This window comes from Glycomyces halotolerans (genome assembly GCF_054779575.1).
In genome coordinates this window covers 1-56,460 of sequence record NZ_BAAGXZ010000013.1, presented here as the reverse complement: position 1 = coordinate 56,460, position 56,460 = coordinate 1, and the positions used below count along the sequence as shown (strand labels likewise).

Annotated in this window: 52 protein-coding genes and 1 tRNA gene (1 of these 53 only partly in view); 34 read left to right on the top strand and 19 right to left on the bottom strand. The window is 69.2% G+C overall.

Annotation, left to right across the window (positions count from 1 at the left end):
* Window positions 1-139 carry the 3' portion of a glutaminyl-peptide cyclotransferase gene (locus tag ACYVL2_RS12450; protein WP_460543710.1) on the top strand. 674 nt of this gene lie to the left of the window's left edge, so only the last 139 of its 813 coding nucleotides appear in the window; the start codon falls outside the window, past its left edge; it ends in the stop codon at window positions 137-139.
* A 45-nt stretch (window positions 140-184) separates the two neighbouring features.
* Window positions 185-1,345 carry a hypothetical protein gene (locus ACYVL2_RS12445; RefSeq protein ID WP_460543708.1) on the top strand — a complete coding sequence of 387 codons (1,161 nt, stop codon included), beginning with the start codon at window positions 185-187 and terminating at the stop codon, window positions 1,343-1,345.
* Here ACYVL2_RS12445 and ACYVL2_RS12440 read toward each other — a convergent pair.
* A complete protein-coding gene (locus ACYVL2_RS12440) occupies window positions 1,342-2,268 on the bottom strand; it encodes a carbohydrate kinase family protein (RefSeq protein WP_460543706.1) in 927 nt (308 codons plus the stop codon). The two genes, ACYVL2_RS12445 and ACYVL2_RS12440, sit on opposite strands and share 4 nt — an antisense overlap.
* Window positions 2,269-2,387: 119 nt before the next feature.
* On the opposite strand from ACYVL2_RS12440, the gene wrbA reads away from it, so the two are divergent.
* A complete protein-coding gene (wrbA, locus tag ACYVL2_RS12435) occupies window positions 2,388-3,002 on the top strand; it encodes an NADPH-dependent FMN reductase family protein (RefSeq protein ID WP_460543704.1) in 615 nt (204 codons plus the stop codon).
* Between the two features lie 52 nt (window positions 3,003-3,054).
* On the opposite strand, the gene ACYVL2_RS12430 is transcribed toward wrbA, so the two are convergent.
* A complete protein-coding gene (locus tag ACYVL2_RS12430; RefSeq protein ID WP_460543702.1) occupies window positions 3,055-4,155 on the bottom strand; it encodes a hypothetical protein in 1,101 nt (366 codons plus the stop codon).
* Window positions 4,156-4,482: 327 nt separating this feature from the next.
* On the opposite strand from ACYVL2_RS12430, the gene ACYVL2_RS12425 reads away from it, so the two are divergent.
* Entirely contained in the window at window positions 4,483-5,724 is a 1,242-nt protein-coding gene (locus ACYVL2_RS12425) for an ABC transporter substrate-binding protein (protein ID WP_460543700.1), read from the top strand.
* Window positions 5,725-5,870: 146 nt separating this feature from the next.
* Here ACYVL2_RS12425 and ACYVL2_RS12420 read toward each other — a convergent pair whose 3' ends face one another.
* From ACYVL2_RS12420 to ACYVL2_RS12405, 4 genes are read right to left on the bottom strand one after another with little or no spacing between them, the layout of a single operon-like run.
* Window positions 5,871-6,719: an ABC transporter ATP-binding protein gene (locus ACYVL2_RS12420; RefSeq protein ID WP_460543698.1), complete on the bottom strand. Its 849-nt coding sequence runs from the start codon at window positions 6,717-6,719 to the stop codon at window positions 5,871-5,873.
* 11 nt (window positions 6,720-6,730) lie between these two features.
* Window positions 6,731-7,552 carry an ABC transporter ATP-binding protein gene (locus ACYVL2_RS12415; RefSeq protein ID WP_460543696.1) on the bottom strand — a complete coding sequence of 274 codons (822 nt, stop codon included), beginning with the start codon at window positions 7,550-7,552 and terminating at the stop codon, window positions 6,731-6,733.
* A 37-nt stretch (window positions 7,553-7,589) separates the two neighbouring features.
* Window positions 7,590-8,633 (bottom strand): branched-chain amino acid ABC transporter permease, encoded by a 1,044-nt coding sequence (locus ACYVL2_RS12410; RefSeq protein WP_460543694.1) that lies wholly within the window; start codon window positions 8,631-8,633, stop codon window positions 7,590-7,592.
* Between the two features lie 14 nt (window positions 8,634-8,647).
* Window positions 8,648-10,030: an ABC transporter permease subunit gene (locus ACYVL2_RS12405; protein WP_460543692.1), complete on the bottom strand. Its 1,383-nt coding sequence runs from the start codon at window positions 10,028-10,030 to the stop codon at window positions 8,648-8,650.
* A 341-nt stretch (window positions 10,031-10,371) separates the two neighbouring features.
* On the opposite strand from ACYVL2_RS12405, the gene ACYVL2_RS12400 reads away from it, so the two are divergent.
* Both ACYVL2_RS12400 and ACYVL2_RS12395 read left to right on the top strand, forming a co-directional pair.
* Window positions 10,372-10,445: transfer RNA gene (locus ACYVL2_RS12400), tRNA-Ile, on the top strand.
* A 381-nt stretch (window positions 10,446-10,826) separates the two neighbouring features.
* Window positions 10,827-12,020: an MFS transporter gene (locus ACYVL2_RS12395; RefSeq protein WP_460543690.1), complete on the top strand. Its 1,194-nt coding sequence runs from the start codon at window positions 10,827-10,829 to the stop codon at window positions 12,018-12,020.
* Here ACYVL2_RS12395 and ACYVL2_RS12390 read toward each other — a convergent pair whose 3' ends face one another.
* Entirely contained in the window at window positions 12,021-13,004 is a 984-nt protein-coding gene (locus tag ACYVL2_RS12390; RefSeq protein ID WP_460543688.1) for an MDR/zinc-dependent alcohol dehydrogenase-like family protein, read from the bottom strand.
* Window positions 13,005-13,087: 83 nt separating this feature from the next.
* On the bottom strand, window positions 13,088-13,765 hold the full coding sequence (locus tag ACYVL2_RS12385; protein WP_460543686.1) for a winged helix-turn-helix transcriptional regulator: 678 nt from the start codon (window positions 13,763-13,765) through the stop codon (window positions 13,088-13,090).
* Between the two features lie 191 nt (window positions 13,766-13,956).
* Here ACYVL2_RS12385 and ACYVL2_RS12380 point away from each other — a divergent pair, with 191 nt between their 5' ends.
* From ACYVL2_RS12380 to ACYVL2_RS12370, 3 genes are all read left to right on the top strand, one after another.
* Window positions 13,957-14,559, top strand: coding sequence for a carbonic anhydrase (locus tag ACYVL2_RS12380; protein ID WP_460543684.1), 603 nt, complete (start codon window positions 13,957-13,959; stop codon window positions 14,557-14,559).
* A 13-nt stretch (window positions 14,560-14,572) separates the two neighbouring features.
* Window positions 14,573-14,863, top strand: coding sequence for a 4a-hydroxytetrahydrobiopterin dehydratase (locus ACYVL2_RS12375; protein ID WP_460543682.1), 291 nt, complete (start codon window positions 14,573-14,575; stop codon window positions 14,861-14,863).
* A 67-nt stretch (window positions 14,864-14,930) separates the two neighbouring features.
* Window positions 14,931-15,278, top strand: a complete 348-nt coding sequence (locus ACYVL2_RS12370; protein WP_460543680.1) for a DUF1707 domain-containing protein — start codon at window positions 14,931-14,933, stop codon at window positions 15,276-15,278.
* 49 nt (window positions 15,279-15,327) lie between these two features.
* Here ACYVL2_RS12370 and ACYVL2_RS12365 read toward each other — a convergent pair whose 3' ends face one another.
* Entirely contained in the window at window positions 15,328-16,587 is a 1,260-nt protein-coding gene (locus ACYVL2_RS12365; protein ID WP_460543679.1) for a pyridoxal phosphate-dependent aminotransferase, read from the bottom strand.
* Window positions 16,588-16,686: 99 nt separating this feature from the next.
* Here ACYVL2_RS12365 and ACYVL2_RS12360 point away from each other — a divergent pair, with 99 nt between their 5' ends.
* Window positions 16,687-17,607, top strand: coding sequence for a LysR family transcriptional regulator (locus ACYVL2_RS12360; protein WP_460543677.1), 921 nt, complete (start codon window positions 16,687-16,689; stop codon window positions 17,605-17,607).
* Window positions 17,608-17,628: 21 nt separating this feature from the next.
* Here the strand turns inward: ACYVL2_RS12360 and ACYVL2_RS12355 are convergent, their stop codons facing one another.
* Window positions 17,629-18,897 (bottom strand): YibE/F family protein, encoded by a 1,269-nt coding sequence (locus ACYVL2_RS12355; protein WP_460543675.1) that lies wholly within the window; start codon window positions 18,895-18,897, stop codon window positions 17,629-17,631.
* 128 nt (window positions 18,898-19,025) lie between these two features.
* Window positions 19,026-19,808 (bottom strand): maleylpyruvate isomerase family mycothiol-dependent enzyme, encoded by a 783-nt coding sequence (locus ACYVL2_RS12350; protein ID WP_460543673.1) that lies wholly within the window; start codon window positions 19,806-19,808, stop codon window positions 19,026-19,028.
* A gap of 126 nt (window positions 19,809-19,934) precedes the next feature.
* Here ACYVL2_RS12350 and ACYVL2_RS12345 point away from each other — a divergent pair, with 126 nt between their 5' ends.
* The gene (locus ACYVL2_RS12345; protein ID WP_460543672.1) at window positions 19,935-20,519 is read left to right on the top strand and encodes a thiamine phosphate synthase; all 585 of its coding nucleotides are present in this window, start codon (window positions 19,935-19,937) and stop codon (window positions 20,517-20,519) included.
* Here ACYVL2_RS12345 and ACYVL2_RS12340 read toward each other — a convergent pair.
* Window positions 20,516-21,862: a glycoside hydrolase family 1 protein gene (locus ACYVL2_RS12340; protein ID WP_460543670.1), complete on the bottom strand. Its 1,347-nt coding sequence runs from the start codon at window positions 21,860-21,862 to the stop codon at window positions 20,516-20,518. The genes ACYVL2_RS12345 and ACYVL2_RS12340 overlap by 4 nt on opposite strands.
* Window positions 21,863-22,150: 288 nt before the next feature.
* Here ACYVL2_RS12340 and ACYVL2_RS12335 point away from each other — a divergent pair, with 288 nt between their 5' ends.
* The 9 genes from ACYVL2_RS12335 (at window position 22,151) to dapB (ending at window position 32,226) form a co-directional block, all read left to right on the top strand.
* Window positions 22,151-23,485 (top strand): ABC transporter substrate-binding protein, encoded by a 1,335-nt coding sequence (locus ACYVL2_RS12335; RefSeq protein WP_460543668.1) that lies wholly within the window; start codon window positions 22,151-22,153, stop codon window positions 23,483-23,485.
* A gap of 79 nt (window positions 23,486-23,564) precedes the next feature.
* Window positions 23,565-24,545 carry a carbohydrate ABC transporter permease gene (locus ACYVL2_RS12330; RefSeq protein ID WP_460543814.1) on the top strand — a complete coding sequence of 327 codons (981 nt, stop codon included), beginning with the start codon at window positions 23,565-23,567 and terminating at the stop codon, window positions 24,543-24,545.
* On the top strand, window positions 24,542-25,504 hold the full coding sequence (locus tag ACYVL2_RS12325; protein WP_460543666.1) for a carbohydrate ABC transporter permease: 963 nt from the start codon (window positions 24,542-24,544) through the stop codon (window positions 25,502-25,504). The genes ACYVL2_RS12330 and ACYVL2_RS12325 overlap by 4 nt, the downstream gene beginning before the upstream one ends.
* 222 nt (window positions 25,505-25,726) lie before the next feature.
* Window positions 25,727-25,966 carry a hypothetical protein gene (locus ACYVL2_RS12320; protein WP_460543664.1) on the top strand — a complete coding sequence of 80 codons (240 nt, stop codon included), beginning with the start codon at window positions 25,727-25,729 and terminating at the stop codon, window positions 25,964-25,966.
* Between the two features lie 161 nt (window positions 25,967-26,127).
* Complete coding sequence (locus ACYVL2_RS12315) at window positions 26,128-27,054, top strand: bifunctional riboflavin kinase/FMN adenylyltransferase (RefSeq protein WP_460543662.1); 927 nt, start codon at window positions 26,128-26,130, stop codon at window positions 27,052-27,054.
* A 105-nt stretch (window positions 27,055-27,159) separates the two neighbouring features.
* Complete coding sequence (gene rpsO / locus ACYVL2_RS12310) at window positions 27,160-27,429, top strand: 30S ribosomal protein S15 (RefSeq protein ID WP_460543660.1); 270 nt, start codon at window positions 27,160-27,162, stop codon at window positions 27,427-27,429.
* Between the two features lie 334 nt (window positions 27,430-27,763).
* Complete coding sequence (locus ACYVL2_RS12305) at window positions 27,764-30,187, top strand: polyribonucleotide nucleotidyltransferase (protein WP_460543658.1); 2,424 nt, start codon at window positions 27,764-27,766, stop codon at window positions 30,185-30,187.
* Window positions 30,188-31,489: a M16 family metallopeptidase gene (locus ACYVL2_RS12300; protein ID WP_460543656.1), complete on the top strand. Its 1,302-nt coding sequence runs from the start codon at window positions 30,188-30,190 to the stop codon at window positions 31,487-31,489.
* Window positions 31,486-32,226, top strand: a complete 741-nt coding sequence (gene dapB / locus ACYVL2_RS12295) for a 4-hydroxy-tetrahydrodipicolinate reductase (protein WP_460543654.1) — start codon at window positions 31,486-31,488, stop codon at window positions 32,224-32,226. Before ACYVL2_RS12300 ends, dapB begins: the two co-directional genes overlap by 4 nt.
* Before the next feature lie 16 nt (window positions 32,227-32,242).
* On the opposite strand, the gene ACYVL2_RS12290 is transcribed toward dapB, so the two are convergent.
* Window positions 32,243-33,028 (bottom strand): ICP22 family protein, encoded by a 786-nt coding sequence (locus tag ACYVL2_RS12290; RefSeq protein WP_460543652.1) that lies wholly within the window; start codon window positions 33,026-33,028, stop codon window positions 32,243-32,245.
* A 90-nt stretch (window positions 33,029-33,118) separates the two neighbouring features.
* Window positions 33,119-33,832 carry an LppM family (lipo)protein gene (locus ACYVL2_RS12285; protein WP_460543650.1) on the bottom strand — a complete coding sequence of 238 codons (714 nt, stop codon included), beginning with the start codon at window positions 33,830-33,832 and terminating at the stop codon, window positions 33,119-33,121.
* A 117-nt stretch (window positions 33,833-33,949) separates the two neighbouring features.
* On the opposite strand from ACYVL2_RS12285, the gene ACYVL2_RS12280 reads away from it, so the two are divergent.
* Window positions 33,950-34,444 (top strand): DUF2752 domain-containing protein, encoded by a 495-nt coding sequence (locus ACYVL2_RS12280; RefSeq protein ID WP_460543648.1) that lies wholly within the window; start codon window positions 33,950-33,952, stop codon window positions 34,442-34,444.
* 46 nt (window positions 34,445-34,490) lie between these two features.
* Here ACYVL2_RS12280 and ACYVL2_RS12275 read toward each other — a convergent pair whose 3' ends face one another.
* Together ACYVL2_RS12275 and ACYVL2_RS12270 are read right to left on the bottom strand one after the other, a co-directional pair.
* Window positions 34,491-35,309, bottom strand: a complete 819-nt coding sequence (locus ACYVL2_RS12275) for a DUF4097 family beta strand repeat-containing protein (protein WP_460543646.1) — start codon at window positions 35,307-35,309, stop codon at window positions 34,491-34,493.
* A gap of 10 nt (window positions 35,310-35,319) precedes the next feature.
* Complete coding sequence (locus ACYVL2_RS12270; protein WP_460543644.1) at window positions 35,320-35,811, bottom strand: hypothetical protein; 492 nt, start codon at window positions 35,809-35,811, stop codon at window positions 35,320-35,322.
* Between the two features lie 224 nt (window positions 35,812-36,035).
* On the opposite strand from ACYVL2_RS12270, the gene thyX reads away from it, so the two are divergent.
* From thyX to ACYVL2_RS12255, 3 genes are all read left to right on the top strand, one after another.
* The gene (gene thyX, locus ACYVL2_RS12265; protein ID WP_460543643.1) at window positions 36,036-36,788 is read left to right on the top strand and encodes an FAD-dependent thymidylate synthase; all 753 of its coding nucleotides are present in this window, start codon (window positions 36,036-36,038) and stop codon (window positions 36,786-36,788) included.
* 160 nt (window positions 36,789-36,948) lie between these two features.
* Window positions 36,949-37,842 (top strand): 4-hydroxy-tetrahydrodipicolinate synthase family protein, encoded by an 894-nt coding sequence (gene dapA, locus ACYVL2_RS12260; protein WP_460543640.1) that lies wholly within the window; start codon window positions 36,949-36,951, stop codon window positions 37,840-37,842.
* On the top strand, window positions 37,842-39,533 hold the full coding sequence (locus tag ACYVL2_RS12255) for a ribonuclease J (RefSeq protein WP_460543638.1): 1,692 nt from the start codon (window positions 37,842-37,844) through the stop codon (window positions 39,531-39,533). The genes dapA and ACYVL2_RS12255 overlap by 1 nt, the downstream gene beginning before the upstream one ends.
* A gap of 146 nt (window positions 39,534-39,679) precedes the next feature.
* Here ACYVL2_RS12255 and ACYVL2_RS12250 read toward each other — a convergent pair whose 3' ends face one another.
* On the bottom strand, window positions 39,680-40,387 hold the full coding sequence (locus ACYVL2_RS12250; protein WP_460543636.1) for an SDR family oxidoreductase: 708 nt from the start codon (window positions 40,385-40,387) through the stop codon (window positions 39,680-39,682).
* A 72-nt stretch (window positions 40,388-40,459) separates the two neighbouring features.
* Here ACYVL2_RS12250 and ACYVL2_RS12245 point away from each other — a divergent pair, with 72 nt between their 5' ends.
* Entirely contained in the window at window positions 40,460-44,485 is a 4,026-nt protein-coding gene (locus ACYVL2_RS12245; protein ID WP_460543634.1) for a DNA translocase FtsK 4TM domain-containing protein, read from the top strand.
* Window positions 44,486-44,490: 5 nt separating this feature from the next.
* Here the strand turns inward: ACYVL2_RS12245 and ACYVL2_RS12240 are convergent, their stop codons facing one another.
* Window positions 44,491-45,585 (bottom strand): hypothetical protein, encoded by a 1,095-nt coding sequence (locus ACYVL2_RS12240; protein ID WP_460543632.1) that lies wholly within the window; start codon window positions 45,583-45,585, stop codon window positions 44,491-44,493.
* Window positions 45,586-45,680: 95 nt separating this feature from the next.
* Here ACYVL2_RS12240 and rimO point away from each other — a divergent pair, with 95 nt between their 5' ends.
* From rimO to cimA, 6 genes are all read left to right on the top strand, one after another.
* On the top strand, window positions 45,681-47,186 hold the full coding sequence (gene rimO / locus ACYVL2_RS12235) for a 30S ribosomal protein S12 methylthiotransferase RimO (RefSeq protein ID WP_460543629.1): 1,506 nt from the start codon (window positions 45,681-45,683) through the stop codon (window positions 47,184-47,186).
* Window positions 47,183-47,776 (top strand): CDP-alcohol phosphatidyltransferase family protein, encoded by a 594-nt coding sequence (gene pgsA, locus ACYVL2_RS12230; RefSeq protein ID WP_460543627.1) that lies wholly within the window; start codon window positions 47,183-47,185, stop codon window positions 47,774-47,776. The genes rimO and pgsA overlap by 4 nt, the downstream gene beginning before the upstream one ends.
* Window positions 47,777-47,863: 87 nt before the next feature.
* A complete protein-coding gene (locus ACYVL2_RS12225) occupies window positions 47,864-48,292 on the top strand; it encodes a helix-turn-helix domain-containing protein (RefSeq protein ID WP_460543625.1) in 429 nt (142 codons plus the stop codon).
* 118 nt (window positions 48,293-48,410) lie between these two features.
* Window positions 48,411-49,274, top strand: coding sequence for a PspA/IM30 family protein (locus ACYVL2_RS12220; protein ID WP_460543623.1), 864 nt, complete (start codon window positions 48,411-48,413; stop codon window positions 49,272-49,274).
* Between the two features lie 20 nt (window positions 49,275-49,294).
* Window positions 49,295-50,077: a phage shock envelope stress response protein PspM gene (gene pspM, locus ACYVL2_RS12215; protein ID WP_460543621.1), complete on the top strand. Its 783-nt coding sequence runs from the start codon at window positions 49,295-49,297 to the stop codon at window positions 50,075-50,077.
* Between the two features lie 312 nt (window positions 50,078-50,389).
* Window positions 50,390-52,012: a (R)-citramalate synthase gene (gene cimA, locus ACYVL2_RS12210; protein WP_460543619.1), complete on the top strand. Its 1,623-nt coding sequence runs from the start codon at window positions 50,390-50,392 to the stop codon at window positions 52,010-52,012.
* Between the two features lie 58 nt (window positions 52,013-52,070).
* On the opposite strand, the gene ACYVL2_RS12205 is transcribed toward cimA, so the two are convergent.
* Window positions 52,071-53,213 (bottom strand): hypothetical protein, encoded by a 1,143-nt coding sequence (locus ACYVL2_RS12205; protein WP_460543617.1) that lies wholly within the window; start codon window positions 53,211-53,213, stop codon window positions 52,071-52,073.
* Between the two features lie 107 nt (window positions 53,214-53,320).
* Between ACYVL2_RS12205 and ACYVL2_RS12200 the strand changes: the two genes are divergently transcribed.
* From ACYVL2_RS12200 to gltX, 3 genes are all read left to right on the top strand, one after another.
* Window positions 53,321-53,662, top strand: coding sequence for a hypothetical protein (locus tag ACYVL2_RS12200; protein ID WP_460543615.1), 342 nt, complete (start codon window positions 53,321-53,323; stop codon window positions 53,660-53,662).
* A 74-nt stretch (window positions 53,663-53,736) separates the two neighbouring features.
* Entirely contained in the window at window positions 53,737-54,513 is a 777-nt protein-coding gene (locus ACYVL2_RS12195) for a fumarylacetoacetate hydrolase family protein (RefSeq protein ID WP_460543613.1), read from the top strand.
* Window positions 54,506-55,972: a glutamate--tRNA ligase gene (gene gltX / locus ACYVL2_RS12190; protein ID WP_460543611.1), complete on the top strand. Its 1,467-nt coding sequence runs from the start codon at window positions 54,506-54,508 to the stop codon at window positions 55,970-55,972. Before ACYVL2_RS12195 ends, gltX begins: the two co-directional genes overlap by 8 nt.
* Window positions 55,973-56,460: the final 488 nt, after the last annotated feature.

Genomic DNA, 56,460 nt, shown 5'->3' with positions numbered 1-56,460 from the left:
CGACGCCGCCGGACTACTCACAGAGGAGCAGGCCGCCGCCGCCGACGTGCTCAACGGCATCGCCGCCGCCGAAACACCCGGCACCTTCTACATCACCGGAAAACTCTGGCCGCAATTGTTCCTCGTCGAATTCTCCTGACCGGCCCCGATTGCGCGACCAGTGCCGATGCGCCATGATGAGGCCATGGCCATCACCCCCCTGGACCGATTCCTGGAGTACAAGATGCACCTCTTGAAAGACTCCGGACAGCCGCGCCTCTTCACCGACTGGCGCCAAGACCTCATCACGGCCGCGCTCTCGGCGTGGTTCGTCGGCGGACTCGTCCTCGACGTCAACGCCAACGCCCGCGACTGGACCGAAGGCTTCTTCACCTGGTGGCACCTGGTGTTCTACACCGGGTTCGCCGCCACGGCCGCATGGACGGCGTTCCTGGCCGTCCGCGCCCACCGCGCCGACGGACGCACCGGCATCTCGGCCGTCCCGCACGGCTACGGGCCCGCCGCCGTCGGCATCCCCCTGTTCATCGCCGCCGCCCTCGCCGACCTGCTCTGGAACGCGCTCCTCGGCGCCGAGACCGGCCTCGACACCCTCTTCAGCCCCGTCCACCTCGCACTGGCCGTCGGCGCGGTCCTCATCGTCCTCGCCCCCTGGCTCTCGGCCCGGCGACGCGAGACCCTCGGCGTCGACCCCGAACCGATCTCCCCGTACCTGCGGTTCGCCGCGCCCGCGCTCGCACTCGGATACGCCTTCTCGGTCCTGGTGCTCCACCTCGGCTACCTCGTCGCCTTCGCGCACCTGCCGCTCGACGTGGCCAGGGCCCTCAGCGGCCCCGAGTTCGCCGCCCTGCCGGCGGCCGGCATCGTCTTCACCACCGTCCTGGTGCTGACCGTCGTCCTGCTCGCCACCGGCCGGTTCCACCTCCCGATCGGTTTCTTCACCGTCGCGTTCGCCTTCCCGGCGCTCATGGTCGCCGCCTACATCGGCTTCGAGCACCCCGCCTATGCGTGGCTGTTCCTCGCCTCCGGCGCCTGGACCGACTTCCTCACCTGGCTGGTCCGGCCCGACCTGCGCCGCCGCCGCGACCTGATCACCCTGGCCGCCGGCTGGGCCGTTCCGGTGTGGACCGCGTACATGATCACCACCGCCGGCGCCACCGGCATCTGGCCGACCGCCGAGATCGGCATCGGCGCCCCCGCCTTCGCCGCGCTCGTCGGCGCGGCCCTGATGCTCGTCGCCCAGCCCGACCGAGTCGACCTCGCCCCGCCGGCGCCGACCGAACCGTCACCGTTCGACGAGGTCATGGCCCGCGCCAAGGCCATGACCGTCAGAGGCCCGGGCGACTAGCGGAGCGCGGCGACGCTCTCGGCCAGCAGCGCCTCACCGATGAACTCCGAGTGCGTGCCGGCCTTGCGGCAGGCGAAGGCCCCGGCGATGCGGCCGGCGTCGACCGCCCCGTCGAGGTCGTCGCCGCGCCGCCGCGCCCACAAGAACCCCGATACGAACGCGTCGCCCGCGCCGTTGGAGTCCACCGGCCGCCACTCCTCCCATTCGGGAACGGCCTCGCTCAACTCCTCGACCGGGTCGATCGCGTCGAAGGCGTGGACGTCGCCGCCGCGCTCGGCGAACCAGCCGCCGTGCTCGCCGGCCGTGGCCACGACGATCGAGGCCCTGCCGTTGTCGAAGATCCACCGCATCGCCGCCTCCGGGTCGCCGAGCTTCGCGGCCGACAGGAACACCCAGTCGGCGCGCAGCGCGTACTCCCGGTGGTGCTCGGCGGTCCCGTCCCAGGCGTGCAGGTCCGTCGAGACCGGCACGCCGTCCTCCAGGTCGGCGAGCATCGACCGCGTCACGTTCGCGATCGAGAGATGCACATGCCGGGCCTGCGAGAGGTGCGGCCGGTAGAACGCGGCCGGCAACCGCAGCTGCGGGTCGTGCCGGAAGTCGTAGAACGAATAGCGGCGGCCCGCGTCGTCGACCAGGTTCACCGACCGCGAGGTGCCCCGCGGAGAGACCAGGTGCCGGAAGTCCAGGCCCTCGCGCTCATAGCGCCGCAGGATCATCGCGCCCTGGTCGTCGTCGCCGATGAAGTCGATGAACCTCGTCGCCAGCCCCAGGTGCAGGCAGCCGAGCGAGACGCCGTTGCCGGTGTGCGCCACGTAGTCTCGGATCGGCCCCACCGGCTGGTTGTCGCCCTCGCCGATCGCGATCTCGGGGACCCTGACGATCGTGTCGACGCCGACTCCGCCGGCCACCAGAACATCGAGCATGCGCTCACTCCTTCACGACGAACGTTCGGCGTCGGGAATAGGCGGCGAACCCCGACGCCAGGTCCGCAATTGTGCCAAGGTCGGTTCTTATACCGGGCAAGACCTGAAGGAGGAACAGCATGGTCAATCTGGCCGTCATCCACTACTCCCAGACCGGGAACGTCTACCAGATGGCCAAGGCCGCCGCGACGCGGGCCCAGGACCTCGGGGCCGAAGTCAGACTCAGCAAAGTCCCCGAGCTCGCGCCGCCGGAGGCCATCGCCGCCAACCCCGACTGGACCGCCCACGCCGAAGCCACCGCCGACCTGCCCGAAGCGACGATGGACGACCTCGAATGGGCCGACGCGGTCATGTGGGGCACCCCCACCCGCTACGGCGTCCCCTGCTCCCAGATCCGCCAGTTCGTCGACCAGACCGGAGGCCTGTGGGCCGAAGGCAAACTCATCGACAAGGTCATGTCCACCTTCGTCTCCACCCAGACCAGCCACGGCGGCCAGGAGACGACCATCGTGGCCATGAACAACACCTTCTACCACTGGGGCGCGGTCATCATCGGCACCGGCTACACCGACGCCGCCGTGTTCGAGCTCGAACTCGGCAACCCTTACGGCGCCAGCCACGTCGGCAACGCCGGCCCCGTCGGCGACAAGCAGCACCAGGCGATCGCCATCCAGACCCGGCGCGTCCTCTCGGTCGCCGCCCGCCTCAAAGGCGAACCGCCCCCCGGAGACTGAACGGCACCCGGCCCGGCGGCCGCCGCTCCCGCGACCGCCGGGCCGCGCCGTCTCACCGGACCGCGCGCACCGCCCCGCGACGCACCGCATACGCCAGCGTCGCCGCCCCCAACGCCGGCCCCCACACGTAGAACGGGAACACCCACACCAGCTCCGGGCGCCCGGCCTCGAACGCCAGCCGCACGAACGGCACCGCCGTGATCGTGAACAGATACGCCGCCACCGACGCCGGCACGATCGCCGCCCGCGGCGGCACCGGACGGCCCGCCAGTCCCGGCACCCAATACGGCCACCGCTCGCCCCAACGCCGCGTCAGACCGAGGCACAGCACCCCGCCGCCCAGCGCCGCGAAGCCCAGCAGCAGACCCCACAGCCGCATCCCCGGTTCGGCGTCCAGCTCCTCGGCGTCCATCAAGAACGGCCACGGCGTCAACCACGTCAACCGCGTCAAGCCGTACGGCAGCGCGCACGCGAACGCGACATACGAGGCCGTCTTCCCCCAACGCTCGGCCCGCTCCGGCGCCAGCCACGCCGGAGCGCTCGCCCCGTCGCGGCCGGCGAGCAGCATCCGCACCGCCAGCGCGGCCCAGCAGGCCCCGCCGATCGCCGACCACAACTCCGCCAACGGGAACAGACCCAAGTCCGCCACGCCCGAACCGAGTTCGGCGAGCAGATCCGACACCACCGCCGGACGCAACGGGCCGGCCGCCGCCAGTGCGACCACGATCCCGAGCACCGCCGCCCCGGCGATCGCCTTCGCGGTCCTGCCGCGCGCCAGCAGCACCGGCCCGGCCAACAGCGCCGGAGGCAGCACGAGGGCACACAGGTACCCGGCCATCGCGATCACCGAAGTCGTCGGAACGAGCATCCCGAACACGACCGCGTAAGCGGCGGCGACGGGCCACCGCCGGGGCCCCAGTCGCGGCGCTGCGAGCCCGGCCAGGCCCGCGGCGATCAAGAGCGCCGGCCCGACCCCCGACGGCACGAGTTCGTGCAGCGGAATCGTCGGCGAGTTCATCGGATCGGAGAACGGGCCGCGCTCGGCGGCGAGCAGCTGCCAGAGCCCGAGCGGCACGGCGGTCAGCGACCACAGGAAGGCCGCCCGGGCCGCCGGCGACCCGGCGGCGCGTTTCGATGTCACGGTTGCTTTCATGCCACCAGAGTCCGCCCGTCCGGGCGCCGCGGCCTCCCTCCCGGGAGCGGAGCCGCTCCCTCCGGCGGGGGAATCTCGTCGGCGCCCCGAAATGCCGCCATTCGCATCGAAGAGGACGATGCCGCAATGGCGTGAAAACGCGATCTTCTCCCAGTCGAAAAATTGCCGAAAACGTGCATCGAAAAGGTCACGGGGCCATCACAAACCGGACCGGGAGTGGTCACGGCACCTGGCAGGATCACTCCAGGTGCCATAGGTTGTAGTTCACATCACTCGAACCTCCGCTCCTACCTACGGACCCATCTCGAACACAACCTAGGAGAATTCATGTCTCGCTTTCCCCGAGCACTGCTCGCCGCAACCACCGCCGGTGTCACCGCACTGGCGCTTGCGGCCTGCGGATCCGGCGACGACTCAGAAAGCTCGTCCGACGGCGACGAATGCGGTATGAAAGTCGGCACGATCCTGCCCCAGACCGGGTCGCTCGCGTTCCTCGGCCCGCCGGAATTCGCCGGCGTGGATCTGGCCATCAAGGAGATCAACGACGCCGGGGGCGTGCTCGACCAGTGCGTCGAGGTGATCCATGAGGACTCCGGCGACACCACCACCGACATCGCCAGCCAGTCGGCCGACTCCCTCATCGCCCAGAACGTCAACGCCATCATCGGCTCGGCCTCCTCCGGCGTGTCGTTCCAGTTCATCGACAAGCTCTACGAAGAGGGCATCGTCCAGGTCTCGCCGGCGAACACCTCGCCCGACTTCACCACCTACGAGCGCGGCGACTACTACTTCCGCACCGCCCCCTCCGACGTCCTCCAGGGCCGCGTCCTCGCCGACGCGATCATCGCCGACGGCCACGAGCAGGTCGCCATCCTCGCCCTCCAGGACGCCTACGGCACCGGCCTGGCCGACGCGGTCGAGGAGAACATCGTCTCCTTCGGCGGCGAAGTGGTCATGAAGGAGATCTACGACCCGAACGCCACCGAGTTCTCCGCCGAGGTCTCGCAGCTGGCCGCCGCCGACGCCGACGCGGTCGTCCTCATCACCTTCAACGAGTTCACCAACCTCGCGCCCGAACTGGTCGAATCCAACCTCGGCCCGCAGGACCTCGGCTGGTACATGGTCGACGGCAACCTCGCCAACTACGGCGACCAGTTCCCCGAAGGCATGCTCGAGGGCACCAAGGGCACCTTCCCGGGCTCCGACCCGTCCGCCATCCAGGACAAGCTCCTCGAGATCGACCCCGATCTGACCGAGTTCACCTACGGCGGTGAGTCCTACGACGCGACGATGCTCGTCGCCCTGGCGGCCGTCGCCGGCGGGTCCTACGACTCCGAGACCATCAAGGACAACATGGTCGCGGTCAGCCGCGACGGCACCGAGTGCACCGCCTTCGCCGAATGCGTCGAGCTGCTCGACGCCGGTGAGGACATCGACTACCAGGGCCAGTCCGGTCCCATCGAGTTCTCGCCCGAAGGCGACGTCACCGCCGCCACCATCGGCATCTACCAGTACAAGGCCGACAACACCTACGAGAACATCGACTACCTGTTCCAGGAACTCGAGTAGTCCACCCGCAAGACCCCGACATCGGGGCGGCTCCGGCACGGGAGCCGCCCCGAACTCGTACCCGGCGCGGAACGCGCACGGCGAGAACACAGAGGACCGCCCCCGGACCCGTCACGGGCCCGGGGGCGGTCCGATCCTGCAGCCGGCTAACGCGCCTTGCCGAGCGTCCCCAGGTACAGTTCCACGACCTTCGGATCGTCGATCAGGCCCGCACCCGGGCCCGTGTAAGCGCTGCGACCCTGATCGAGCACATAGCCCCGGTCGCAGATCTGCAGGCAGCGGCGCGCGTTCTGCTCGACCATCACCACCGTGACCCCGGTCGAATTGATCTGCTTGGTGTTGAAGAAGACATCGTCCTGGAAGGCCGGCGACAGGCCCGCCGACGGCTCGTCCAGCAGCAGCACCGACGGCTCCATCATGAGCGCCCGGCTCATGGCCACCATCTGACGCTCACCGCCCGACAGCGAACCGGCCCGCTGACCGCGCCTGTCGGCCAGTACCGGGAACAGGTCCGCCACGAACTCGAACCGCTCCTTGAACCGGCCCGGACGCAGGAACACGCCCATCTCCAGGTTCTCCTGCACCGTCAACGTCGGGAACACGTTGTTCGACTGCGGCACGTACCCCACGCCCCGAGGCACCAGCTGATGCGCCTTCAAGTTCGTGATCTTCTCACCGCGCAGCAGCACCGAGCCCGAACTGATCTTCACCAGTCCGAAAATCGCCTTCAGCAGCGTCGACTTGCCGGCCCCGTTGGGGCCGATGATGCCGACCAGTTCGCCCTCGTTCGCGTACAGATCCGTGCCGTTCAGAATCGACACGCCGGGGATGTACCCCGCCACGACCTCATCGGCCCGCAGCAGCGCCTCTCCCGCCGCCGCGACATGCCCCTGGCGGGAACACACCTCGGTCGACGAATCCGACACCTCCGCCGGCGGCACACCCGTCGGCGCGACCCCCTCGCCGGAGGTCTCGTTCAAACCCTCGTCAGCCATCGTCCGTCCCCTCAGTGCTCGGCGCCATCGTGATGCGCACCCAGATACGCGTCGATCACGCGCTGATCGGCCGAGATCTGGTCCGGCGTGCCCTCGGTGATCACCTGGCCGAACGCCATGACCACCACCCAGTCGGCGATCTCATGGACCATGTCCATGTCGTGCTCCACGAACAGCACCGTCATCCCCTCCTCACGAAGGTTCTTGATGTGCTCGAGCAGCGTCTGCTTCAACGCGGGGTTCACCCCCGCCATCGGCTCGTCGAGCATCACCATCCGCGGCTCCAGCATCAACGCCCGCGCCATCTCCAGCAGCTTGCGCTGACCGCCCGAGAGCTCACCGGCGAAGTCGTCCCGCTTGTCGAGCAGGTTGAATCGCTCCAGCAGCTCCAGAGCGCGCTCGCGGTTGGCGGCCTCCTGCCGCTTCCACAGGCCCGGAATGAGACCGGCCCACATCCGCTCGCCGATCTGACCGGTCGCGCCGATGAGCATGTTGTCCAGCACCGTCATCCGCGTCAGCGCCTTCGTCAACTGGAAGGTCCGCACCATGCCCGTCCGGGCCACCTGATACGAACGCAGCCGTCTCGCGCTGCGGCCGTTGAACGACCACGACCCCTTGCTCGGCCGGTCGAAACCGGTCAGCAGATTGAACAGCGTGGTCTTGCCGGCGCCGTTCGGGCCGATCAACGCCGTGATCGTGCCGCGCTGCACCTCCAGATGCTCGACATCGACCGCCACCAGGCCGCCGAAGGCACGCCTGATGCCGGAGGCCGTCAGAATCGGATCCGGCTTCGCCGCACCGGGCTCGGCCGCGACGCCGGACAGGGCCTCCACGGCCGCGTCCCGCGCCTCGCGTCCTCGCAGCTCTCGGCTATCGGACATCGAGCATCAGCTCCCTTCTATTGCCGAGAATGCCCTGCGGACGGAAGATGAGCAACAGGACCATCCCCAGACCGATCAGGAAGAACACCAGCGGACCGACCTGCGTCGAGCTCAACACGCTGCTCGGAATGATCTCGGCCCGGATCCCCTGGCTCAACGTCTGCGACATCAGGTTGTAGAAGCCCCAGAACAGCGCCGCGCCCAGAATCGGACCGAACAGCCGCGCCGCGCCGCCCAGGATCAGCACCACGTAGAAGTAGAACGTGAAGTCCGTACTGAACGTGTCCGGCTGCACGTTCGCGCGGCTCAACGCGAAGACGAACCCCGCGCACGCTCCGATGATGCCGCCGATGACCAGTGCCTGCATCTTGTAGGCGAAGACGTTCTTGCCGAGACTGCGCACGGCCTCCTCGTCCTCGCGGATGCCCTTGAGCACCCGGCCCCACGGGCTGTGGACCAGCAGGCCCACCACCACCAAGAAGACCAGGACCAGGCCCCAGCCGACCGTCATCACCCACAGGTCGCGGCTCGAGTACTGCAGGTCCACCACACCGAAGTCGACGATCAGGCGACCCGACTCCATGGAGATGAACCCGAGCTCCCAATTCGCCTGCGGATCGTAGGGGCTCATCGCGAAGAACGGCTCGCTGAATCCGCGCATGCCGTCCGAACCGCCCGTGTACTCGGCCCACACCGTCGCCCGCGCCAACCGGCGCACGATCTCGGCGGCGGCGATCGTCACGATCGCCAGATAGTCGGCCCGCAGCCGCAGCGTCGGAATGCCCAGCAGCAGCGCCATGACCACCGCGGCGGCCAGACCGATCACCACGCCCCACCAGAAGCTGAACCCGAACGCCACCACCGCCAGTGCCAGGCCGTACGCGCCCATGGCCGCGAACGCGGCCTGACCGAAGTTCAGCAGCCCGGTGTAACCGAACTGCACGTTCAAACCGATCGCCGCGATCGCGTAGATGAGCATCGTCGGACCGATGGCCTGCGTCAGAGCCTGGCTGAGAATAAAGTGCCAATCCATTGCGTCTCCTAACCTCAGCCGATCCGCTCGCGACGACCCAGGATGCCCTGAGGCCGGGTCAGCATGATGACGATGAGCACGACCAACGCACCGACGTACTTCAACTCGGCCGCGACCACCAGCGTCGACATCTGCACGAACACGCCGATGATCATGGCCCCCAGGAACGCCCCGAAAGCCGTCCCCAGACCGCCCAGGACCACCGCCGCGAACACCAGCAGCAGCAGATGCTGACCCATGTCGAACTTGACGCCGTCATTGACCGACAGGAACACCCCGGCCAAAGCCGCCAGCGACCCGCCGATCGTCCACACCAGGCGGATCACCTTGCCGGTGTCGATGCCGGTCGACGCCGCCAGCGACGGATTGTCCGCCACCGCCCGCGTCGCCTTGCCCAGACGCGTGAACACCAGAGCGAAACCCACCGCCGAGCACACCAGCGCGGCGATCAGTCCCGTGTAGACCTCCTTCGGAGTGATGACCAGCCAACCCAGATCCCAGGGCTCCTGGCCGACGTAGTCGGTGTAGCGCTCGCGCTCGCCGCCGATGAAGAACAGCGTCGCGAAGCGGATGAGCAGGGCCATGCCGATCGAGATGATCATCATCGAGACCAGGCCGGTGCCGCGGTTGCGCAGCCGGCTCCACAGGCCCCAGTCCTGGAGCCAACCGAACGCCGCGCCGGCGGCGACGGCGCCGATCACGGCGATCCAGACCGGCAGGCCGAGGGCCACGTTGAACATGAGCGCCATGACGCCGCCGAAGGTGACCAGGTCGCCGTGGGAGAAGTTCGTCAGCCCGGTGGTCCCGAAGACCATCGACAGGCCGACCGCGGCCAGCGCGATCATGAGGCCGAAATGCAGGCCGCTGAACAGCAGGCTGACGGCGCGGGTGGCGCCGCCGGCCCCTTCGATCTCGGGGGATATCTCCTCTTCGGCGTCGTCGCCGCCGATGGTCTCCTCGTCGTCGGCGGACCCGTCCGAGGTGGCGTCCTCACCGGGCTCCTCGGACTCCTCGGGGACGGCGTCGGGGTCGAGCCGGGTGTCGAGCGGGAACAGCACGGTCCGGTTGTTGTTGCGGACCTGCACTTCCAGTTCGGGGCGACCGTTGCGGACCAGCAGCCCGTCGGGGAGGGTCGACTCGTCGAGCGTGACGATGTAGGTGCCGGGTTCCTCAAGGGGTATGGTCCAGGTGCCGTCGTCGCCGCTCGTGGCGGTGCCGACTTCGGTGCCGGAGGCGTCGACCACGGCGATCTCGACCCCGGCTATCAGGTTGTCCTCCTGATCTTTCAGGGTGCCGTTGACACCTATCTCTTCCTGAGCTTGGGCGGTGCTGCTCACCCCCAGTCCCAGAACCAGGCCGGCCAACGCGGCCGACAGCATCAGTACTGCTCGTCTCAATGGGCCCCCTCGGAGGTTTCGGGCATCGGGGCGTGCGAGTGCAACGTTCGAGAAACACGCGATGATGCGAGTGACACGGATAATAGGGAGACCGGGGCCACGGCTCCATGTGTCGTTATGGAACCGTTGTGAATGTGGCTCAGATGTTATCGGCCAAACAGGGAAAAACGGTTGCGCAATCCCATACCACCGTTGCCGGGTTGTCAACAACCGGTGAACAAGCCGCGACACTTCCAGGCCCCGGCCGGTGCGGTCGCAGGACCCGATCGGTGTCCCGCAGTGCACGTTCGCGGACCCTCTGATCACGCAAAAACCCGAAGTGTGAGAGGATATTCGGCGCCGGGGCAGTAGCTCAGCTGGTTAGAGCGGTCGGCTCATAACTGATTGGTCGCGGGTTCAAGTCCTGCCTGCCCCACGGCCGAGGCCCCGCGACGCGGGGCCTCTCTTCATGTCCGTCGATTCCTTCGGGCGCTCGGAGTCCCCGGCTCCCGGCTTCGCCCGATCCCGTATGCGCCTGAACCGGATTCGCGCTCGACCGCCGGCACCGCCGAGCTCGCGAGAGCGCTCGGCCCCCGCACTTGACCGAGGTCACCCCGGCAATTCGCTTCAGGGGCTTTCCAGTATGCCGATGCGTTCTTAGTGTTGACGGGTCGGCGCAATCCCCTGTGCCGTTCTGAGAGGCGAGCCGAACGAAGCGCTCGCGAACTCATCCGAGAGCGACCGGTCGGGCAACGATGCAGCCGGTGACAGCCTCACCGTTCTCACTGATACTTCTTCTGCATCACGGAGCCGCTGTATGCGCCTGCCTCTGTTCGCCCTTGCCATCGGAGCGTTCGGCATCGGAACCGCCGAATTCATCGTGATGGGCATCCTCCCCGACATCGCGTCCTCTGAGGGCGTGTCGCTCGCTCACGCGGGCCTGCTCGCCTCGTCCTACGCCATCGGCGTGGTCATCGGCGCGCCGCTGCTGACGGTCGTGACCACCCGCGTGGGCCGCAAACGGCTCCTGATCGCCCTCATGGGCTGGTTCACCGTCGCCAACCTCGCCACCGCGCTCGCCCCCGATTTCGCCACGCTCCTAGGGACCCGGTTCGTCGCCGGCCTGCCCCACGGGGCCTTCTTCGGCGCCGCCGCGGTCGTCGGCGCGAGCCTGGTGCCGTTCGAACGACGCGCCCGCGCCATCTCCGGGATCATGTCGGGGCTGACCCTCGCGACCGTCGTCGGCGTCCCGGTCGGCGCGCTGCTGGCCGGCCAGGTCGACTGGCGCGTGATCTTCCTCGGCGTCGCCCTGATCGGCCTGCTCACCATGGCCGCGATCTGGCTGACCGTGCCCAGCGCCAACGGCGTCATCGCCGCGACGCGGCCGATGGACGAGATCCGCGCCCTCGGCAACGGCAAGGTCATCATGCCGCTGGTCACCGGCGCGATCGGCTTCGGCGGCATGTTCGCCTGCTACACCTACCTGACGCCGATCCTCACCGACGTCACCGGCCTGGCGCCGCTGGCCGTCGCCGTCACCCTGGCGGTCTTCGGCGTCGGTATGACGTGCGGCAACGTCATCGGCGGCCAGGTAGCCGACCGGCAGCCGATCCCCGGCCTGTTCGCGGCGTTCACGGTGATCGCCGCGGTCATGCTGTTGATGTTCTTCACCATGGAGTCCCCGGCGCTGGCCGTCGGCGGCGTCTTCCTGATGGCGGCGGCGTCCTCGCTGGTGGGTCCGATCATGCAGCGCCTGCTGCTCGACGGCGCGCACGCCGCTCCGTCGCTGGCCTCGTCGCTGCACCACGCGGCGTTCAATCTCGCCAACGCGAACGGCGCGTGGCTCGGCGGCGTCGCCGTCAGCGCGGGCTTCGGCCTCACCTCGCCGATCCTGGCCGGTGTCGGACTCGCGCTGGCCGGTCTCGGACTGACCTTCGTGCTCGCTCGCGCGCACACCCGCGTGCCGGAGCTGGCGAACGTGGCGAAGGCCGAACTGGTCACCGCCAGCTGATCAAGGCACCAGCACCACTTTGCCCACCGTGTCCCGGTCCTCCAGGGCACGGTGGGCTTTTTCGGCTTCGGCGAGGGCGAACCGCTGGACGGCCGGGACGAGCCTGCCGGCGGCCAGTTCGGCGAGCGCGCGGGCTTCGACCTCGCGGAGGCCGCCCATGCGTTCGAGGAGCTTCGGGCCGAGCGCCGAGGAGACGGTCAGGCCTCCCTCGACGATGTCGCCGGCGGACAGTTCGGTGGCCTCGCCCGACGACCATCCGAAGATGACGAGCCGCCCGCCGAAACCGAGCCGTTCAAGCATGGCGCGTCCGACGCCGCCGCCGACCGAGTCGTAGACGAGGGTGGCCTCGCGGCCGTCGAGCGCTTCGTCGAGTCGCCGGGTCCAGTCGTCGGTGCGGTAGTCGATGGCCGCGTCGGCGTCGCCCGCTCGGACTCGCGCGGCCTTGTCGGGACCTCCGGCGAGGCCGACGACGTGTGCGCCGGCGTTCTTCGCCGCTTGTGTCAGGAGAGTGCCGATACCACCGGCGGCGGCGGGGACGATGACGGTGTCCTCAGCGGTGACGGGCCCGGTTTCGAGGACCATGAGCGCGGTGCGCCCGGTCCCGATCATGGCGACGGCCGCAGCGAACTCGGCCCCGTCCGGCAGGGCGTGGACGGAGGCGAGGTCGCGGACGCACCATTCGGCGTAGCCGCCGGAGGCGAAGCCGAGGTGGGCGACGACCCGTTCGCCGATCCAGGCCGGGTCGACGCCGGGTCCGGCGGCGTCGACCACGCCCGCGGCCTCGCGGCCGGGGATCATCGGCAGTTCCGGGAGCGGGTACGGCATCCGGTCGGCCCGACCCGCGCGGATGGTGGTGTCGATCAAGTGCACCCCGGCGGCGTGGACGCGGATGCGGACCTGCCCGGGCCCGGGCTCCGGCTCGGGCGTCTCCTCGATTCGCAGGACTTCGGGTCCGCCGAATTCGTGCTGGCGTACGGCGCGCATGTGGCCTCCTCGGTTCCGTTGCGGCGGCAACGCTACGGGCGCGGCGACGGGCGCGGCATCCGTCAGTCGACTGGCGTCAGCGCCTAAGGGAGTTCGCCGTCGACGCGGGAGGCGGCGGCCGGTTCGGGGAGCCTGAACATGCCGAGGAACCGTTCGGCCATGGCCTGGTCTCCTTGGACGGTGATGCGTCCGGCGTGGAGGGAGACGTCGAGGCTGCGGCCGCCGAGGGTGAGCCGTTTGAGGGTCTCGGCGTCGGTGCGGATGATCGCGTGCGGATGTTCGGGGCGCCCGGGCGCGAGCAGCAGCTGCGAGTCGAGGATCTCGGCGATGAAGGGCCGATCGCCGACCCACAGCTCGAAGGCCGCGTCGAAGCCTTGGGCGGCGACGGGGATGAACAGTCCGCGCAGCGCCAGGATGAGCGCGTCGGTGCCGATCGGGGCGTCCAGTGGCATGCCGGCGGAGCGGGCGCCCCAGCGGATGAGGTGCACGATGATGCTCTCCAGTTCGCGTCCCCACTCGGTGAGTTCGTACACCTGCGAGGCCGCCGGGGGAGGCAGGCGCCGTTTGGTGACCACGCCGTGGGCCTCGAGTTCGCGCAGTCGCTGCGACACGACGTTGGCGCTGGCGCCGCCGAGACCGGTCTTGAGGTCGGTGAAGCGTTTGGGTCCGAGGAGGAGCTCGCGGATGATCAGGAGCGACCAGCGTTCGCCGACGAGGTCGAGGGCGTGTGCCGCGGGACAGCCGTCACCGTAGGTGCGCATTGATTCCTCCAGCTGGGAACGGACGCGGTGGGTTTCGGCAATCGTAGAATATGAAGCCGTGACTCACTGATGCGGATCCAGGACCATCAGATCACGGACCGACAACGTGCGGTCGGTAAAAGATGCGTCTCGGTGTGGCCGTCGTCCTTGCGGGTTCGGAATCCGTTCGGCACTATTCAGGGGTGCCAGATTTGACCGCATCATCGCTGATCGACAACCATCGCGCCGCCTCGACGCTGGTCGACCTCATCGAAGGGAACGGCCGGTTCGTCGCCGGAGAGCCGCGCTACCGCCGCGACATCGTCGCCGCCCGCGACGCCGCACCGAACCAGAAACCGAGCGCGGCCGTGTTCACCTGCATCGATTCCCGTGTCACCGCCGAGTCGGTCTTCGACTGCGACTTCGGGCAGCTGCTGGTGGTGCGGACCGCCGGGCACGTCCCCGACCGCGCTGCGGTCGGCTCGCTCGAATTCGCGGCCGCCGAACTCGGCATCAGCCTGGTCGTGGTCCTCGGCCACGAGCGGTGCGGCGCGATCGGCGCGGCGCTCAAGGCGGTCGAGGCCGACACGCACGACCCGCGCAGCGACTACCTGGTCGAGCAGCTGTGGCAGCCGGCCGCGCAGGCGCTGGCCGAGGAGTCGGACGAGCGCGGGGCCGCTTCTCACGCGATGCGGCTCCAGGTCCGGCGCACCGTCGCCGATCTGAGCCGCCGCTCGTCGCTCGATTCGGTCCTGGTGGTCGGCGCGGTCTACGACTTGGACACCGGAGTGGTCTCCTTGATCGAGGAGAACTGACACAATCGGTGGCATGACCGATCAACCGTTGACCGAAGCCGAGATCGAGCTGGCGCTCTCCGAGCTGCCGGGCTGGTCCCACAACGGCGACCGCTTGGAGCAGACCTGGGCCTTCGACGGACACTTGCCGGCCGTCGCCGCGGCCGTGTCCGTCGGCTGGGTCCAGGAGCGGCGCAACCACCACGCCGACCTCACGATCCGCTACAACAAGCTGAGCGTCTCGACCACCACCCATTCCGCCGGCAACAAGGTGTCCGCAAAGGACGTGGACCTGGCGCGGGCGGTCTCCGACCTCTTGGACTGACGAAAAACGAGGTGTGCGCGATTCCCGCTGTTCTGTCATGATTGACAGACAAGGTGGGGAGGCTGTCATGGACGCCTATGCATCTCGCGCCTCGAAGGCCGACAAGCGGATCGCGCTCGGCCGGCTGGCGGCGGCCCGCCGCCGGGGCATGATGGACGGGCCCGAGTACCGCCTGCGCCGCCAGCTGGCGCGACGAGCCGAGAGCATCGCCGACCTCCAGTCGCTGCTGTGGGACTTGGAGGACGGCGCTTCCGGTCGCGACCACTGGCGCTACGGGCGCTGGCGCGGGCCGGTGAGGGACGGGCGCGAACTGGAGATCCAACGCGTGGTCGGCGTGCTGTTCCTGGCGGTGGCGCTCATCGTCGTCATCGCCGCGGTCTACGGGGCCATCGTGGCGGTCAACGCCTGGCTGTGAGGTTCGGGCGTGGTGGGCGCCGCCCCGCACGGGGCGGCGCCCACCACGCTCAACCCACCGCGACCAGGTTCTCGAGCTGGTGCCGCAGGCCGTCGAGGGCGTCGGCGATCCACGGCATGCTCGTCGGCGAGTCGGCGACCAGCGCCGCCAACCGCTCCGAGTCGGTCGAGCCGTAGAGCCCCGGGACCGCGACCCGCAGCCGCAGGGACCGGTCGTCGCCGAACGCCGACCCCGGCAGCACTCCCACTCCGAACCGGTCCAGCAGGACCTGTGCCAGGTCCGCGCTGCCGCTCACCGACCAGCGCGCCTCCAGGCCCGCTCGCAGCGGCTCGAAGTCGGGCCATACATAGAAGCCGCCCTGCGGTTCGAGGACGTCGCAGCCGACGCTTTCGAAGACGCCGGCCACGGCGCGGGCCACGGATCCGTGGAGCCGGCGGGCCGCCGTGATCCGGTCGACCAGTTCGACCGGGTCCGTCCAGGCGTAGGCCGCCGCGTGCTGCATCGGCATCGGCGTGGACGACCACACTTCGGAGGCGATGCCGCGGACGGCTTCGCGCAGTCGCCCTCCGGTGGAAGCAGCGTCGTGCTCGGGGAAGCGGGCGGCGCCGATGCGCCACCCGCCGAGGGCGTAGTTCTTGCTGAGCGCCGTGGTCGTGACGGTCCGCTCCGGCGCCCAGGAGGCCGGCGACGGGAACGGGCCCTCCTCGAAGACCAGGTCGCGGTAGATCTCGTCGGCCAGGATGAGCAGGTCGTGCTCACGGGCCACCTCGCACATGGCTTTGACCGCCGTCTCGGACGCCAGTCGCCCGGTCGGGTTGTCCGGCAGCGTGGCGACGACGATGCGCGGGTCCCTTCCGACCGATCGGGCCCGCCGGACCGCGGTGTCGAGCGCTTCGGCCTCGGGAACGCCGCCTTCGCCCTCGGGCGCCGGCACCCGGATCGGGGTGCGGCCCATGAGCTCGGCTTGCGCGGCGTAGGAGACCCATGCGGGCGAGGGAATGACGGGGTCGCCTCCGGCGGCGCGGAGGACGGCGAACAGCAGCGGTTTGGAGCCGGGGCCGAGCAGTACCTGGTCGGCCTCGGTGGTGAGGCCGCGTCTGCTCCAGTAGCCGGCGACGGCCTCGCGGGCCGGTCGGATGCCGGCGACCGGCCCGTAGGAGGTCTTGCAGGCGGCTTGGGCGAGACGCTGGCCCAGGAGCGGGTGCACCGGAATCCCGGCCTCACCGAATGCGAGAGCCAGCACCTCCTCCCCGGCGGCGCGGCGGGCGGCGATGGTCTCGCTGGCGGCGAGTGTGGCTGAGACGGTCACTGATGGCTCCTTCGTGGATGGTCTCTCTGGGCCTAAGACTGGCCGGTCGGGACCATCAACGCAAGTATTTCTAGCTTTCGCCGAGAGTAAGATTTCCTTATGCTGGAAGTTCGCCGTCTGCGCCTGCTCTACGAGTTCGCGTCCCACGGATCGATCGCCGCCACGGCCGTGGCGACGGGACAGACCGCCTCTGCCGTCTCACAGCAGTTGGCCGCCTTGGAGAAAGAGACCGGTGTGGCGCTGCTCGAACGCACCGCCCGGGCAGCGAAGCTCACCGACGCCGGCCGCCGCCTCGTCGAGCACACCGGCGCCATCCTCGACGCGATCGAGGCGGCCGAGACCGATCTGGCCGCCGACGCGGCCGTCCCGCGCGGGAGGGTCACCATCACCGCCTTCCCGACCGTCGCGGTCGCCCTCGCCGGCCCGATCGTGCGCAGGCTGCGCCGCCACCCCGAACTGACCATGGTGCTGCGCCAGCAGCACACCGTCGACGAGAGCCTCAGCCGCGTGCGCTCCGGCGAGATCGACATCGCGCTGATCGACGACTGGTCCGGCATCCGCCGCCCGGGCACGGTCGGTCCGCTCACCTACCACCACCTGGTCTCCGACCCGCTGGTCGCGGTGCTGCCGACGAAGCACCCGCTCACCGACGAGCGGGTCCTTTCGGCCCACGTGCTGGCCGGCGAGCCGTGGATCGCCTCACCGGAGGGCGAACCCTCCCGGATGGCCCTGGACCGGCTGTGGCGGGCCGAAGGCATCTCGGCGCCGGTCTCGGAATTCGAGGGCCTGGACACGATCCTCACGCTCGTCGCCAAGGGCCTCGGCGTCACCGTCGCGCCGTGGATGGCCGCCGCCGAGCGGCGGGACGTGGCGGTGCGGCGCATCGCCGAGCCGCTGTCGGGCCGCGACGTCTACGCCGTCCACCGCACCTCGTCGACCGGCCGCCCGGCCGTCATGACGGTGCTGCAGGCGCTCCACCAGGCCGCCAAGAAGCTGCTCACCGCCGCGGAACAGTTCTAGGCCCCGCGAACGGACACGGCCTCACCGCAGATGCGACGGCGGGAACGGCGAGTCGTCGTCCTCGTCCCAGGTGTCGTCCGGCCCCGCGGTGGGGCGCGGGCGCACCCGCTTGGGCTCCTTCGGTTTCGCCGGACGCGGCCCTTCGCGGCGGGCCAGCGCCGCGGCCAGCCATGTCGTGATGGGGACGGCGGCGATGAGCCCGAGCGTGCCAACGATCGTGCGCGCGATCTCGGTGGCGATGATCTGGCTGGTGAGAATCTGTCCGAGTGGTCGGTTGGCGGCGGCGATGAGGACCAGCAGCGGCAGGGAGGCGCCGGCGTAGGCGAGCACGAGGGTGTTGATCACCGAAGTGAGGTGGTCGCGGCCGACGCGCATGCCGGAGGTGAACAGGTGTCCGCGGCCCCATTTGGGGTTGGCTTTGGACAGTTCGTCGACGGTGGCGGCCTGGGAGACGGTCACGTCGTCGATGACGCCGAGCGCGCCGATGAGGATGCCGGCGAGCAGGAGGCCGGACATGTCGATGGGGTACTGCATCGCCAGAGTGGTGGTCTCCTCGTCGAGGACGCCGCTGAGGTGGGCGAGGCGGACGGCGCCCTGGGCGAGTACGCCGGTCAGGATCAGTGAGGCGAGGGTGCCGAGCACCGCGACGGTGGTGGTGCGGTTCCATCCGTGGGAGAGGTACAGGGACACGAGCATGATCGCCGAGGCGCCGACGACGGCGACGAGGATGGGGGAGCTGCCGTCGAGCATGGCGGGCACGATGAACAGCAGGACCACCGCGAAGGTCAGGGCGAGGCTGACGAGGGACCGCAGGCCCTTCCATCGGCCGAAGGCGACGACGGCGAGGACGAAGGCGATCACGAGCGCCCAGAGCGCGCCGGAGCGTTCGTGGTCGATGATGTGGTAGTCCTGGCCGCTGACGGAGTCGGGCGTGTGGATGAGTACGACGTGCTGGCCGGGTCGCGGGTCGACGGCCCCGGGGCCGGTGGGGATGTCGACGATGATCTCCCGGCCTTCGTCGGGGCCCGAGGTGAGTCGGACGACGACGTCGCCGCAGCGGTCGGCCTGGAGCTGTTCGGACAGTTCGGCCTGCGCCGGGTCGCATTCGGTCTCGTGGACGGCGATGACATTGCCGGTCACCTCGGTTCCGAAACCCTGGTCTTCGGCCGCTTCGAGGCCGTAGGGCCACAGCAGGGCCAGGCCTATGGCGGTGGCGATCGCGGCGGGCACGAGGATCCACAGGGCGGCGCGGGGAACGGCGTCGGTCGGTGCGAGTCGCTCTCGGTTCACCTGTGAGAGCTTACGGCCTGTCCGGGGCGCGCCGTGGGCACCGGCGCGGTCGCGTCGCGGCGCTTCGGGGCCCGCCGCGTCTCGACGGGCCCGCCGGCGAGGAACTTCGTTCTGTAGCGCTCTAGTCGCTAAGCGTCGACCGGGTCGACCCATCGTACGGGGGAGTAGTTGCGCCACAGTTGCAGCAGTGCCGGGTCGCCGCTCACCGTGAGGTCGTCGAAGGGAAGCCGGTTCCACAGGGCCAGGTAGAGCAGTTCCACCGGCCCTTCGATGGTGCAGTGAGGTGATTCGACCTCGTTGAACGTCACCAGTGGTCCGGCGTCGGTCGGATGGATGTACCAGTCGCCGTGCCCGGGGGGCAGGTCGATGGCGTGGACGTGGAGCACCGAGGGGTGGAGGGCGCGCACGCGGCTGGAGGGCCGTCCGTGGAAACCCAGCAGCAGCTCGTCGATGCCGTCGGCCGCGAAGTCGCGGTTGACCGGTGAGATCTCGTCGCCTCGGGCCTGTTCGGCGTCGACGCGGTGGATCGTGGTCTCGTGAGCCTGTCGTCGCACCCAGAAGCGCCGGGAGGACTCGGACGGGAACACTTGCCAGCACTGGAGGTCGTCGGGCGCCGCCTCCAGGGTGTCGGCCAATTGGTTCACCCCCACACGGACCCAGTCGACCAGCAGTTCGTCGAGCGGTGTGGGGCCTATGATCTGCTGGAACTCGCGTTGACGAGGGTCGTGTTGGAGTCCACCCGCTACTATGGCTCTCGCCCAGCGGTGAACTGTTCCTATGTGTGTCAACAGGTCTCGTACGGTCCAAGTGGGGCAAGTCGGCACAGCGGCATTGAGCGCGAGTTCTCCTCCCGCGATGGCGATCCGCTCCCCCTCGGTACGCAGCACGTTGATTTGATCGCCGATATTCATCCACAGCAGTCTTTCATCTGTGTCGTGAATAACGCAAGTTTGGACCGTGAACCGATACGGAAGTGTTAAATCGGTCGAGGCAACGAATGAGATGGCAAACCGGCAATTCATATAGGATCGATGACCATGGCCGCTCCGCAACACCGGCTCATCGTCGTCACCGACGTCACCGACTGCCCGCGTCCGCTTGCGGCGCAGGTGGGCAGGGCACTGCGCGGCGGCCCGTTCACGCTGCTGCTGCGCGACAAGCAGCTCGATTGGGGCGAGCGGCGGCGCCTGGCCGCCGAAATGCTGCCGGACCTGGCCGCGCACGGCGGCGAACTGGTGTTCGCAGACCCGCCCGAGCCGGTGCCGGCCGCGCACCTGTCGGCCGGCCGTCCCGCGCCGGAACCGCGCCCGGCCTGCCTGGGCCGCTCGGTGCACGCCGGCGAGCCCATCGAAGCCGACCTCGACTACGTCACGTACTCGCCGGTCTGGACCACCGAGTCCAAGCCCGGCTACGGGCCGGCGGTCGGCCTCGACGGCCTGGCGGCGGCGGTCGCGTCAAGCCCGGTCCCGGTGTACGCGCTCGGCGGAGTGACCGGCCCCGACCGCGCCCGCGCCGCCCGGGAGGCCGGTGCGGCGGGTGTCGCGGTCATGGGCGCGGTCATGCGAGCCGAGGCCCCCGAGCGCGTCGTCGCGAGCCTGCGCGTGGCGCTCGAACCGGTTTAGCGCTCGAGGCCGTTGGCGGCGATCACGTCGGCGTAGAACTTCGCGCTGGCCTTGGGGATGCGCTCCTGCGTCGCGTAGTCGACGTAGACCAGGCCGAAGCGCTTCTCGTAGCCGAAGGCCCACTCGAAGTTGTCCATCAGCGACCATGCGGTGTAGCCGCGCACGTCCGCGCCCGCCTCGATCGCGTCGTGGACCGCGGCGATGTGGGCGCGCAGGTACTCGATCCGCTCGGTGTCGACGATCTCGCCGTCCTCGTTCGGGCCCGTCGGGTAGGCCGCGCCGTTCTCGGTGATCATAGTGGCCACGCCGTAGTCCTTGTGGATGCGCACGAGCAGGTCGGTCAGGCCCGTCGCGTCGATGGGCCAGCCCATGTCGGTGACGTCCAGGTCCTCGGGGGTCCAGTTCTCGATGCCGGCCGAGCCGGGGGCCACGGGGCTCTCCGGACCGTCGGGGGCGTTCTTGACCCAGGTCGGGTTGTAGTAGTTGACGCCCAAGAGGTCGATCGGCTGGGCGATGAACTCCAGGTCGCCGTCCTCGACGAAGCCCCAGTCGGTGTGGTGCGCGGTGCGCTCCAGGACCTCGGCGGGGTAGGCGGCCTTGAACAGCGGGTCGAAGAAGACCCGGTTGGACACGGCGTCGGCGTAGTCCACGGCCTCCTCGTCGCCGCGGCACTGCGCCGGGTTCAGCACGATCGAGACCTGCTCGGCCCCCGCCTCGCGCAGCGCCTTGGTGGCCAGGCCGTGGCCGAGGAGCAGGTGGTGGACGGCCGCCAGGGCGGCGGCGGGCTCGGTGCGGCCGGGGGCGTGGTGGCCGTTGCCGTAGCCGAGGTAGGCCGAGCACCAGGGCTCGTTGAGGGTCCACCAGGTGTCGACGCGGTCGGCGAGGCGGCCGGCGACGATCGCGGCGTACTCGGCGAACCGCTCGGCGGTGTCGCGGACGGGCCAGCCGCCGAGGTTCTCGAGGGTCTGGGGCAGATCCCAGTGGTAGAGGGTCGGCATCGGCTTGATCCCGGCCTCGCGGAGCTTGTCGATGAGCCGGTCGTAGAAGTCGAGGCCGGCGGGGTTGGCCGGGCCCGAGCCGTCGGGCTGGATGCGCGGCCAGGCGATGGAGAACCGATAGGTGTCGACGCCCATCGAGCGCATCAGCTCGATGTCCTCGTCCACGCGGTGGTAGTGGTCGCAGGCCACGCGCCCCGACTGGCCGCGCCAGGTGTTGCCGGGACGGTCGGCGAAGGTGTCCCAGATGGACGGGCCGCGTCCGTCCTCGCCTGCGGCGCCCTCGATCTGATATGAGGCGGTCGCGGTTCCCCAGAGGAAGCCGTCCGGGAAGTCGAGTCGTGTCATGTGAGGGCACCTTTCTCGGCGTGGATCGGGGAGACTATACGGCTGTGACACCGCTCCCATGGAATTGGGAGGCGACACATCTCATTAGTGTCGCCTTGAGTAACGATTCGGTAATTTAGCCTTGACACGTCATGTTAGCCAGCGCACGATTTCACGGTCGTTTCCAGCGGCGAGTGAGGCGGTTCCGCAAGGAGCAGTGCGCCATAGCACGGCGTGGCTCCGACCGGGACGTGGGAGGCAGTCGGACTCGCCGGAGCGACCAGCATCTGCATAGAGAGGGAAACCCCGATGAGCAAGATCCGACGATTGATGTGCCTGACGGCTGCCACAAGCGCCATGGCGCTCGCGGCGGCCGCGTGCGGCGCGCCCGAAGAAGACGATTCGACACGGGGCTCGGTGCCCGAGGAGGCCGAGGACTGCGCCAACTACGAGCAGTTCGGCTCCTTCGAAGGAGAGACCGTCTCCATTCTCGGCTCGATCCGCGACACCGAGGCCGACGAGATGGTCGCGGCCTGGGAGTTCTTCCAGGACTGCACCGGCGTCACCATCGACTACGAGGGCTCGGGGGAGTTCGAGGCCGACATGACCGTCCGCGTGGACGGCGGCAACGCGCCCGACATCGCCCTGTTCCCGCAGCCGGGCCTGATGGAGAACTTCGCCGACGACCTCGTCCCGGCCTCCGAGGACCTCACGTCTCTGGCCCAGGAGGGCTGGACCGAGGACTGGCTCGCCTACGGCACCATCGACGGCACGCTCTACGCCGCGCCCAACTCTTCGAACGCGAAGTCCTTCGTCTGGTACTCGCCGTCGTTCTTCGAGGACAACGGCTACGAGATCCCGACGACCTGGGACGAGATGATCGCCCTGTCCGACCAGATCGCCGCCGACGGCGTCAAGCCGTGGTGCGTCGGCTTCGAGTCCGGCGGCGCCACCGGCTGGCCGGGCACCGACTGGATCGAGGACATCGTCCTGCGCGAGGGCACCGAGCTGTACGACCAGTGGGTCAACCACGAGATCCCGTTCAACGACCCGCAGATCGTCGACGCCATCGAGAAGGCCGGCACCATCCTCACCAACGAGGACTACATCTACAACGGCGTCGACACCATCAGCTCGACCCCGTTCCAGGAGGCCGGTTACCCGATCCTCGACGGCAACTGCGCGCTGCACCGCCAGGCGTCCTTCTACGGCGCCATGTGGCCCGAGGGCACCGAGGTGGCCGAGGACGGCGACGTGTTCGCCTTCCGCTTCCCCGAGACCAGCGACACCGACAACACCATGCTCGTCGGCGGTGAGTTCGTGGCCGCGTTCAGCGACTCCGAGGCCACCGAGGCCACCCGCCAGTTCCTGGCCTCCGAGCTGTACCACAACGCCCGTCTCCAGACCGGCCCGTGGAGCACCGCCCACCAGGGCGTGGACCCGGCCAACGCCACCACGCCGATCAACCAGTTCGCCACCGAGATCCTGACCGACCCCGAGGTCACCGTCCGCTTCGACGGCTCCGACCTCATGCCCGGCGAGGTCGGCGCCTCCTCCTTCTGGACCGGCATCGTCCAGTGGGTCGACGGCGAGAAGACCGCTGAGCAGATGGCCGACGACATCGAGAACTCCTGGCCGCAGTAGTCCGACCGAGACCATGATGGAGCCGAGCGGGGTCGGGCACCGACCCCGCTCGGCGCATTGCTGAAACTCTGGGAGTGCCCTGACAGTGAACATCTCCGAACTCACCGACCGATTCGGACTGCTGCTGGTCGGCCTCGCGGCGTTCGTCGCGATCCTGCTCGCCCTCTACGGCGTCGCCGAGATCGCATCGAGGCGCAACCGCAGCCGCCTGGTCGCCTTCCTCTTCCTCTTCCCCGCCCTCCTGTTCCTCGGCGTGGGGCTGGTCTACCCGGCCCTGCGGACGGTCGGCATGTCGTTCTTCAACTCCGACGGCACCCGGTTCATCTGGCTCGACAACTACGCCTGGGCGCTGTCGGACCCCGACGCCCTGCAGATCCTCATCAACACCGCCCTGTGGATCATCGTGGTGCCGCTGGTGTCGACCGTCGTCGGCCTGGTCTACGCCGTCCTCATCGACGGCCGCCGCGGCGAGCGCACCTACAAGGCCCTGGTCTTCCTGCCGATGGGCATCTCGTTCGTCGGCGCCTCGATCATCTGGAAGTTCATCTACCAGTACAAGGCATCCGGCGACCAGATCGGTCTGCTCAACCAGCTCCTGGTCTGGTTCGGGCTGAGCCCGGTCAACTGGCTCAACACCTTCCCGCTGAACAACTTCCTGCTCATGGTGGTGCTGGTCTGGATCGAGGTCGGCTTCGCCACCGTCGTGCTCTCGGCCGCGCTCAAGGGCGTGCCGAACGAGATCATCGAGGCCGCCCGCATCGACGGCGCCAACGCCAGCGAGATCTTCTGGCACGTCACCGTGCCCTCGATCCGCTCGGCGATCGTCGTCGTGGCCGTGACCGTCTTCATCGCCACGCTGAAACTGTTCGACATCGTGCGGGCCATGACCGGCGGCCACCACGGCACCGACGTCCTGGCCCACAACATGTGGGACCAGGCGTTCCGACTCGGCAACGACGGCCGCGGCGCCACCATGGCCGTGCTGCTGTTCGCGCTGGTCATCCCCGTCGTCATCTACCAGGTGCGCAACGTGCGCCGCCAGGAACTGGAGGCCCGATGAGCGTCACGACCCCACCGGCCCGAGAGACCGCCAAGTCCGAACGCCGCCTCGCCGAGACCCGCGGCCAGCGCCTGCGCCGCATCCTGTCCAGCCGGATGGCCAGCGCCGCCGCGGTCATCATCGCGGTGCTGTGGACCGTGCCCACCTTCGGCCTGTTCATCTCCTCGCTGCGTCCCGAGGACGACATCCGCTCCACCGGTTGGTGGAACGTGTTCACCGACCCGGCGTTCACGCTCGACACGTACAACTACGTGCTCTACAGCACCTCCCAGGGCGGCGGGCTGATCCGCAACCTCATCAACACGGTCGTCATCACCATCCCCGGTGTGCTCGTCCCGGTCGTGTTCGCGGCGATGGCCGCCTACGCCCTGTCGTGGATCGAGTTCAAGGGCCGCAACCTGCTCTACATCTCGATCTTCGCGCTGCAGGTCGTGCCGCTGCAGATGGCGCTGATCCCGCTGCTGTCGTTCTTCAGCCGGGGCCTGTCGATCGGCGAGTTCACGATCATGCCGGCCTGGGAGCTCTCGGGCGTGCAGACGCTCGTCCAGGTCTGGGTCGCGCACTCCATCTTCGGGCTGCCGCTGGCGATCTTCCTGCTGCACAACTTCATGCGCGAGCTGCCTTCGGACGTGATGGAGGCGGCCCGGATCGACGGGGCCAGCCATTCGCAGATCTTCCGCAGGGTGGTCCTGCCGCTGGTGACACCGGCTCTGGCCTCGATCGGGATCTTCCAGTTCCTGTGGGTGTGGAACGACTTCCTGGTCGGGCGGACCTTCGGCGGCGGCGAGGCCACCCGGCCCCTGACGGCCGTGCTCGGCGACATGGCCGGCACGTGGGGCTTCGGCTGGACGAGGCTGCCGGCGGCGGCGTTCATCGCGATCATCGTTCCGTTGATCGTGTTCCTGCTGCTCCAGCGGTACTTCGTGCGCGGCCTGCTGGCCGGTTCGGTCAAGGGCTGAGCGGTCCGGCGATCCCGCGTCGCGACGAGAGGCGGGTCGGCTCCGGCCGGCCCGCCTCGCCGGTTCCGGCGGTATTGACGTCCGTGTAATTCGTTCGCGCGCGAATGCGCGCCTGATACAGAACAGTTCTCGTAAAACGCCATGGGCTCCCCGCGGCTTCTCCGAGAATTCTGGGTGGAGGCCCACCTCCGGCAATCCCGACCCGCCACCCAGGAGTCCGTCATGAGCGCCAGCGCCGCAGAAGAACTTCCGGAGGAATTCCGCCGGACCGTGCCCGAGCAGGTCACCGAGGAGCACGAACACGACGAGCCGGAAGTGCTCGCCGACCAGGTCCCCGCCGATGTCGAGACGGTCGGCAACGCCTGGCTGCTGCTGGGCATCTTCCTGTTGATCGGCATCGGGGTCCTGATGCTGCTGATCTTCGCCTCGGGAGGCAACGCCGACTCGTCGATGATGTTGTAACTGTGCTCCGCACCGGGCCCGTCCGGGGGCCGGCCCGCAGTCGCGGCCCACGAGGACGCCTCGGGAGTCGATGCGAGCGTTCGGCCTCGACCGAGCGGTATCTGCCACTGACCGCGTCATAGGGCTCGAGTCGGCCCCGCGGCAGTGAGAAGATCGTCCCCGTGGAAACCTGGCGTGGAATCGACGCGACCCCCGACCACTGGCCCGCCTCCGTGGCGGCCATCGGCGTCTTCGACGGCGTGCACCGCGGCCATGCCGCGCTCGTCCGCACCGCCGTCAAGGCCGCCGACGAACGCGACGCCCGGTGCGTGGCCATCACCTTCGACCCGCACCCGACCGCGGTGGTCGCTCCGCACGCGGTGCCGGCGCAGCTGACGAGCCTGGATCGCCGCATCGAACTGCTCGGCGCCGCCGGCGCCGACGCGGTGTGCGTACTGCCGTTCACCAAGGAGCTCTCGCAGCTGAGTCCCGAGCGGTTCGTCGAAGACGTCCTGGTCGGCTCGCTGCACGCGGTCGGCGTGGTCGTAGGCGAGAACTTCCGCTTCGGCCACAAGGCCGCCGGCGACGTCGCGCAACTGGCCGAGCTCGGCCGCCGGCACGGCTTCGAGGTCCTGGCCCAAGGCCTGAGCGCCGACGACGAGGTCTACTCCTCGACGCGGGTGCGCGGCCTCCTGACCGACGGCGAGGTCGCCGAGGCCGCCGAGATCCTCGGCCGACCCTTCGGCGTCGAGGGCACCGTCGTCCACGGCGCCGGGCGCGGGGCCGACATGGGCTTCCCGACCGCGAACATCAGGCCGCTGCCGGGCATGGCCGTGCCGGCCGACGGGATCTACACCGGCTGGTTCCACCTGGACTCGCGCCGCCACCCGGCGGCGATCAGCGTCGGCACCAACCCCACGTTCGGCGACAACGAGCGGACCGTCGAGGCCTACCTCCTCGACTTCTCGGGCGACCTCTACGAGGCCGACGTCCGCCTCGACTTCGTCTCGCGACTGCGCGGCCAGATCGCCTTCGACAGCGTCCCCGAACTGGTCGAGCAGATCGAGACCGATGTCGCACGGACCCGCGCCGACTTGGGCCTGGACTGAAGCCGCTGGTAGCCTGGGCCGGTCCGCACCGATCGCGGTGCGGACCGACCGGCCTGCACGACGCCGCGGGCCGAGCCGGTCTCGACCAACCCATAGGGAGTTGCAATGGCGCTCGACGCTGCCAAGAAGGCGGAGATCATTCAGGAGTTCGCCACCCACGAGGGCGACTCGGGCTCGACCGAGGTCCAGGTGGCGCTGCTGACGGCCCGCATCAAGGAGCTCACCGGCCACGTCCAGGAGCACAAGCACGACCACCACTCGCGTCGTGGTCTGCTCCTGCTGGTCGGTAAGCGCCGTCGGCTGCTCAAATACCTCAAGACCGAGGACATCACCCGCTACCGGGCGCTCATCGAGCGCCTCGGCATCCGCGGCTGAGACCCAGGAGGGGGAGCGGCGAACCGCTCCCCCTTTCACCTCTCTCGGTTCTCCACGAGGAGGCTCCGCCCTCGGGCTCGGGGAGGAATCGCCTTTACCCGCCCGCCTGGCAGGGCACGCCTAGTAACGTAGGGTTGGCCGAGAGCATCACGCTCGAAACGAGCGCCTCGACGATCGAGGCGCGGCGCGACAGACCAGAGACCGCCGGTCCTCGGTAGTGGCATCCGGACCGTCCCGCGAACGCATCGGGACACCGATCCGAGTGCTTCAATCGAAGACCGGCCCGCACATGGCATGTCGCGCTCCGAACTACACATGAGGAGTACGACGCTCAATGTCCGAACAGACCGAACGGACACCCGAGGCATACAACCTCGGCGAACACCACGCCAAAGCGGTCATCGACAACGGTGACTTCGGCACACGAGAGATCATCTTCAGCACCGGTCGCCTGGCGAAGCTCGCCCACGGCTCCGCGGTCGTCCAGATGGACGACACCGTGGTCCTGGCGACCACCGCCGCTTCGAAGAACCCGAAAGAGCACTTCGACTTCTTCCCGCTCACGGTCGACATCGAGGAGCGGATGTACGCCGCCGGGCGCATCCCCGGCTCGTTCTTCCGCCGCGAAGGCCGCCCCAGCGAGAACGCCATCCTGACCTGCCGCCTGATCGATCGCGGGCTGCGCCCGTCGTTCGAGAACGGCCTGCGCAACGAAGTCCAGGTGATCGGCACCATCCTCGCCGTCGGCACCTCCGACGAGTACGACGTGGTCGCCATGAACGGCGCCTCCATGTCGACCCAGCTCGCCGGGCTGCCGTTCTCCGGGCCTCTCGGGTCCACCCGCGCCGTCCTCATCGACGGCCAGTGGGTGTGCTTCCCGACGCTCGAGCAGATCGAGCGCGCCACCTTCGACATGGTCGTGACCGGCCGCGTCCTCGAGTCCGGCGACGTCGCGATCATGATGGTCGAGGCCGAGGCCACCGAGAACACCGTCTCGCTCATCGAAGGCGGCGCCCAGAAGCCGACCGAGGAAGTCGTCGCCGGCGGCCTCGAAGCGGTCAAGCCGGTCATCGCCGAGCTCGTCCGCGCCCAGTCGGAGCTGGCCTCCGTGGCCGCCAAGCCCACCGCGGACTTCCCGCGGTTCCCCGACTACGCCGACGACGCCTTCGCCGCCGTCGAGTCCGCGGTCGGCGCCGAGCTCGACCAGGCGCTCACCATCGCCGACAAGACCGACCGCGGCACCGAGCTCGACCGCGTCAAGGCCGTCATGCTCGAGAAGCTCGGCGCGGACTTCGAAGGCCGCGAAGGCGAGCTGTCCGCCTCGCTGCGGTCGCTCACCAAGAAGCTGGTCCGCAAGCGCGTCATCAGCGAAGGCGTCCGCATCGACGGCCGCTCGCCGGTCGACATCCGGCCGCTGGCGGCCGAGGTGTCGGTGCTGCCGCGCGTCCACGGCTCGGCGATCTTCGAACGCGGCGAGACCCAGATCATGGGCGTGACCACGCTGAACATGCTGCGCATGGAGCAGGCCATCGACACGCTGTCGCCGGTGACCAAGAAGCGCTACATGCACAACTACAACTTCCCGCCGTACTCGACCGGTGAGACCGGCCGCGTCGGCAGCCCGAAGCGCCGCGAGATCGGCCACGGCGCGCTCGCCGAGCGCGCCCTGATCCCGGTACTGCCAGGGCGCGAGGAGTTCCCGTACGCGATCCGGCAGGTCTCAGAGGCCCTGGGCTCGAACGGCTCGACCTCGATGGGTTCGGTCTGCGCCTCCACCATGGCGCTGATGGACGCGGGCGTGCCGATCAAGGCCCCCGTCGCGGGCATCGCGATGGGCCTGATCAGCGAGGAGGTCGACGGCGAGACCAAGTACGTCACGCTGACCGACATCCTCGGCGCCGAGGACGCTTACGGCGACATGGACTTCAAGGTCGCCGGCACGCCGGACTTCGTGACCGCGCTCCAGTTGGACACCAAGCTCGACGGGCTGCCTTCGGAGGTCCTCGCGCAGGCGCTCCAGCAGGCCAACGACGCCCGCCACGCGATCCTCGACGTCATGGGCGAGGCCATCTCGGAGCCCGGCGAGCTCGCCGCGACCGCTCCGCGGATCACCACGCTGAAGATCCCGGTCGACAAGATCGGCGCGATCATCGGCCCGAAGGGCCAGACGATCAACCAGATCCAGGACGACACCGGCGCCGACATCACCGTCGAGGACGACGGCACGATCTACGTGTCGGCCGAGAACGGCGAGGCCGCGGCCGCGGCGGTGGAGACGATCAACTCGATCGCCAACCCGACGCTGCCGAACGTCGGCGACCGCTTCCTCGGGACCGTCGTCAAGACCACCGACTTCGGTGCCTTCGTCTCGCTGACTCCGGGCCGCGACGGCCTGCTGCACATCTCGAAGGTCGGCGACGGCAAGCGCGTCGACCGCGTCGAGGACGTGCTCGGCGTCGGCGACAAGATCGAGGTCGAGATCGGCGACATCGACAACCGCGGGAAGATCTACCTCGACAAGGTCTACCCGGAGGGCGAGGAGCCCGAGGGCTACAAGAAGGGCCGTCCCGAGCGCCGCGAAGGCGACCGCGGCGACCGTGGGGGACGCGGCGGCGACCGCGGCGGAGCCCGCGGTGACCGCGGCCCGCGTCGCAACGACGACCGTCCGCGCCGTTCGGACGACAACGGCGGAGGCGAAGGCGGCCAGCGCCGCCGGCGCCGCCGCCGCACCGACGGTGCCGGAGGCAACGACGAGTAGATGAGTCGTTCCCAGACTCGATCGCTCATCCACGACCCGTCGGGGGCCACGGTGCGACGCACCGTGCTCCCCGGCGGGTTGCGTGTGGTCACCGAAGAGATCGCCTCGATGCGGTCGGCGTCGGTGGGCGCGTGGGTGGGCGTGGGCGCCCGCGACGAGCCCGCCGAACTGTCCGGCGCCTCGCACTTCCTCGAGCACCTGCTGTTCAAAGGCACGCCGAAGCGTTCGGCGGTCGAGATCTCCGAGGCGGTCGAGGCCGTCGGCGGGGAGTCGAACGCCTACACCGCCCGCGACCACACCTGCTTCTACGAGCGCGGTCTCGCCGAGGACCTGCCGCTGGCGCTCGACGTCCTGGGCGACTCGGTGTGCAATTCGCTGCTGAAGGCCGACGACGTCGAAGTCGAGCGCGGGGTGATCCTCGAGGAGATCGCCGCTTCGGCCGACGACCCGGCCGAGCAGGTCTTCGAGCATTTCAACCGCGCCCTGTTCGGCGACGGCCCGCTGGGCCGGGACATCGCCGGGACCGCCGAGTCGGTCCGGGCCCTGACCGCCGATCAGATCCGCGACTTCTACCGCCGCCACTACCTTCCGTCGAATCTGGTGGTGTGCGTGGCCGGCGGCATCGACCACGATGAGGCCCTCAAGCTCGTCCGCGAGTCGTTCGAGCCGCTCTTGAACGCCTCACAGGCGCCGCCGCGACGGCCGCGGGAGGCCGAGACCGCGCTGGAGCCGCCCCGGCGGTTCGCGGTCGAACACGAGGACACCGAGCAGGCGCATCTGGTGATCGGCTGCCGCACCATGTCCCGCAAGGACGAGCGGATGTACGCCCTCGGCGTGCTCAACAACATCCTGGGCGGCGGCATGTCCTCGCGGCTGTTCCGCATCATCCGCGAGGAGCGCGGCCTGGCCTACTCGGTCCGCTCCGGCGAGAGCTACTTCGGCGACACGGGCTCGTTCAGCGTCTACGCCGGCTGCAGTCCCGACAACTCGCGGGAGGTCCGGGACCTGATTCTGGCCGAGCTGGCGAACGTCGCCGAGTCGGGAGTGACCGACGAGGAGCTGCGTCGCGGCAAGAAGATGTACCAGGTCGGGGTCCTGATGGCGATGGAGGACTCGGGGGCGCGCATGGACTGGCTCGGCCGCAGCGAGCTGCTGTACGGCGAGCAGGAGACCATCGAGCACGATCTGGCCCGCAACGATGCGGTCACCGCCGAGGCCGTCAGGAGGGTCGCGGCCGATATCATGTCGCAGCCGATGACGACCGCGGCCGTGGGGCCGTTCGACCAAGGGGAGTTCGCATGATCAAAGTGGGCGTGCTGGGTGCGAGGGGCCGCATGGGCCAGGCCGTCTGCGAGGCCGTCGCCGACGCCGACGACATGGAGCTGGCCGCCTCGGTCGACGACGAAGACCCCTTGGAGACGCTCACCGACGCCGGGGTCGACGTGGTCGTCGACTTCACGTTGCCGAGCGTGGTCATGGACAATCTGGCCTGGTGCATCGACCACGGCCTGCACACGGTGGTCGGCACTTCCGGGTTCGACCGGGCCCGGCTCGACCGGGTCCGCGAGATGCTCGGCGACGAGCCGGAGGTCGGGTCGATCATCGCCCCGAACTTCGGGATCGGCGCGGTGCTGATGATGCAGTTCGCGGCCAGGGCCGCCAAGCACTTCGCCTCGGCGGAGATCATCGAGACCCACCACCCGCGCAAGGTCGACGCCCCCAGCGGGACCGCGGTGCACACCGCGCGCCTGATCGCCGCGGCCAGGGCCGAGGCCGACTGCCCCCCGATGCCGGACGCGACGGTCGAGGACGCCACCGGCGCGCGCGGAGGCGAGGTCGACGGCGTGCACGTCCACGCGATCCGCTCGGCCGGTTACGTAGCCGGCCAGGAGGTCCGTTTCGGCGGGCCCGGCGAGCGGTTCACGATCGGCCACGACTCGCTGGACCGGGCCTCGTTCATGCCCGGCGTGCTGCTGGCCGTCCGCGAGGTCGGCCGCCGCCCCGGCCTGACCGTGGGCATCGACGACCTGCTCGACTGACGAAGTTCAGCGGAGTTCACTCCTGCGTCGGCGTCGGGGAGCTCGGGGCCTCCTCGTCCTGCGGGCTCGGCGACGGCGCCGCGTCGTTCTGTTCCTCGCTCGTCCCCGGACTCGTCGCTTCGTCCGTCGGCTCGTCGGTCGGCGCGGTCTCGGCGGGGTCCTCGGTCTCCGGCTCCTCGCCGTCCGGGACGGTCGTCTCTTCACCGCCGGTCGGCTCGGTCGACTCGGTCGGCTCCGGCGCCGTGTCCCCGGGGCCGGTTTCCTCGGGTACCTGGACGCCGCCTTCTTCGGTCTCGTAGATGATGACGGGCTGTTCGAAGTAGCGGGTGGGGTCGCCGGTGGTGATGCCGCCCAGGAGCGTGAGCACGCCGACGGTCAAGGTGAACACCAGGACGCTCGAGATGAGGATCGCCAGGAGCGTCCGCCTGGGGGAGTGGGCCTTCGCGGTCGGCTCGGGTTCTGTCGCCACGGGCGCTTCGGCGGCGAAGTCGACCGTGTCGGCGTCGAGCCTGACCGTCGGGGTCTGCGGCGCGCTCTTGCCCGAAGCGGCCGACAGCGCCGCCAGTTGCGCTTTGACCCGTTCGCTGGTCTTCCGCAGGGTTCTGAGGATGAGAACCGCTCCGACAGAGGTGAACACGCTCAGGATCGCGGTTCCCAGGAGGGTGCCCCAGATGTCGAGCAGCTTCACCAGCAGCGCGCCGAGGGTCGTGGCGCCGGAGGCGGCCAGGATCTCACCGACGCTCAGATCGAGCCTGGGATCTTTCTCTTTGGCGGCCTTGTTGTCTGAACGCTGCTGGGACACCGGCACCCCTTCGGCGTTACCGTCCTGTGATGATGCACCGGTGCCCAACGATACGGCGCGTGCGGCGGGCGTCCAGGCTTTGTGCCCGAGTTAACGCGACTGTCGCTCTTCCCTTCGGCCGGTAGCGTGTTTGCGCAGTCTCGTCCACTGCCACAACCACAGCAGCGCCAGCACGGCCACCAGCGACGCCAGCGTGACCAGCACCCAGCGGCCGAGGTCGTACTCGGCCGCTTCGGCGCGCAGTTCGTATTCCTGGCCCGGCGACATCCGCCAGGTGACGGTGCGACCGTCCAGTTCGCCGTTGTGGTCGGTGACGCGCGCGGGGAAGTTCACCCGGATGATCAGCTCGACTTCGCTGACGGCGTCCGCCTCGATGAATCCGGCGGCTCGCAGGTCCCAACGGCCGTCGAGCACGTAGCGCCGATCTTCGTGAACGATGCTCAGAAAGCCCCAGCCGGTGTCGCCGAACTCCCCGAACTCGCGCAGGGGTCGGCCGGTGAAGCTCGCGGTCTGACCCAGGTAGCCGTCCTCGTGGTAGGCGCTGCGCCGCCCGTCGGGCACGCCCTCCATGAGCGCCTCCACGAAGGCGTCCAGTTCGGCCTGGCCGATGGACCGGTCTCCGGCGGCGACCTCGGCGAGGAACTCCTCGCTCCAGGCCGCGGTGAAGGATCCGCCGACCGTGTCGTCGGAGCGGACGTTCAGCTCGAGGTCCATGCGCAGGCAGCCGCTGGAGGCCAACAGGAGGACGACCGCGGCGCCGGCGGCCAGCGCGCCGCGCGCCCAGCGCTTCAATCGTCCCGCCATATCCAGAGCCTAGGCTCAGAGCCGGCTCCGGCCGGCGGTTTCGGCCGGATCGGGCGGTCCGTCGCCGGCGGAGCTCCGGTGGGCGGCGACGGGTTACCCTGTGGGTCGGGAGGAATCGTGTGCGCAGTCGATGAGGCCACGCTCGAGCGGCCGGGTCCGGCACGGCGCGAGAGCGCGGTGTCGCGGATGACCGCGAGCCTGGTGGCCAAGCCTTGGATCGCCCCGGTGGCGCTGCTCGCGTGCTTCGCGGCGGCGGCCGGCGGGGTGGTGGCGGCCGACCCGACCGACAACACCGGCCCGACCACCTGCCTGTTCAAGATGACCACCGGGTTCGACTGTCCCGGCTGCGGCGGGACCCGCGCGTTCTACTACGCGGTGACGCTGAATCTGCCCGAGGCCGCCCGGCACCACGCCATGGCGGTGTTCGCCGCCCCGTTCCTGGTGTGGATGTACCTCGCCTGGGCGCTGCCGCGCGTGGCGCCGAAGGTGAGGTGGAGGCTCCCCCGGTTCCACCTCACCCCGGCCGTGTTGACGTCGTTCTTGATCGCTTGGGGCGGCTTCTTCATCGCCCGCAACCTGCCGTGGGAACCGTTCACGTATTTCTTCGTCTAGAACCGCCCTGGAGCCCTCAGACGCCGCCCCGACCCCGACCGGGATCCTAGGCGTAGGCGTTCGCGCGGTGCAGGTAGATGTCGCCCGAGACCGAGCGGGCCCGCACTTCCAGGCTGGTGCCCTCGTTCGACGGCGCCGGCGAGGTGTCGCCCGCGGCCAGCTCCGAAGTCACCGTGCCGGCCTTGGCGTCGAGGTCCATCCACACGTCGGTGCCGGAGACGACCCCGAGGCTGATGCGGCCGGAGACGGTGTTGGCCCGGCACGTGCCCGACCTGAGCGCCCCGATCTCGATGCCGCCCGAGAGCGTGTTGACGCTCGCCGAGCCCTCGAGCTTGTCGACGCGGACGGCTCCGGCGACGGTCTTGGCCGAGAAGTCCCCGCCGATGCGGTCGGCGCGGACCTGGCCCGAGGCGGTGTTGGCACGGTAGTCGTCGGCGACCTCGATGGCGCTGACCGAACCGGAGACCGTGTTGGCCCGCAGGTTCGCGGCGTGCTCGACGGTCGCCGATCCGGCGACGGTGTTGATCGAGACCGAGCCCAGCTTGCCGTGGAGGCTGATCGGAGCGGAGGTCGACTTGACCGCCACGTCCGAGCCGACCGGCAGTTTGATGCCGATGTGGACGCCGATCTGCTTCTTGAACAGCCAGTTCTGCGGCTTCTCGGGCGCCACGACCCGCAGGTGGCCGTTCTCGAACTCGACGCGCGCCAAGTCGGCGGCGTCGCCGTCGCCCTCGGTGCGCTGAGCGGGCTTGATCTCGACCAGCACCAGGTCGGACTCGTGGCCGGTGACGGTCACCGAGCCTTCGGCGAGCGTGACCGACGTGGTGATCGGACCGTCGTGGGTGAATTCGGTGTATTCGTTCACTGGAAGAACCTCAAGCTCTCGCGTAGCCGGTGATGCGTTGGCTGTACTTCGCGCCGCTCTGGGTCCCGGAGACCCGGGAGGCGTGCACGGAGTTGTTGATGGCGCGCACCAGCCAGGCGTTCACCGAGGCGCCGTCGGCGGAGGCGGCCCGCTCCACGTCCTCCTTGAGCGACTCGGGGAGGCGCAGCGTGATGCGGGCGACGTCGTCGTCGGCCGGCGGGGCCGGCGGCGGCGCGGTCTCGGCGGATTCGACGTCGGAGATGCGCAGGTCCACCTCCTTGCCGCGCACGCGCAGGTCCACCGAGGCCGACGATCCGGCCTGGTCGAGCCCGGCGGTGATCTCGGCGGCGGCCTCGGAGAGCGCCTCCATGAGCGCGAGCCGGGCTCCGGCGTCGAGCGCCTCTGACAGTAGTTCTGCAGTCCGCGCGGCGTCTTCACCGGCCGGTGCGGCGGCGGCGGTGAGGCTCCTGCGGAGCGATTCGATGTACGGCGTCAAGTCCATGACACCATAGTGACATCACTATTGATGTCTGTCAACCCGGAGTGACATCGCCGCTCCCGCAGAGGCGTTCCACACGGCGAAAAGCCCTGGTCAAACCCCGAGGACATCAGGTAGAGATGACAGGACCGGACCGGTGGGCGCGGTCAAGGCCACACCGTCCGCCCGAGTACGCTCTTAGAGCTATAACAACCAGTGAGCACACCGAACACGAGGGGGACCGGGGCATGCCCGAAATCGTACCGATGGACGTCCGACTCATCGCTTGGACGCACTTCGAGCCCCCCGCCGACGTCCCCTGGAACACCGACGCCGACGGCGGACAGGCCCTCGCCGAATTCGCCGGACGCGCCTGCTACCAGTCCTGGAAGAAACCCAACCCCAGAACCGCCACCAACGCCGGCTACCTCGACCACATCCTCCAGGTCGGCCACCTCTCCGTCCTCGAACACGGCAGCGTCAGCTTCTACCTCGCCGGCATCTCCAGGTCCCTCACCCACGAGCTCATCCGGCACCGCCACTTCTCCTACTCCCAGCTGTCGCAGCGCTACGTCCCCGAGCGCGACGCCCAAATGGTCGAACCCGAGGCCATCGCCTCAGACCCCGAACTCCACGAGCGCTTCCTCGCCGCGGCCGACGCCGCCCAAAGCGCCTACAACGACCTCCTCGAAGGCCTCCAGAAGAAGTTCGCCGACGTCGCCAACCCGACACTGCGCCGAAAGCAGGCGCGCCAGGCGGCGCGATCAGTCCTGCCCAACGCCACCGAGACCCGCATCGTCGTCACCGGAAACTACCGCGCCTGGCGCCACTTCATCGCCATGCGCGCCTCCGAACACGCCGATGTCGAGATCCGGGCGCTGGCAGTCGAATGCCTGCGGCAACTCAAAGAGAAGGCCGCGAACGTCTTCGCCGACTTCGAGATCACCGAACTCGACGACGGCACCGAGGTCGCCCACAGCCCCTACGTCACCGAGGGCTAGCCCCGACGGACAGGTCGACGGGGCCGTGGGCGCCAGACGCTTCAAGCCGCCCGCGAGCCGTGAAACGGCATCAGCGGCGGCGAAACTTGAGACAGTGAAACGAACGAGCGGCCGGGCGGCGACACCCCCGGAGCGCCTCAATCAGTATTGGTGAAAGCACATGCGCAACGTGACCCGCCCATTCGGGCGCACTCTGGCGGCCATGATCACGCCCTTCACGCCGTCAGGCGAACTCGACGTCCCCGGGGCCGCCGAGCTGGCCCGCTACCTCGTCGACGAGCAGGGCCTCGACGGACTCGTCCTCAACGGCACCACCGGTGAGTCGCCCACCACCACCGACGCCGAGAAGGTCCAGCTCATCGAGACCGTCGTCGACGCCGTCGGCGACCGCGCCCACATCATCGCCGGCGCCTCGACCAACGACACCCGCCACTCGCTGCGCCTGGCCCAGGACGCCGAGAAGGCCGGCGCCCAAGGCCTGCTGCTGGTCACCCCGTACTACTCGCGGCCCCCGCAGGAAGGCATCGAGGCCCACTTCACCGCCATCGCCGACGCCACCGAGCTGCCCTGCATGCTCTACGACATCCCGCCGCGCTCCAGCGTGCCCATCACCGACGCCTCCTACCAGCGCCTGGCCGAGCACGAGCGGATCATCGCCGTCAAGGACGCCACCGCCGACCTCTCCTCGGCCCAGAGGGTCCGCGTCTTCACCGGCCTGAGCTTCTACTGCGGCGTCGACGCCCTCAACCTCGCCGCCTACGCCACCGGGCAGGTCGGCATCGTCTCGGTCATCGCCCAGCTCGTCGGCAAGCACATCAACGCCATGTTCGACGCCTTCGACGACGGCTTCGTCGAGAAGGCCTCCGAGATCAACGACTCCCTGCTGCCCGCCATGCGGGCGCTCCAAGGGCCCGCACAGGGGGTCACCGCAGTCAAGGCCGCCCTGGCCCAGCGCGGACTGCCGGCCGGCGAACCGCGCCTGCCGCTCACGCCCGCCGACACGGTGATCGCGGATTTTATCGCTGAAAACCTCGCGATCGTGAAGGAGGTCTGATGAGCCCCACTCGACGCGACAGCCTCAGAGAACCGGGCGAACTAGCCGCCGGAGGCCTGCGCATCACGCCGCTCGGCGGCCTCGGCGCCATCGGCCGCAACATGACCCTGTTCGAGTACGACGGACGACTCCTCATCGTCGACTGCGGGGTCCTCTTCCCCGACGTCGAACAGCCCGGCGTCGACCTGATCCTCCCGGACTTCACGCCCATCCTCGACCGCCTCGACGACATCGAGGCCATCGTCATCACCCACGGGCACGAAGACCACATCGGCGGCATCCCGTTCCTGCTCGAGCACAAGAACGACATCCCGCTGGTCGGCTCCAAGTTCTCCGTCGCACTGGTCGAGGCCAAGCTCCGCGAACGGCGCATCAAGCCGGTCAGCACCACCGTCGCCGAAGGCGACACCGTCGACCTCGGCCCCTTCGGGCTCGAGTTCCTGGCGGTCAACCACTCCATCCCCGACGCGCTGGCCGTGGCGATCCGCACCGGTGCCGGCCTGGTGCTGCACACCGGCGACTTCAAGATGGACCAGCTGCCGCTGGACGGGCGCATCACCGACCTGGCGGGGTTCGCCCGGCTCGGCGACCAGGGCGTGGACCTGCTGCTGTCGGACTCCACCAACGCCGAAGTCCCCGGGTTCGTCACCTCCGAACGCGAGATCGGGCCGGTGCTCGACAAGCTGTTCGAAGACGTCGCCGGCCGCATCATCGTCGCCTCCTTCGCCAGCCACGTGCACCGCGTGCAGCAGGTGCTCGACGCGGCCTGGGCCCACGGCCGCAAGGTCGCCTTCGTCGGCCGCTCGATGGTCCGCAACATGGCGATCGCCCGCGACCTGGGGCTGCTGAAGATCCCCGAGGGCCTGCTGGTCAACATGGACGAGGCCGTGCGGCTGCCGAACGACGAGATCGTCTACATGTCGACCGGCTCGCAGGGCGAGCCGATGAGCGCTCTCGGCCGCATGGCCTCCGGCGACCACCGGCACATCACCGTCGAACCCGACGACACCGTCATCCTGGCCTCCTCGCTGGTGCCCGGCAACGAGACCGCCGTCTACGGCGTCATCAACCGCCTGGCCCGCACGGGAGCGACGGTCATCCACAAGGACGTCGCCAAGGTCCACGTCTCGGGGCACGCCCCGGCCGGCGAGCTGCTGTACGTGCTCAACAACGTCAAGCCCTCGAACATGATCCCGATCCACGGCGAGGCCCGGCACCTGCAGGCGCACGCACGCCTCGCGGTCGAGTCCGGAGTCCCCTCCGACCAGGTGATCGTCATCGAGAACGGCGACGTGGTCGACCTGGTCGACGGCCGCGCCTCACTGGTCGGGCACGTGCCGAACAACCTCGTCTACGTCGACGGTCTCTCGGTCGGCGACGTCGGCGAGCCGGTCCTGAACGAGCGCCGCGTCCTCGGCGACGGCGGCTTCATCGCCGCCACGGTCGTGATCGACTCCGAGAACGGCAAGGTCGTCGGCGGCCCGACCGTCTCGGCCCGCGGGTTCTCCGAGGACCCGAAGGCGTTCGAGGACGTCCTGCCCCTGATCGACGACGCCATGGAGCGCGCCGCCCAGGACGGCATCAGCGACCCGCACCAGCTCCAGCAGATCCTGCGCCGGACCGTCGGCAAGTGGGTCAACGACACCTACCGCCGCCGCCCGATGATCGTTCCGCACGTCCTCGAAGTATGAGAGGACGCTAGGGGAGCAGCCTCGAAGTATGAGAGGACCGAGGGGCACAGCGTCGAAGTATGAGAGGTCCGAGGGACACAGCGTCGAAGTATGAGAGGACCCCAGGAACGCGCCTCGGAGTATGAGCGCACCTCAGGGCCGCCGCCTCAGGCGGCGGCCCGCGGGCGGACCGGCAGCGGGTTCGGCGGCTCTACCCGCATGTCGTTGACCACCATGTCCGCGGGCGCGTCCAGCACGTCCACCACCACTTTCGCGACCGTCTCCACGCTGATCGCCCGGTGCGGGTCGTAGTCGGAGTCGAACCGCTTCCGCAGGTCACGCTGCATATCGGTGTCGAAGTGCGACGGGAACAGGCTGGTCACCCGCAGGCCGCCTCCCCGTTCCTCGGCCCGCAGCGCGTCGGCGAGCGCCTTGAGCGCGTGCTTGCTCGCCGCGTACGAGCTCCATCCGGCCCCCGCGCTCAAACCCGCGCCGGAGTTGACGAACACCACGTGGCCCCTCGCCTCCCGCAGTGCCGGCAGCAACAGCCGCGTCAGCTCCGCCGGGGCGGTCACGTTGACCGCCAGTGTCCGCTCCCACGCCTCCAAGGGCTGGTCCGCGACCGGATCGATGTGCAGCACCCCGGCATTGTGGACCAGCGCGTCGAGGCGCTCGATCCCCGCTTCGGCGACCGCCTCGGCCAGTGTCCCCGGCACCGCCAGGTCGGCGATGAGCGTCCGCTCGCACGGCACGTCCTTCAAGGACTTCTCGCTGCGTCCGTGCGCGATCACCTTGTCTCCGCGGGCGCTCAGACGCTCGGCCAGGGATCGCCCGAGCCCGCGTCCGGCGCCGGTCACCAGAATCGTCTTCGACATGCGCTTCAGCCTAGCCCGGCGTATGTCTCCGGCAGCCGTGCCGATGCGCGCGGCGGCGGTACCGTATGAGGCATGATGGCGAAGACTTCCGGAAGCGCGCGCAAAGCCGCACGTAAGCGGACCTCGTCCGCGAAGCGGAAGCCCACCGCGAAGAAGGCCGCTAAGAAGGCCGCCAAGAAGCCCGTGAAGAAGGCGGCCAAGAAGACGCCGGCGCAGAAGGCCGCGGCGAAGCGTCGCCGAGCCGATGCCGTCCCCGGGCCGTTGGAGGCCACCGGGATCGCGCTGCGCGGCCTGTGGGTCGGCACCGCCCGCGCCACCGGCTGGATGGCCCGCTCGGTCGGCAAGGAGGCGGCCACCGCTCGCGAGATCGACCCCGCGCACCGCCGCGACGGTCTGGGCCTGCTGCTCATCGCCGTGGCGATCATCCTGGCGATGGCCGTCTGGTTCGACGTGGCCGGGCCGGTGGGGGAGCGGCTCGCGTTCGGCCTCGACTGGACCCTCGGCCTGGCCACCCGTGCCCTGCCGGTCCTGCTGGTGCTCTGGGGACTGCGCGTCATGCGCCAGGAGCCGCCCGAGGACGCCCACGGCCGGGCCCTGGTCGGCTGGACGGCGATCTGGATCTCCAGTCTTGGTCTGCTGCACCTCATCTCGGGTCTGCCGACCGATGTCGGCGAGCGGATGGCCGCCGGAGGCCAGATCGGCTGGATCGTCGGCGCCGGCCTGTCGGTGGGCGTCTCGCCCTATGTGGCCTTCCCGCTGCTGGTGCTGCTGCTGCTGTTCGGCGTCCTGGTCGCCACGGCCACGCCGCTGAACCAGGCGCCGGGCAAGATCATGCGCCTCTGGGAGCTGGCGACCGGCAAGGTCGACACCTATGAGGACGACGAAGCGGACATGAGCGAGTCCGAGCGCGCGGCCCACCGCAAGAGCGAGGCCGCCAGGCGCCTCCAGGAAGAGGAGGCCCGGAACGTCCACCGCGCGACCACGGTGCTGCCGCGGCTGTCGCCCGAGGAGGTCCCGGAGCTGACCACCGAGACGCGCGTCGACGAGAAACCGGCCGAAGAACCCGAGCCGGCCCGCCGCCCGCCCGACCACACGCCGCCGCCGAAGAAGGTCGAGCAGCCGACCCTCTCCGAAGGCTCGGCGGCGATGGACGACGACTACCAGCGCCCGCCGCTGGACCTGCTCACCACCGGGCCCGCCGCCAAGAAGCGCTCCAAGGCCAACGAGACGGTCATCGCCGCGCTCCAGGAGGTCTTCGAGCAGTTCAACGTGGACGCCGCCGTCACCGGCTTCACCCGCGGTCCGACGGTGACGCGCTACGAGATCGAGCTCGGCCCGGCCGTGAAGGTCGAGCGGATCATCCAGCTGTCCAAGAACATCGCCTACGCGGTCAAGAGCTCGGACATCCGCATCATCAACCCGATCCCCGGCAAGAGCGCCGTCGGCGTCGAGATCCCGAACACCGACCGCGAGAACGTCGCCCTCGGCGACGTCCTTCGGTCCAAGCTCGCGCAGGACGACGACCATCCGATGCTGGTCGCCCTCGGCAAGGACATCGAGGGCGGCTACATCCTCACCGACCTCACCAAGGCCCCGCACATGCTCATCGCCGGCGCCACCGGCTCTGGCAAGGCTCTGGCCCTGGACACGCCGATTCCGACGCCGGGCGGATGGTCGCGGATGCGGGATCTGAGGGTGGGCGACAGCGTCTTCGACGAGCACGGCAGGCCCTGCGCGATCGTCGCCGCCACCGAGGTGTTGGAGGGCCGGCCTTGCTACGAGGTCCAATTCTCCGATGGCACCGTCATCGTCGCGGACGCCGAGCACCAATGGGTGACCACGACACGCTCTGAACGCTCGAAGCGTCGGCGTCGCAAGACCGACTCGTACTGGTCGGAGGACGAAGTGCTCTGGATCAAAGCCCGTGCGCACGAGGCCCTGTCCGAGCCGGATCGGCCGGTCTCGACCTCGCAGGCGCTCGACGACGTCGGCCACCGGTTCAAGAACGTGCTGTACCAACTGGTCCGAAACATTCCCTCGACCGTCGGCGAGGCCGCGACCACCTATCACCGGGGCGGGAGAACGATCGAGAGGTGCGTCCCGGTGCGGTCGAGGCACGCCATCTATCAGGCGCTGGAAGAACGTGTCACCATGCCCGGGAGATCCGCACGGAGGCAGGACACCGACCGGCCGGTGACCACTGCTGAGATCGCGGCGACTCTCCGGGTCGAAGGCAAAAGCCAGACCTGGGCGAACCATGCGGTCTCCGTCGCCGGGGCCCTCGAACTCCCCGACGCCGAGCTGCCCATCGCCCCCTACACGCTCGGCTGTTGGCTCGGTGACGGTAGCACCGGCTCGGCGCAATTCACCTGCGCGGAAGAAGAAGTTCTCGATGGCATCCGAGCCGACGGCTATCGGGTAACGAAGCATCCTGGTTCGAAGCTGCACTACACGATCTCGAACGAGCCCGAACGAGAGCGGCGGATCGCGGCGGCGATCGCTCTGGCGGATGAAGGCGTGGGCCTGGCCAGAGCGGCCCGACACATGGGTGTCGGCGTCTCGGCTGTGTGCGCGGCGGCGAAGGGCCGGTTCGCGATCGGCCGCAACGGCGGTGCTGCCCCCGGCTGCCCGCCCGAGGCGCCGTACCGGACGATGAGTGCACTGTTCCGCGAAATCGGGCCGAAACACATCCCGGATCGGTATCTGCGGGCGTCCGAGGTGCAGCGGCGCGCCTTGCTGGAAGGACTCCTCGATACTGACGGAACGGTGTCGAAGTCCGGAGCCATCACATTCGCGGTCACGAGCGAGCGACTCGCGTCCGGCTTCCTTGAACTGGCGTTGAGCCTCGGATACCAGGCGACTGTCAGCACCAGGCAAGTGAAGGGCAGGCACCCTGAGACCTCGACTTGCTATTCGGTCAGGTTCACGACCGCTGACAGGGTGTTCCGGATTTCGAGGAAAGCGGAGCGCCAAGTCGCCGTCTCCCGTCCGACGACGCGCGAGCGGTACATCGTCGACGTCCGACCGGTGCCCTCGGTGCCCGTTCGATGCATCCAGGTCGACAGTCCGAGCCGCCAATACCTCGCGAGCCGGTCGTTCGTACCCACACACAACTCGAGCTTGATCAACACCCTGTTGACGTCGCTGCTGATGCGGGCCACGCCCGAGCAGGTGCGGCTGCTCCTGATCGACCCCAAACGCGTCGAACTGACCAACTATGAAGGCATCCCGCACCTGGTCCACCCGATCGTGACCGACCCGAAGAAGGCCTCGGACGCGCTCCAGTGGGTGGTCAAGGAGATGGACATGCGCTACGAGGACCTCGCCAAGGCCGGGGTCCGGCACATCGACGAGTTCAACCGCAAGGTCCGGTCCGGTCAGATCAAGGCCGAGCCCGGATCCGAGCGGGAACCGCGACCGCACCCCTACCTGCTGGTGATCGTCGACGAGCTGGCCGACCTGATGATGGTCGCGGCCCGAGACGTCGAGGACGCGGTCGTGCGCATCACTCAGCTGGCGCGCGCGGCGGGCATCCACCTGGTGCTGGCGACGCAGCGGCCCTCGGTCGACGTGGTCACCGGCCTGATCAAGGCGAACGTGCCGTCACGGCTGGCGTTCTCGACCTCCTCGCTCGCCGACTCGCGCGTCATCCTGGACCAGCCGGGCGCCGAGAAGCTCGTCGGCCGCGGCGACGGCCTGTTCCTGCCGATGGGCGCGGCCAAGCCCGAGCGGATCCAGGGCGCGTGGGTGACCGACGAGGAGATCGAGGCGGCCGTGGAGCACGTGCGCTCGCAGATGGAGCCGCAGTACGTCGAGGAGGTCACCGCGCCGCCGGGCGCGAAGAGGGACATCGACCCGGAGATCGGCGACGACCTGGACCTGCTGTGCCAGGCGATCGAGCAGGTGGTCACCACTCAGTTCGGCTCGACCTCGATGCTGCAGCGCAAGCTCCGCGTCGGCTTCGCCAAGGCCGGCCGGCTCATGGACCTGATGGAGACCCGCGGCGTCGTCGGGCCCTCCGAAGGCACCAAGGCCAGGGACGTCCTGGTGAAACCGGACGAGCTCGCAAACGTCATCTCCTCGATCCGCGGAACCTGAGGCTCTCAGCCGAAGTCGACCGACAGCTCGTGGTTCTTGTCGCCGCTGACCGGCATCTTCACGTCGTGCTCGGTCCACTCGATCTTGCCGGCCGGATGGAAGTCCAGGTCGAACTGCAGCGCGTCGGCAGGGACGTCGTAGGTCAGCGTGAAGTACCGGCCCACCTGGTCGTCGTCCCAGGCCTCGTCCTCGTGCGAGACCTCGAGCGGCTCGAGCTCCCCGTCGGGCCCCGAGACCTTCAAGACCGACTTCGGGTCGATGTCCCAGATGAGCTGGAGCTCCTTGGACTCCCGGAACCACACGAAGTCGATCGTCAGCCGCGCCCGATCGGGCTCGGCGACCCAGCCGTCGTCCTCGTTGTAGACCGACCGGTCGACGACGAAGGAGGTGACGTAGGTCCACTGGTCGAGGCTGTACTCGTAGCCGCCCGACGACAGGTACGCGTCCACCGAGTTCTCGACGGTGTCGGTGGTGATGGTCTGCCGCGAGCCGTGGTACAGCGCCTCGATCGCCCCCTCGCGGGTGCGTTCGCGCAGGTCCAACGACTGCGTCCTGCCGGTGTCGTCGATCTCCAGGGTCACCGGCGCGTCCTGCTCGGACACCGCGAAGTACACCGATCCGGGGGCCGGCACGTCGCCGTCGAAGGTCCACTCCTGATCGCCGATGGCCAGCGTCGCCACCAGTTCGGTGTCCGAACCGGCCGTGAACGGGGCCTCGCGGCTCGGCTCGGGCGAGAACTGGACCATGGTGAACTCATGGCCGGCCTCCGGCGGGAACAACCGGTCGTCCTCACCGAACAGGTAGTCGAGCTGGAAGCCCTCGGGGATCTCCGTGAAGGACGCCACGCAGTCGACCTGGAGCGCGAAGTGGGCGCCGACGAGGGCGCCCTCCTCTTCGGTCAGACGCGAGTCGTCGCCTTCGGGGCAGACGGAGACGGGGATGTCGGTGCCTTCGATGGTGTAGCCGGCGCGGGTGCTCAGAGTGCCGGTCGGCGGCTGGCCGCAGGCGGCTGCGGTCAGCGCGGTGGCGGCGGCCAGCGCCAGGAGCACAGGACGCCGCAGCGGGTTCACGCGGGCAGGGGCGTTGCCGATGGGGGACATGAGGCCAGCCTATGACATCACCGCAACGGCTGATCTCGCATCGTACATCAGGACTACCGATGAGGAGAGTCGCGCCACTCTACAGCGTGGAAAATATGTGGGCAGGGCCGCCGCCCGGGCGCTCACGAACTACAGGTAGGTACGCTTTTCCGGTGTCTTCAGCTCAATCGGCCGCGAAAACCGTCGCGGTTCTCACGCTCGGATGCGCCCGCAACGAGACCGACTCCGAGGAGCTGGCCGCGCGCCTGGCGGCCGGTGGCTGGCGCGTTACCGACGACGGCGAGAACGCCGACGTGGTCATGGTCAACACCTGCGGTTTCATCGAGCAGGCCAAGGCCGAGTCCATCGACGTGCTGCTCGACGCCTCCAGCACCGGAGCGAAGGTCGTCGCCACCGGCTGCATGGCCGAGCGCTACGGCACGGAGCTGGCCGAGAGCCTTCCCGAAGCCGACGCCGTCCTCGGTTTCGACCACTACCCCGACATGGCCGCCCGGCTCGACGACATCGTCGCCGGACGAAAGGTCGCCTCCCACCGGCCGAGCGACCGCCGCAAGCTCCTGCCGCTGTCTCCGGCCGACCGGCAGAGCGCCGCCGCCGTCGTGCCCGGCCACTCGCGCGCCGAGCAGGCCGACGCGGCCGCCGACGCCGAAGGCGCCCCCGCGCACCTGACGGTGCTGCGGCACCGCCTCTCGGAAGGCCCGGTCGCCAACCTCAAGCTCGCCTCCGGCTGCGACCGCCGCTGCTCGTTCTGCGCCATCCCCTCCTTCCGCGGCTCGTTCGTCTCCCGCACGCCCGATGAGATCCTGGCCGAGGCCGCCTGGCTGGCCGCCGACGGCGTCAAGGAACTCAACCTCGTCTCCGAGAACACGACCTCCTACGGCAAGGACCTGTCCGACCCCGGGGCGCTGGAGCACCTCCTGGAGGGCCTGGCCGGCATCGACGGCATCGAGTGGATCCGCTTGTCCTACCTCCAGCCCGCCGAGCTGCGCCCCGGACTGATCGAGGCGATGTGCCGCATCGACGAGGTCGTGCCCTACTTCGACCTGTCGTTCCAGCACTCCTCGGCGCAGGTCCTGCGGCGCATGCGCCGCTTCGGCTCGACCGAGTCGTTCCTGGCCCTGCTCGCCCAGGTCCGCGAGCTCGCCCCGCTCGCCGGGGCCCGCACCAACGTCATCGTCGGCTTCCCCGGCGAGACCGAGGACGACGTCGCGGAGCTCATGGGCTTCCTCTCCGAGGCGCGACTGGACGCCACCGGCGTGTTCGCCTACTCCGACGAGGACGGCACCGAGGCGGTCGGGCTCGACGGCCACCTCGACGAGGACACCGTCGCCGAGCGCCACACACGCGTGTCGATGCTGGTCGACGAGCTGGTCAGCCAGCGCGCGGCCGAGCGGGTCGGCGAGACGATGACCGTGCTGGTCGAATCGGTCGCCGACGACGGCGTGGACGGCCGCGGCGCACACCAGGCTCCCGAGGTGGACGGCTCGATCGCGCTGGTCGGCGAGGTCGAGGGCCTCCAGGTCGGCGACTTCGTCACCGCGAAGGTCGTCGACTCGCACGGCGTGGACCTGGTCGCCGAGGTCGTGGAGGAGTCCTGGTGACGACCGACCGGACAGACGAGACCGGCCCGGTGTCGCCCTGGAACATCGCCAACGTGGTCACGGTCGCCCGGATCTTCCTGGTCCCGGTCTTCGCGGTCGTGGTCATCGTGTCGGGGATGGAGCACTCGGGCTGGCGGATGCTCGCCTGCGCCCTGTTCGTGTTCATCTCGGCGACCGATTTCGTCGACGGCTGGTTGGCGCGCTCGCGCGGCCTGGTCACCGAGTTCGGCAAGCTGGCCGACCCGATCGCCGACAAGGCGCTCATCGGCACCGCGCTGGTGCTGCTGAGTTTCTACGGGGTCCTGCCGTGGTGGGTCACCGCGGTTATCCTGCTGCGGGAGTTGGGCATCACCGCGCTGCGCATGGCCGTGCTGAAGCACTCGGTGATCGCCGCCGGCCGCGGCGGCAAGCTGAAGACGGTCTTGCAGATCGCGGCCGTGGCCTGGTACCTGTGGCCGTTCCCCGATCCGTTCGACCTGCTCGGACCGGTCCTGATGGGCGCCGCGGTGCTGTTGACGGTCGCGACGGGAATTGATTACCTCTGGAAAGCCTTTAAATTGAGAGGGAGCGAGTCGGGTCGAACGCGCTAGGCTTGCAGAACCCACTTAGGCTAGACCGATTGACGGCTCGCGAGCTACGCCAAGGCCCCGGAGTCGTCACGCGTGGAGGAGTGTTCGATGGTGTTGATGCGGGAACTTTTGGGGGAGACCCTCCGTCGGCGCCGCCGCGCCCAGAAGCGGACCCTCCGCGACGTGTCCAAGCAGGCCAATGTGAGCCTCGGCTACCTCTCCGAGATCGAACGCGGCCACAAGGAGCCCTCGAGCGAACTGCTCGCCTCGGTCTGCGGGGCGCTGCGGGTCCGCCTCAGCGAGGTCCTGGCCGAGGTCTCCCGCGAAGTCGCCGCCCATGAGAAGCAGCACGACAGCGCTCTGGCGCAGTCCAGGCCGGTGGCGGTGCTGCCGCTGCCGCGCGAGAAGGAGCAGACCGAGGAGCAGTCGCGACGGCGTCGCCACGCGGCCACGGTGCCGCCCGCTTCCATCGCTCAGGTCCGGTCTCGGCATCGCCGTGGCGAAGTGACCGATTCGGTGCTCCGCGCGGCTGCTTGAACACGACCGATGAGGTAGTTTTGGCGATTGAGGCGTCACCCTGTCGCACATCCGCGGCCGGGATGTCCGACACTATAAGGAAGTCGGCGTTGCACAGAGCACCGGAAGGATCCCGATAATGGCCAATCCGTTCGTCAAGGGCTGGAAGTACATGATGGCGCTGTTCGGTGCCAAGATCGACGAGCACGCCGACCCCAAGATCCAGATCCAGCAGGCGATCGAGGACGCGCAGAAGCAGCACCAGGTACTGGTGGGCCAGGCCGCTTCGGTGATCGGGAACCAGCGACAGTTGGAGATGAAGCTCAACCGCCAGATGGCCGAGGTCGAGCGCCTCCAGGCGCAGGCCCGCCAGGCCCTGGTGCTCGCCGACAAGGCGCGCGCCGAAGGCGACGAGGCCAAGGCCCAGGAGTTCGAGTCGACCGCCGAGGTCCTCGCCAGCCAGCTGGTCTCCACCGAGCAGTCCCTTGAAGACATGAAGACCATGCACGACCAGGCGCTCAACGCGGCCGACCAGGCCAAGCAGGCCGTCGAGAACAACCAGATGATGCTCCAGCAGAAGCTCCAGGAGCGCACCAAGCTCCTCGGCCAGCTCGAGCAGGCCAAGATGCAGGAGACCATCGCCTCCTCGCTCGAGTCGATGTCCCAGACCGCCGCGCCCGGCAACACCCCGAACTTCGGCGAGATCCGCGACAAGATCGAGGGCCGCTACGCCAACGCCATGGGCCGCGCCGAACTGGCCAGCAACTCCGTCGAAGGCCGCCTCCTCGAGGTCAACCGCGCCACCCGCGACATGGCCGGCGCCTCCCGCCTGGAGCAGATCCGCGCCTCCCTCGAAGGCGACCAGCTCTCCGGCTCCGACAAGTCCAAGACCCCCGCCGTGGAGTCCAAGGACTCGGTCACCAGCGCCCGACTGGCCGACATCCGCGACAGCCTCAAGGACGACGGTTCCGCCGAGGCTGAAGCGGACTCGGCCAAGAGCTGACCGAGAAAGGCACGCCCGTCGTGGACGCCAAGGCCCGCAAACGCGCGCGAAAGCGTCTGCGCGGCAGACTCTCCTCGGCCCGGTTCTGGACCGCCGTCTCCGGCGGCGGCATCGCCGGATCGGCGTTCTTCGTGCCCTACGGCGGCCTGGTCGGCACCGACGGCATCTGGATCGTCGTCGCCGGATTCTCCACCGCGCTCGCCGCCGTCCGCTGGATGGACTACCGCCGCCTGGCCCGCGTCATGCCCGCCGAACGCGACTCCCTTGAACTGCACGGCAGCGCCGTCCTCGGCGACGAGGTCCGCGGCTTCTTCGGCGAGGCCGCCGACGCTCTGCGGCGCGGCCGGATGCGTTCGCTGTTCCGCCGCAGCGCCGCCTGGGGCCCCTACCAGCGGCTGGAGCGGGCCAGCGGCACCGCCGAGCAGCTCGCGCAGCGGCTCGAAGGCCACCCCGAGGCGTCGGCCGCGCTGGCCGGCGCGGCGAAGGCCGGCCCCGAGCTGCTGCAGTTGGCGCTGACGATCCGGGACGTCGAGCAGTCGATCCGGATCGCCCAAGGCCCCAAGCAGACCTCGCTCACCGCTGACCGCGACCGCCTGGTCGAGCGGCTCGAGGCCGGTGTCCGGGCCTATGAGGACATGGTGGCCGCAGCGGGCGAGTGCCTGGCCGGCTCCGTGGGACTGCGCCAGGAGTTGACGGCGAGCTCGGCCGACGACACCTTGGAGACCCTCACCGACGCGGCCGAGCGGCTGCGGGCGGCCGGGGACGCGGCGAGCGAGATCCGCGGTCGACTCCGACTCCAGTAACGTGAAATACCCTGATTTGGTTGAATACGGGAGCGAAGTCCCTGAAGACGGCTGCAGGAGGCCGCGCCGACTGGCGACACACAGAATCTCATATGACGGGAAATTCTGGCTCGCACTCTGAGCCGGTGGCATACTTCCAATCGTGACCTTCCAGCTCATTATTAGCTGCGGGCGCCTGGCGGAATGCCGGCAATAGCCGCCGCCGAGCGCCAGACCTCCTGCGTCCGCAGGGGGTCTTTTTCGTTGGGGCCCAAGTCAGCGTTCAGGCCCCGCAGCGGCAGAATCGGATCCTGAAACCACCTGGAGCACAACGTGACGCAAGCACACCCGGTCGGAGAGTTCCACGTCTTCGACACCACACTCCGCGACGGCGCGCAGATGGAGGGCCTGCGCTACTCGGTCGCCGACAAACTCGCCGTCGCCGCGCTCCTCGACGAGCTCGGCGTCGACTACATCGAAGGCGGATGGCCGGGGGCGCTCCCCTCCGACACCGAATTCTTCGCCCGCGCCGCCGAAGAACTCAACTTCAAACACGCCAAACTCGTCGCCTTCGGCATGACCCGCCGGGCCGGGAGCACGGCCGCGGCCGACCCCGGTTTCCAGTCGCTCCTCGACTCCCGCGCGCCCGCCCTGTGCCTGGTCGCCAAGTCCGACATGCGACACGTGCGCCAAGCGCTGCGCACCACCGCCGAAGAGAACCTCGCGATGATCACCGACTCCGTCCGCACCGGACGCGACCAGGGCCGCGAGACCTTCATCGACTGCGAGCACTTCTTCGACGGCTTCGCCTACGACCCCGACTACGCCACCCTCGTCGTCCGCACCGCCCTCGAAGCCGGCGCCGAAGCCGTCATCCTCTGCGACACCAACGGCGGCTCCATCCCCTCCCGCATCACCGCCGCCGTCACCGAACTGCGCGACCGCCTCTCCGCCGACCTGAGCCCCGACCGGATCCGACTCGGCATGCACGCCCAGAACGACACCGGCTGCGCCGTCGCCAACACCCTCGCCGCCGTGGAAGCCGGCGTCATGCACGTCCAAGGCACCGCCAACGGCTACGGCGAGCGGCCCGGCAACGCCGACATCTTCAGCGTCATCGGCGGCCTGGAGACCAAACTCGGCATGCGGGTCCTCCCCGACGGCTGCCTCGAGAAGATGAGCCGCATCTCGCACGCCATCGCCGAGATCGCCAACCTGGCCCCCAACGAGCACGCCCCCTACGTCGGCCACGCCGCCTTCGCGCACAAGGCCGGCATCCACGCCTCCGCGATCAAGGCCGACCCGGCGCTCTACAACCACATCGAACCCGAAGTCGTCGGCAACGACATGCGCATCCTCGTCACCGAGATGGCCGGCCGCGCCTCAGTGGAGCTCAAGAGCCGCGAACTCGGCATGGACCTCTCCGGCGACAAAGACGCCCTCGACCGGATCACCAAGCGCGTCAAAGAACTCGAAGCCAAAGGCTGGTCCTTCGAAGCCGCCGACGCCTCCTTCGAACTGCTCGTCCGCGACGAGATCGAAGGCGGCCTGCCGCGGCCGTTCACCCTCGACACCTACCGCGTCATCGTCGACCACGACCCCGAAGGCGACACCATCGCCGAGGCCACCGTCCGGCTCGACATCCACGGCCACGACGGCGAGACCGTCGAACGCTGCATCGCCACCGCCCAAGGCAACGGCCCGGTCAACGCCCTCGACGCCGCACTCCGCAAGGCCCTCGCCGAACGCCACCCACGCCTCGCCCGGCTCTCCCTGTCCGACTTCAAGGTCCGCATCCTCGCCGGCTCCACCGGCACCGACGCGGTCACCCGAGTCCTCATCACCATGGGCGACGGCGAATCCGAATGGACCACGGTAGGCGTCGCACCGAACCTCATCGAAGCCTCCTGGAACGCACTCTCCGAAGGCCTCGCCTACGGCCTCAACCGCCAATAGGCTCCCGAACGAACGGCGGCCCCGGCGCACGCGCCGGGGCCGCCTCGAACATCACCGCTCAGTCGAACACGGCCAGCCGCTGCTGCCACATCGAACCGCCCCCGAAGGTCGTGAACGTGCCGCCCGCGGCCATGTTCGCGCCCTCCGGATGCGTCTTCAGATCCCAGACCCCGATCACGCCGTTCGCGCGCGGATTCCACGGCAGCAGATTGCCGCTCGAGTCGACCGCCAGCAGCTTGCCCCGGTCGGCCATGACCCCGTCCACGCACTCGCCGGTCGGACCCGCCCGGTTCGTCGTGCAAGCCTGGTCGAAGTGACCGCCGCCGACGACCACGTCGCCCCACACCGCCACCGCCTGCACACCCCCGTCGACCGCCTGATACCACACCGTCTCGCCGGAACGGTCGAAAGCGCGCACCTCGCCGCCGCGCCCGTCCAGCGCCGCGTACACCCGGTCGCCGGAAACGGCGATCTGCCGCGTCAGCACGTACACCGACGCATCGAACGACCGGTCGACCTCCCCGGTGGCCGGATCGAGCGCCGCGAGCTTCGCGAACCGCTTCTCATTCGCCACGTAGCTGAACGCACCCGAAATGTAGACCCGGCCGTGCGCATACTCGATGTCACGCACCGAACCCTGCTCCACCCGCGGCGCGAACCCGCCGACCGCCGAGCCGTCCGAGGCCGACACCGACGCCATGAAACGCCGCTCCGCGCCGCCGACCGAACTGAAACGCCCACCCAGGTACACCTGGTCGCCGACCGGCTCCACCGCGAACACCGTCGCCGACGGGATCGGCCGCCACGATACGTCCAGCTCCCCCGAACTCAACTCGAACCGCGCCACGCGCGGCACCGAGACGCCGTCGATGCGGCGGAAGTCGCCCGAGACGTACAAGTAGCCGCCATGGGACACCACGTCATAGACGTTGCCGTCGAGCACCGGCGCGAACGGCAGCAGCCGCCCCGTGGTCGAATCCATCGCCGCCAGGTAGTGCCGCTCGTAATACCGGCCGTCCAGATCCCGCGCCCGGGAGAACATGCCGCCCGCGTACAGCACATCGCCGTCATAGGCGACCTTGCGGACCTGATCATCGAACGATGCGGTCGCCCGCGGCAGATCATCGTCGACCGCTCCGGCCGGACCCTGAGCGAACAGAAGCAGACCGACAAGGGCGAAGAGCGTGATCAATCGGCGCATTGCGGCAGTGTCGCACGCGGATCGCGCACCGCAGCGGAACCGGCGCGGCGCGTCAGCGAGTGGGCCGCGAAACCGCTGGCCTCGCCGCCCCGTACTAGAGTTGAGGCGTGACTTCCTACAAGACCGATCGCGCCCGTGCCGCCGCCCAAGCCGCCGAATCGGCGGTCTACTCGCGACGCCGATTCGCCTCGGGCTTCTTCGTCGGCCTGGTGATGCACATCGTGCTGGCGCTCGCGCTCGGCCTGGTACTCGTCGACGACGTCGTCTCCTCGGTCGACGTGCGACTCGGCTCCACCACCATCTCCTGCCTCATCGCGACGCCCCTGGTCTGCGCCCTCGGCTTCGCGATCGGTCTGTCCGGGCGTCTGCGCAAGCTCGGCATGGGCATAGTCGTCGGCGCGCTGGCCGGCACCGTGCTGATTGTGGTTCCCTTCCTCCTGCTCGGATAGGCGCGCTGCGATCGGCGGCGGCCGAACTAAGCTGAGGCCGGAAACTCAATTTCAGTCTTAGAGAGGGGCGCAGTGTGCGCATCGCACGGATCGCTCACCCCACCGGCATGTCGTTCGCGGTGCTCGAGGGGGAGGGCCCGGGCGCGACGGCGTCCGAGATCGAAGGCCACCCGTTCGCGCAGCTCAAGATGACCGGCCAGCGGTGGGCGCTGGAGGACGTGCGCCTGCTGGCCCCCATCCTGCCGTCCAAGGTCGTGTGCGTCGGACGCAACTACGCCGACCACGCCGCGGAGCTCGGCAACGAGGTCCCGTCGGAGCCCCTGCTGTTCATCAAGCCCTCGACCTCGGTCATCGGCCCCGGCGAGGCCGTCCGGCTCCCGGCCGTTTCCGACCAGGTCGAGCACGAGGCCGAACTCGCCGTCGTCATCGGCCTGCCGGGGGCCCGGGGCGTCGACAAGGAGAACGCGGCGGCGGCGATCTTCGGCTACACCTGCGCCAACGACGTCACCGCCCGCGACCTGCAACGCAAGGACGTCCAGTTCACCCGCGCCAAGGGCTTCGACTCGTTCTGCCCCCTCGGGCCCTGGATCGAGACCGACGCCGACGTGACCGACGCCGAAGTCCGCTGCGAGGTCGGCGGCGAGGTGCGGCAGCTCGGCACGACCAAGGACATGGTCTTCGACCCGGCCACGCTGGTCTCCTATGTCTCCCAAGTGATGACGCTGCTGCCGGGCGACGTGGTCCTCACCGGCACGCCGGCGGGCGTCGGCCCGCTCCAGGACGGCGACACCGTCACCGTCTCGGTCGCCGGCATCGGCAATCTGTCCAACAAGGTGGTTCCCAGTGAGTAACGTCCGCACCCGTTTCTGTCCGAGCCCGACCGGCGCGCCCCACTGGGGCCTGGTCCGCACCTGCCTGTTCTCCTGGGGACACGCCCGGCACCACGGCGGCGAATTCATCTTCCGCATCGAGGACACCGACGCGGCGCGCGACACCGAAGAGTCCTACCACCAGCTCCTCGAGGCGCTGTCGTGGCTGGGCCTGAACTGGGACGAGGGCCCCGACATCGGCGGTCCCCACGCCCCCTACCGGCAGTCGCAGCGCAGAGACGTCTACACCGACATCGCCGAACGGCTCGTCGAAGGCGGCTACGCCTACGAGGCCTTCTCGACCAACGAAGAGGTCGAGGCCCGCCACCGCGAAGCCGGACGCGACCCCAAGCTCGGCTACGACAACTTCGACCGCGACCTGACCGAAGAGCAGAAGGCCGCCTTTCGGGCCGAAGGCCGCAAGCCGGTCTACCGGATGCGGATGCCCGATGAGGACATCACCTTCGTCGACGCCGTCCGAGGCGAGGTCACCACCCCGGCCGGGACCGTGCCCGACTACGTCATCGCCCGCGCCGACGGCTCGCCGCTCTACACGCTGACCAACCCGGTCGACGACGCGCTGATGAAGGTCAACATGATCACCCGCGGCGAGGACCTGCTGTCCTCGACGCCCCGCCAGATCGTCATGTGGCGGGCCCTCATCGAACTCGGCCTCGCCGAGTCGGTGCCCGAGTACGCGCACCTGCCGCTCATCGTCGACGAGCGCGGCAAGAAGATGTCGAAGCGCGACCCGCGCTCGAACCTCCTGCAGTACAAGGAGGCCGGCTACCTGCCCGAAGGCGTGCTCAACTACGTGGCCACCCTCGGATGGGCGATCAGCGGTGACCGGGACGTGTTCGGCGTCGACGAGTTCATCGGCGCCTTCGACCTCCACGACGTCAAGTCCAACCCGGCCCGGTTCGACGAGAAGAAGTTCGACGCGATCTGCTCGGCCCACTTCCGCTCCGTCGAACCCGCGAAGCTCACCGAGATGCTCGTGCCGTGGCTCCAAGACCGCGACCTGCTGCCGGCCGAGCTGAACGACGAGCACCGGCACGTCCTGGAGGTCGCCGTCCCGCTCGTCCAGGAACGCTGCTCGACCCTCGCCCAGGCGGTCGAGATGCTCCGGTTCCTGTTCTGCGGCACCGAGGTCGAGTTCGACGAGGTCAGCGCCAAGAAGACCTTCAAGGACGACGCGCCGCAGGTCCTCGACGCCTCGATCGCGGCCCTCGAAGGGATCGACTGGACCGTCGAGAACATCGAAGCGGCCCTCAAGGAGGCGCTCGTGGACGGCATGGGCCTCAAGCCGCGCAAGGCCTTCGGGCCCGTGCGCGTGGCGATCAGCGGCAAAACGGTATCCCCGCCGCTCTATGAGTCCATGGAACTGCTCGGCAAAGACGTGAGCCTCGCCAGGCTCCGGGCCGCCCGAGCGACCCTGTAACAGAAAATCCGAGGCTCCCCGGCCGCGCCACCTCGAGCGCGACCGGGGAGTCCGCCTTATATGCGGCGATGACGAGGTAGGAGGGCGGGTCGCGCTTTCGGGATGCAGGTGTGTGGACGGTGGCGGTACTTCGGCCGGCGACAACGAGGCAGGAGAGCGGTAGAGAGCGTGTTTTCGGGTTGCGGGCCAGTTGATGGCACGGCTTCTTTGGCGGCGACGACGAGGTGAGCGGTGGGGTGGGGTCGGTGTTCGTCTCTCGGGTGGTGTGTAGCTGCGGTCTTTTGGCGGCGACAAAGAGGTAGCGGGGTTGGCCGGGGTGGTGTGTTCGTGGCGGGGTCGGTGTGTCCTTTTGGGGGTGTGGGCATGGCGGAGGGCCCGGACCCTTTCGGGGTCTCGGGCTGCGATGCCTATCGCGTCCCCCGCCGCAGGACCCTCGCCCGCGACGGGCGGGGTAAGAACGGTATGGGTTCGTGTGCTGAGTCGCGTTC

What these genes read in the sequence shown, in the direction of transcription:
- ACYVL2_RS12445 (WP_460543708.1), top strand. Translation starts at nt 185, where the DNA reads ATGGCCATCACCCCCCTGGACCGATTCCTGGAGTACAAGATGCACCTC.
- ACYVL2_RS12440 (WP_460543706.1), bottom strand. Translation starts at nt 2,268, where the DNA reads ATGCTCGATGTTCTGGTGGCCGGCGGAGTCGGCGTCGACACGATCGTC.
- wrbA (WP_460543704.1), top strand. Translation starts at nt 2,388, where the DNA reads ATGGTCAATCTGGCCGTCATCCACTACTCCCAGACCGGGAACGTCTAC.
- ACYVL2_RS12430 (WP_460543702.1), bottom strand. Translation starts at nt 4,155, where the DNA reads ATGAAAGCAACCGTGACATCGAAACGCGCCGCCGGGTCGCCGGCGGCC.
- ACYVL2_RS12425 (WP_460543700.1), top strand. Translation starts at nt 4,483, where the DNA reads ATGTCTCGCTTTCCCCGAGCACTGCTCGCCGCAACCACCGCCGGTGTC.
- ACYVL2_RS12420 (WP_460543698.1), bottom strand. Translation starts at nt 6,719, where the DNA reads ATGGCTGACGAGGGTTTGAACGAGACCTCCGGCGAGGGGGTCGCGCCG.
- ACYVL2_RS12410 (WP_460543694.1), bottom strand. Translation starts at nt 8,633, where the DNA reads ATGGATTGGCACTTTATTCTCAGCCAGGCTCTGACGCAGGCCATCGGT.
- ACYVL2_RS12395 (WP_460543690.1), top strand. Translation starts at nt 10,827, where the DNA reads ATGCGCCTGCCTCTGTTCGCCCTTGCCATCGGAGCGTTCGGCATCGGA.
- ACYVL2_RS12390 (WP_460543688.1), bottom strand. Translation starts at nt 13,004, where the DNA reads ATGCGCGCCGTACGCCAGCACGAATTCGGCGGACCCGAAGTCCTGCGA.
- ACYVL2_RS12385 (WP_460543686.1), bottom strand. Translation starts at nt 13,765, where the DNA reads ATGCGCACCTACGGTGACGGCTGTCCCGCGGCACACGCCCTCGACCTC.
- ACYVL2_RS12375 (WP_460543682.1), top strand. Translation starts at nt 14,573, where the DNA reads ATGACCGATCAACCGTTGACCGAAGCCGAGATCGAGCTGGCGCTCTCC.
- ACYVL2_RS12370 (WP_460543680.1), top strand. Translation starts at nt 14,931, where the DNA reads ATGGACGCCTATGCATCTCGCGCCTCGAAGGCCGACAAGCGGATCGCG.
- ACYVL2_RS12360 (WP_460543677.1), top strand. Translation starts at nt 16,687, where the DNA reads ATGCTGGAAGTTCGCCGTCTGCGCCTGCTCTACGAGTTCGCGTCCCAC.
- ACYVL2_RS12350 (WP_460543673.1), bottom strand. Translation starts at nt 19,808, where the DNA reads ATGAATATCGGCGATCAAATCAACGTGCTGCGTACCGAGGGGGAGCGG.
- ACYVL2_RS12345 (WP_460543672.1), top strand. Translation starts at nt 19,935, where the DNA reads ATGGCCGCTCCGCAACACCGGCTCATCGTCGTCACCGACGTCACCGAC.
- ACYVL2_RS12340 (WP_460543670.1), bottom strand. Translation starts at nt 21,862, where the DNA reads ATGACACGACTCGACTTCCCGGACGGCTTCCTCTGGGGAACCGCGACC.
- ACYVL2_RS12335 (WP_460543668.1), top strand. Translation starts at nt 22,151, where the DNA reads ATGAGCAAGATCCGACGATTGATGTGCCTGACGGCTGCCACAAGCGCC.
- ACYVL2_RS12325 (WP_460543666.1), top strand. Translation starts at nt 24,542, where the DNA reads ATGAGCGTCACGACCCCACCGGCCCGAGAGACCGCCAAGTCCGAACGC.
- ACYVL2_RS12320 (WP_460543664.1), top strand. Translation starts at nt 25,727, where the DNA reads ATGAGCGCCAGCGCCGCAGAAGAACTTCCGGAGGAATTCCGCCGGACC.
- rpsO (WP_460543660.1), top strand. Translation starts at nt 27,160, where the DNA reads ATGGCGCTCGACGCTGCCAAGAAGGCGGAGATCATTCAGGAGTTCGCC.
- ACYVL2_RS12305 (WP_460543658.1), top strand. Translation starts at nt 27,764, where the DNA reads ATGTCCGAACAGACCGAACGGACACCCGAGGCATACAACCTCGGCGAA.
- ACYVL2_RS12300 (WP_460543656.1), top strand. Translation starts at nt 30,188, where the DNA reads ATGAGTCGTTCCCAGACTCGATCGCTCATCCACGACCCGTCGGGGGCC.
- dapB (WP_460543654.1), top strand. Translation starts at nt 31,486, where the DNA reads ATGATCAAAGTGGGCGTGCTGGGTGCGAGGGGCCGCATGGGCCAGGCC.
- ACYVL2_RS12285 (WP_460543650.1), bottom strand. Translation starts at nt 33,832, where the DNA reads ATGGCGGGACGATTGAAGCGCTGGGCGCGCGGCGCGCTGGCCGCCGGC.
- ACYVL2_RS12270 (WP_460543644.1), bottom strand. Translation starts at nt 35,811, where the DNA reads ATGGACTTGACGCCGTACATCGAATCGCTCCGCAGGAGCCTCACCGCC.
- thyX (WP_460543643.1), top strand. Translation starts at nt 36,036, where the DNA reads ATGCCCGAAATCGTACCGATGGACGTCCGACTCATCGCTTGGACGCAC.
- dapA (WP_460543640.1), top strand. Translation starts at nt 36,949, where the DNA reads ATGCGCAACGTGACCCGCCCATTCGGGCGCACTCTGGCGGCCATGATC.
- ACYVL2_RS12255 (WP_460543638.1), top strand. Translation starts at nt 37,842, where the DNA reads ATGAGCCCCACTCGACGCGACAGCCTCAGAGAACCGGGCGAACTAGCC.
- ACYVL2_RS12250 (WP_460543636.1), bottom strand. Translation starts at nt 40,387, where the DNA reads ATGTCGAAGACGATTCTGGTGACCGGCGCCGGACGCGGGCTCGGGCGA.
- ACYVL2_RS12245 (WP_460543634.1), top strand. Translation starts at nt 40,460, where the DNA reads ATGATGGCGAAGACTTCCGGAAGCGCGCGCAAAGCCGCACGTAAGCGG.
- ACYVL2_RS12240 (WP_460543632.1), bottom strand. Translation starts at nt 45,585, where the DNA reads ATGTCCCCCATCGGCAACGCCCCTGCCCGCGTGAACCCGCTGCGGCGT.
- rimO (WP_460543629.1), top strand. Translation starts at nt 45,681, where the DNA reads ATGTGGGCAGGGCCGCCGCCCGGGCGCTCACGAACTACAGGTAGGTAC.
- ACYVL2_RS12225 (WP_460543625.1), top strand. Translation starts at nt 47,864, where the DNA reads ATGGTGTTGATGCGGGAACTTTTGGGGGAGACCCTCCGTCGGCGCCGC.
- ACYVL2_RS12220 (WP_460543623.1), top strand. Translation starts at nt 48,411, where the DNA reads ATGGCCAATCCGTTCGTCAAGGGCTGGAAGTACATGATGGCGCTGTTC.
- ACYVL2_RS12205 (WP_460543617.1), bottom strand. Translation starts at nt 53,213, where the DNA reads ATGCGCCGATTGATCACGCTCTTCGCCCTTGTCGGTCTGCTTCTGTTC.